The 42,398-nt window shown below is 37.5% G+C and carries 47 protein-coding genes and 1 pseudogene (1 of these 48 only partly in view); 33 read left to right on the top strand and 15 right to left on the bottom strand.

Annotated features, from left to right (window positions below):
* The 3 genes from FYJ79_RS03585 to FYJ79_RS03575 all read left to right on the top strand — a co-directional run.
* A partial coding sequence (locus FYJ79_RS03585) for an IS3 family transposase (RefSeq protein WP_154514596.1) occupies positions 1–520 on the top strand: 520 nt, incomplete at its 5' end.
* Between the two features lie 330 nt (positions 521–850).
* On the top strand, positions 851–1,732 hold the full coding sequence (locus tag FYJ79_RS03580; RefSeq protein WP_154514595.1) for a DegV family protein: 882 nt from the start codon (positions 851–853) through the stop codon (positions 1,730–1,732).
* Between the two features lie 76 nt (positions 1,733–1,808).
* Positions 1,809–2,687, top strand: a complete 879-nt coding sequence (locus FYJ79_RS03575) for a DegV family protein (protein WP_154514594.1) — start codon at positions 1,809–1,811, stop codon at positions 2,685–2,687.
* 13 nt (positions 2,688–2,700) lie between these two features.
* On the opposite strand, the gene FYJ79_RS03570 is transcribed toward FYJ79_RS03575, so the two are convergent.
* The 3 genes from FYJ79_RS03570 to FYJ79_RS03560 all read right to left on the bottom strand — a co-directional run bounded on the left by FYJ79_RS03570 (position 2,701) and on the right by FYJ79_RS03560 (position 5,179).
* On the bottom strand, positions 2,701–2,898 hold the full coding sequence (locus tag FYJ79_RS03570; protein WP_154514593.1) for a hypothetical protein: 198 nt from the start codon (positions 2,896–2,898) through the stop codon (positions 2,701–2,703).
* 41 nt (positions 2,899–2,939) lie between these two features.
* Positions 2,940–4,286, bottom strand: coding sequence for an NADP-specific glutamate dehydrogenase (gene gdhA, locus FYJ79_RS03565; protein ID WP_154514592.1), 1,347 nt, complete (start codon positions 4,284–4,286; stop codon positions 2,940–2,942).
* 179 nt (positions 4,287–4,465) lie between these two features.
* Complete coding sequence (locus FYJ79_RS03560; protein ID WP_154514591.1) at positions 4,466–5,179, bottom strand: MIP/aquaporin family protein; 714 nt, start codon at positions 5,177–5,179, stop codon at positions 4,466–4,468.
* Between the two features lie 85 nt (positions 5,180–5,264).
* On the opposite strand from FYJ79_RS03560, the gene FYJ79_RS03555 reads away from it, so the two are divergent.
* From FYJ79_RS03555 to mgtE, 14 genes are all read left to right on the top strand, one after another.
* Positions 5,265–5,681 (top strand): hypothetical protein, encoded by a 417-nt coding sequence (locus tag FYJ79_RS03555; protein ID WP_154514590.1) that lies wholly within the window; start codon positions 5,265–5,267, stop codon positions 5,679–5,681.
* A 67-nt stretch (positions 5,682–5,748) separates the two neighbouring features.
* Positions 5,749–6,687: an AEC family transporter gene (locus FYJ79_RS03550; protein WP_154514589.1), complete on the top strand. Its 939-nt coding sequence runs from the start codon at positions 5,749–5,751 to the stop codon at positions 6,685–6,687.
* Between the two features lie 246 nt (positions 6,688–6,933).
* The gene (locus FYJ79_RS03545; RefSeq protein ID WP_154514588.1) at positions 6,934–7,899 is read left to right on the top strand and encodes an ATP phosphoribosyltransferase regulatory subunit; all 966 of its coding nucleotides are present in this window, start codon (positions 6,934–6,936) and stop codon (positions 7,897–7,899) included.
* Complete coding sequence (gene hisG, locus FYJ79_RS03540) at positions 7,892–8,512, top strand: ATP phosphoribosyltransferase (protein ID WP_154514587.1); 621 nt, start codon at positions 7,892–7,894, stop codon at positions 8,510–8,512. Before FYJ79_RS03545 ends, hisG begins: the two co-directional genes overlap by 8 nt.
* A 2-nt stretch (positions 8,513–8,514) precedes the next feature.
* Complete coding sequence (hisD, locus tag FYJ79_RS03535) at positions 8,515–9,813, top strand: histidinol dehydrogenase (RefSeq protein WP_154514586.1); 1,299 nt, start codon at positions 8,515–8,517, stop codon at positions 9,811–9,813.
* A gap of 3 nt (positions 9,814–9,816) precedes the next feature.
* Positions 9,817–10,404 carry an imidazoleglycerol-phosphate dehydratase HisB gene (gene hisB, locus FYJ79_RS03530; RefSeq protein ID WP_154514585.1) on the top strand — a complete coding sequence of 196 codons (588 nt, stop codon included), beginning with the start codon at positions 9,817–9,819 and terminating at the stop codon, positions 10,402–10,404.
* Positions 10,405–11,016: an imidazole glycerol phosphate synthase subunit HisH gene (gene hisH, locus FYJ79_RS03525; RefSeq protein WP_154514584.1), complete on the top strand. Its 612-nt coding sequence runs from the start codon at positions 10,405–10,407 to the stop codon at positions 11,014–11,016.
* Complete coding sequence (hisA, locus tag FYJ79_RS03520; protein WP_154514583.1) at positions 11,010–11,729, top strand: 1-(5-phosphoribosyl)-5-[(5-phosphoribosylamino)methylideneamino]imidazole-4-carboxamide isomerase; 720 nt, start codon at positions 11,010–11,012, stop codon at positions 11,727–11,729. The genes hisH and hisA overlap by 7 nt, the downstream gene beginning before the upstream one ends.
* Entirely contained in the window at positions 11,719–12,486 is a 768-nt protein-coding gene (hisF, locus tag FYJ79_RS03515; protein WP_154514582.1) for an imidazole glycerol phosphate synthase subunit HisF, read from the top strand. The genes hisA and hisF overlap by 11 nt, the downstream gene beginning before the upstream one ends.
* Positions 12,483–12,836 (top strand): phosphoribosyl-AMP cyclohydrolase, encoded by a 354-nt coding sequence (gene hisI, locus FYJ79_RS03510; protein ID WP_154514581.1) that lies wholly within the window; start codon positions 12,483–12,485, stop codon positions 12,834–12,836. Before hisF ends, hisI begins: the two co-directional genes overlap by 4 nt.
* Positions 12,829–13,617, top strand: coding sequence for a histidinol-phosphatase HisJ family protein (locus FYJ79_RS03505; RefSeq protein ID WP_154514580.1), 789 nt, complete (start codon positions 12,829–12,831; stop codon positions 13,615–13,617). Before hisI ends, FYJ79_RS03505 begins: the two co-directional genes overlap by 8 nt.
* A 77-nt stretch (positions 13,618–13,694) precedes the next feature.
* Positions 13,695–14,048, top strand: a complete 354-nt coding sequence (locus FYJ79_RS03500; RefSeq protein ID WP_154514579.1) for a hypothetical protein — start codon at positions 13,695–13,697, stop codon at positions 14,046–14,048.
* A 39-nt stretch (positions 14,049–14,087) separates the two neighbouring features.
* Positions 14,088–15,251, top strand: coding sequence for a cation diffusion facilitator family transporter (locus tag FYJ79_RS03495; RefSeq protein WP_154514578.1), 1,164 nt, complete (start codon positions 14,088–14,090; stop codon positions 15,249–15,251).
* A 216-nt stretch (positions 15,252–15,467) separates the two neighbouring features.
* Positions 15,468–16,808, top strand: a complete 1,341-nt coding sequence (gene mgtE, locus FYJ79_RS03490; protein ID WP_154514577.1) for a magnesium transporter — start codon at positions 15,468–15,470, stop codon at positions 16,806–16,808.
* A 52-nt stretch (positions 16,809–16,860) separates the two neighbouring features.
* On the opposite strand, the gene FYJ79_RS03485 is transcribed toward mgtE, so the two are convergent.
* The 7 genes from FYJ79_RS03485 to FYJ79_RS03455 are packed head-to-tail and all read right to left on the bottom strand — an operon-like array spanning position 16,861 to position 21,391.
* Complete coding sequence (locus FYJ79_RS03485) at positions 16,861–17,913, bottom strand: type IV pilus twitching motility protein PilT (RefSeq protein WP_154514576.1); 1,053 nt, start codon at positions 17,911–17,913, stop codon at positions 16,861–16,863.
* Positions 17,914–17,924: 11 nt separating this feature from the next.
* Positions 17,925–18,338: a hypothetical protein gene (locus FYJ79_RS03480; RefSeq protein WP_154514575.1), complete on the bottom strand. Its 414-nt coding sequence runs from the start codon at positions 18,336–18,338 to the stop codon at positions 17,925–17,927.
* Positions 18,331–18,696: a hypothetical protein gene (locus FYJ79_RS03475; protein ID WP_154514574.1), complete on the bottom strand. Its 366-nt coding sequence runs from the start codon at positions 18,694–18,696 to the stop codon at positions 18,331–18,333. Before FYJ79_RS03475 ends, FYJ79_RS03480 begins: the two co-directional genes overlap by 8 nt.
* 1 nt (position 18,697) lies before the next feature.
* A complete protein-coding gene (locus FYJ79_RS03470; RefSeq protein ID WP_154514573.1) occupies positions 18,698–19,132 on the bottom strand; it encodes a DUF4860 domain-containing protein in 435 nt (144 codons plus the stop codon).
* A gap of 16 nt (positions 19,133–19,148) precedes the next feature.
* Positions 19,149–19,436 (bottom strand): hypothetical protein, encoded by a 288-nt coding sequence (locus FYJ79_RS03465; protein ID WP_154514572.1) that lies wholly within the window; start codon positions 19,434–19,436, stop codon positions 19,149–19,151.
* Positions 19,433–20,464, bottom strand: coding sequence for a type II secretion system F family protein (locus FYJ79_RS03460; RefSeq protein WP_154514571.1), 1,032 nt, complete (start codon positions 20,462–20,464; stop codon positions 19,433–19,435). Before FYJ79_RS03460 ends, FYJ79_RS03465 begins: the two co-directional genes overlap by 4 nt.
* 12 nt (positions 20,465–20,476) lie before the next feature.
* Complete coding sequence (locus tag FYJ79_RS03455) at positions 20,477–21,391, bottom strand: transglutaminase-like domain-containing protein (protein ID WP_195837006.1); 915 nt, start codon at positions 21,389–21,391, stop codon at positions 20,477–20,479.
* Between the two features lie 170 nt (positions 21,392–21,561).
* On the opposite strand from FYJ79_RS03455, the gene FYJ79_RS03450 reads away from it, so the two are divergent.
* From FYJ79_RS03450 to FYJ79_RS03435, 4 genes are read left to right on the top strand one after another with little or no spacing between them, the layout of a single operon-like run.
* Positions 21,562–22,728 carry an AfsR/SARP family transcriptional regulator gene (locus FYJ79_RS03450; protein ID WP_195837005.1) on the top strand — a complete coding sequence of 389 codons (1,167 nt, stop codon included), beginning with the start codon at positions 21,562–21,564 and terminating at the stop codon, positions 22,726–22,728.
* 1 nt (position 22,729) lies between these two features.
* Positions 22,730–23,152, top strand: coding sequence for a hypothetical protein (locus tag FYJ79_RS03445; RefSeq protein ID WP_154514568.1), 423 nt, complete (start codon positions 22,730–22,732; stop codon positions 23,150–23,152).
* Complete coding sequence (locus FYJ79_RS03440) at positions 23,149–23,343, top strand: hypothetical protein (RefSeq protein ID WP_154514567.1); 195 nt, start codon at positions 23,149–23,151, stop codon at positions 23,341–23,343. Before FYJ79_RS03445 ends, FYJ79_RS03440 begins: the two co-directional genes overlap by 4 nt.
* The gene (locus FYJ79_RS03435) at positions 23,330–24,139 is read left to right on the top strand and encodes a hypothetical protein (protein ID WP_154514566.1); all 810 of its coding nucleotides are present in this window, start codon (positions 23,330–23,332) and stop codon (positions 24,137–24,139) included. The genes FYJ79_RS03440 and FYJ79_RS03435 overlap by 14 nt, the downstream gene beginning before the upstream one ends.
* Positions 24,140–24,225: 86 nt before the next feature.
* Here FYJ79_RS03435 and FYJ79_RS03430 read toward each other — a convergent pair whose 3' ends face one another.
* From FYJ79_RS03430 to FYJ79_RS03420, 3 genes are all read right to left on the bottom strand, one after another.
* The gene (locus tag FYJ79_RS03430; protein ID WP_033162346.1) at positions 24,226–25,239 is read right to left on the bottom strand and encodes a GGGtGRT protein; all 1,014 of its coding nucleotides are present in this window, start codon (positions 25,237–25,239) and stop codon (positions 24,226–24,228) included.
* Between the two features lie 13 nt (positions 25,240–25,252).
* Positions 25,253–25,945, bottom strand: a complete 693-nt coding sequence (locus tag FYJ79_RS03425) for an iron-sulfur cluster assembly scaffold protein (RefSeq protein WP_033162345.1) — start codon at positions 25,943–25,945, stop codon at positions 25,253–25,255.
* A 201-nt stretch (positions 25,946–26,146) separates the two neighbouring features.
* On the bottom strand, positions 26,147–26,530 hold the full coding sequence (locus FYJ79_RS03420; RefSeq protein WP_033162344.1) for an Hsp20/alpha crystallin family protein: 384 nt from the start codon (positions 26,528–26,530) through the stop codon (positions 26,147–26,149).
* A 195-nt stretch (positions 26,531–26,725) separates the two neighbouring features.
* Here FYJ79_RS03420 and FYJ79_RS03415 point away from each other — a divergent pair, with 195 nt between their 5' ends.
* From FYJ79_RS03415 to FYJ79_RS03380, 9 genes and pseudogenes are all read left to right on the top strand, one after another.
* Complete coding sequence (locus FYJ79_RS03415) at positions 26,726–27,523, top strand: MurR/RpiR family transcriptional regulator (RefSeq protein WP_195837004.1); 798 nt, start codon at positions 26,726–26,728, stop codon at positions 27,521–27,523.
* A gap of 517 nt (positions 27,524–28,040) precedes the next feature.
* Positions 28,041–28,961, top strand: a pseudogene (locus tag FYJ79_RS03410) (minor capsid protein); the annotation flags it as partial.
* Complete coding sequence (locus FYJ79_RS03405) at positions 28,955–29,146, top strand: hypothetical protein (protein WP_154514563.1); 192 nt, start codon at positions 28,955–28,957, stop codon at positions 29,144–29,146. The pseudogene FYJ79_RS03410 and the gene FYJ79_RS03405, both read left to right, overlap by 7 nt.
* 242 nt (positions 29,147–29,388) lie before the next feature.
* Positions 29,389–29,670 carry a VG15 protein gene (locus FYJ79_RS03400; RefSeq protein ID WP_154514562.1) on the top strand — a complete coding sequence of 94 codons (282 nt, stop codon included), beginning with the start codon at positions 29,389–29,391 and terminating at the stop codon, positions 29,668–29,670.
* A gap of 29 nt (positions 29,671–29,699) precedes the next feature.
* Positions 29,700–29,981 carry a hypothetical protein gene (locus FYJ79_RS03395; RefSeq protein ID WP_154514561.1) on the top strand — a complete coding sequence of 94 codons (282 nt, stop codon included), beginning with the start codon at positions 29,700–29,702 and terminating at the stop codon, positions 29,979–29,981.
* Positions 29,982–30,696: 715 nt separating this feature from the next.
* Positions 30,697–32,076: a glycoside hydrolase family 1 protein gene (locus FYJ79_RS03390; protein WP_154514560.1), complete on the top strand. Its 1,380-nt coding sequence runs from the start codon at positions 30,697–30,699 to the stop codon at positions 32,074–32,076.
* Between the two features lies 1 nt (position 32,077).
* A complete protein-coding gene (locus FYJ79_RS03385; RefSeq protein WP_229771300.1) occupies positions 32,078–32,992 on the top strand; it encodes a PTS sugar transporter subunit IIC in 915 nt (304 codons plus the stop codon).
* On the top strand, positions 32,941–33,390 hold the full coding sequence (locus FYJ79_RS12525; RefSeq protein WP_229771299.1) for a PTS transporter subunit EIIC: 450 nt from the start codon (positions 32,941–32,943) through the stop codon (positions 33,388–33,390). Before FYJ79_RS03385 ends, FYJ79_RS12525 begins: the two co-directional genes overlap by 52 nt.
* The gene (locus FYJ79_RS03380) at positions 33,383–34,627 is read left to right on the top strand and encodes a glycoside hydrolase family 1 protein (protein WP_154514559.1); all 1,245 of its coding nucleotides are present in this window, start codon (positions 33,383–33,385) and stop codon (positions 34,625–34,627) included. Before FYJ79_RS12525 ends, FYJ79_RS03380 begins: the two co-directional genes overlap by 8 nt.
* 659 nt (positions 34,628–35,286) lie before the next feature.
* Here the strand turns inward: FYJ79_RS03380 and FYJ79_RS03375 are convergent.
* Positions 35,287–35,493, bottom strand: coding sequence for a hypothetical protein (locus FYJ79_RS03375; protein ID WP_154514558.1), 207 nt, complete (start codon positions 35,491–35,493; stop codon positions 35,287–35,289).
* Between the two features lie 77 nt (positions 35,494–35,570).
* Positions 35,571–35,777: a hypothetical protein gene (locus tag FYJ79_RS03370; RefSeq protein WP_154514557.1), complete on the bottom strand. Its 207-nt coding sequence runs from the start codon at positions 35,775–35,777 to the stop codon at positions 35,571–35,573.
* A gap of 199 nt (positions 35,778–35,976) precedes the next feature.
* Between FYJ79_RS03370 and FYJ79_RS03365 the strand changes: the two genes are divergently transcribed.
* From FYJ79_RS03365 to FYJ79_RS03355, 3 genes are all read left to right on the top strand, one after another.
* Entirely contained in the window at positions 35,977–37,404 is a 1,428-nt protein-coding gene (locus FYJ79_RS03365; RefSeq protein ID WP_154514556.1) for a PTS transporter subunit EIIC, read from the top strand.
* An 11-nt stretch (positions 37,405–37,415) separates the two neighbouring features.
* Positions 37,416–38,240: a PRD domain-containing protein gene (locus tag FYJ79_RS03360; RefSeq protein WP_154514555.1), complete on the top strand. Its 825-nt coding sequence runs from the start codon at positions 37,416–37,418 to the stop codon at positions 38,238–38,240.
* Positions 38,241–38,625: 385 nt separating this feature from the next.
* On the top strand, positions 38,626–42,398 hold the 5' portion of the coding sequence (locus FYJ79_RS03355; RefSeq protein WP_154514554.1) for a beta-N-acetylglucosaminidase domain-containing protein. The gene runs 1,477 nt beyond the window's last position; only the first 3,773 of its 5,250 coding nucleotides appear in the window; it begins with the start codon at positions 38,626–38,628; the stop codon falls past the right edge of the window.

The raw sequence follows: 42,398 nt of genomic DNA, 5'->3' as shown, positions 1-42,398 counted from the left end.
GTGCACCGACATCACCTACATCTGGACCTATGACGATGGCTTTGTCTACCTTACAAGCGTCATGGACCTCTACAGCCGCAAGATCGTAGGATGGTGCGTTACCAGAACCATGGATGCGAATGTTGTCCTTGAGTGCATAGAGATGGCAAAGAGACGAAGAGGCATAGACCATCCTGTCGTGATCCATAGCGAGCGTGGCGTCCAGTATACGTCAGAGGCCTACAGAAAGGCCACAGAAGGAATGGTCAGGAGCTATTCAAAGAAGGGAACGCCATGGGACAATGCGTGCATAGAATCATGGCATTCCCTTCTCAAGAGGGAGTGCATAAGATTCCATAAGATCATGAATTATCATGAAGCGAAGTCAATCATATTCAGCTATATAGAAGGCTTCTACAATACGGTGAGAATCCATTCCCATTGTGAATATCAGTCGCCAGATGAATACGAGGAAGAATACTATGAGAAGAAAGTGAATAACATAATAGCAAGCAATGAAATTGTTGAGGTTGTTGCATAGACAGTAACATAAAAAAACGGACATTTAAGTTGTTCTAAAACTTGACATAGTACCACTTCTGCGGGCGATAGTGTATTCGCAAAAGACGCTAAAATATCGAGATGCATGGAAGTAAAACGTTGGAATATCAACGTTTTTTTCTCTTTATATAGGTCCACTGTGCAAATGAGGATTTATTTTATAACATACTTGTTTTGTATGCAATTCGTGGGGTATAAATAACAAAAATATTACTAAAAATTGACATGAACATAATATGAATTTCAAAATATAAATATTGAAATTCAAAATAATACAGTATATAATCCTCGTGAGCAGGAGGATTAAGTAATGAAGATTGTGATTACAACAGATTCAGGCAGTGGTATTAGCCAGGAAGAAGCAAAACGTTTAGGCGTCACTGTTATCCCAATGCCTTTTATGATTCAAGATGAAACCTACTTTGAAGATGTGAATATTACTGAAGCAGAATTCTATCAGGCATTAGAATCTCATTTACCAATACATACATCTCAGCCAGCAGTTTATACTTTGGAAGAAATCTGGTCTAAATTATTAAAAGAATATGATTCTATTGTCCATATTCCTATTTCTAGTGGCCTTTCTGGTACTTTCCAGTCAGCATTTCTTGTGGCAAGTGAAATTGATGAAAAGAGAATACATGTTGTTGATAACCGAAAGGTCTCTTTGACACAAAGAAGAAGTGTTCTTGAAGCACTGGAACTTGTGAAAAGAGGCAAAAGTGCAAATGAAATTAAAAATATCCTCGAAGATCATAATGCGGATAATACGATCTATATTGGCTTAGAGACATTGTCTTTTCTTAAGGCAGGAGGGCGTATTACGCCAGCTGTGGCAGCTGTGGGTTCATTGTTGAAGATTAAGCCAGTACTCACAATTGTGGAGGGAGGCCGTCTTGATACATATTCAAAAGCACGTAGTAAAAAGGGCATTAAGCGAGAAATCATCAATGCCTTAAAGAAAGATGCTTTAGAGAAGTTTGATGATCCTGAAGGAAGAGAGTGCTATTTTGGGGTAGCTTATGCCGGTAATCGTGATGAAGCAGAAGCTTTTGCGAGTGAGATTGCTGAAGCATTTCCTTCACGCATGGATGTCCCTATTACGGTAGAACCACTCAGTGAGATTGTTGTATGTCATACAGGACCAGGTATTCTTGGGGCTGCCATCATGCATAAATTGCCAGAACTCTAGTTCATCTTTTGTATACAAATATTCTCTTGAAGAGACATGCATGCTTCATTATAATTATCTATTGAGGTGATTCATCATGAACATAGCAATAACAACGGACTCAGGTAGTGGCATCAGCCAAGAAGAAGCCCAAAAGCTCGGTATAACCGTGATTCCTATGCCCTTCAGTATTGATGAAAAGACATATTTTGAAGATGTCAATATTACTGAAGAAGACTTCTATAATGCTCTTAAACCCACTGCTACCATTCATACATCCCAGCCAGAACTCTATACTATTGAAGAAATATGGCAGGATCTATTAAAAGACTATGATGCAATTGTTCATATTCCTTTAACGAGTGGTTTATCGAGTACTTGTCAGTCCGCTATTATGCTTGCAAGTGATTTGGATGAGGAAAGAATACAGGTTGTCGATAATAGAAAAGTATCTTTTTCACAGAAAATCAGTGTTTTACAAGCACTCAAGCTTATTGATGAAGGTCATTCTGCAAAAGAAATGAAAGAGATTCTTGAAGCATCTCATGATGATAATACGATTTATATTGGTTTAGAAACACTTGATTTCTTAAAGGCTGGTGGGCGTTTAACACCAGCTGTTGCGGCTATTGGTTCAATCTTAAAAATAAAGCCTGTGCTGACCATTGTTGAGGGAGGTCATCTCGATACCTTCACAAGAGCACGTACGAAAAAGGGGATTAAGAGAGAAATCATCAAAGCATTAAAACATGATGCTTTAGAGAAGTTCAATGATCCTGAGGGGAAAGAGTGTTATTTTGGGGTAGCTTATGCTGGTAATCGTGATGAAGCGCTAGTCTTTGCACAAGAAATTGCTGAAGCTTTCCCTCAGCGTATGGATTATCCTATTACTGTTGTGCCACTTAGTGAAATCATTGTCTGTCATACTGGTCCCCATATCTTAGGGGCATCAATCATGCATAAATTGAATAAGTAGTAAAAGGGGTGGACTAATCGTCCACCTCTTCTATTTCCATATAACTTCCTATATCAAGCTTTAATTCATAAAGCTTAGCATCTTCCATCTTAAGAATATGTTGTGATCCTAAATCATCTTCAACCACAACATCATCCACCTGTACATAGACTTCCGGTCTTCCTTCACAACCAAAATCAGGCTCTAATATCTCAATAATTTTATAACGCATAAATCCCCCTAATCAAAAAGGGAACAAATGTTCCCTTCTTATTAATATAATCCCTGAGCCATCATCGCTTCAGCTACTTTTTCAAAACCAGCAATATTACCACCAGCAATTAAATCATAGCCTAAGTTATATTTCTTGGCTGCAGCTACTGAATTCGCAACAATATCTTTCATGATTGTCTTTAATTTGTTGTCAACTTCTTCAGCAGTCCAGTTATAACGCATAGAGTTCTGAGCCATTTCTAAGGCAGATACGGCAACCCCACCGGCATTAGATGCCTTAGCTGGAGCTTCAACAACTTTAGCTTCTCTAAAGACTTTCTGAGCACCTGGTGTTGTAGGCATATTGGCACCTTCAAATACATATTTCACACCAGATTCAATTAATGCCTTAGCATCATTTTCATCAATTTCATTTTGTGTTGCTGATGGGAAGGCGATATCAGCTTTCACTTTGCCCCATGGCTTTTCACCAGGATGGAACTCAGCCCCAAACTTCTCTGCATAGTCTTTTAATTTGACTTCATTCTTTGTACGGATTTCTACTAAGAAGTCCCATTTTTCTTTTGTATTAATGCCTTCTTTGTCATAAACATAACCATCTCTACCAGAGATTGTTACGACTTTAGCACCATATTCAGTAGCCTTCTGGGCAATACCCCAAGCAACATTACCATAACCAGACATAACAATTGTCTTGCCTTCATATGATTCATTGAAGTGCTTTAAGACTTCATCACCATAGTATACACAACCAAAACCAGTAGCTTCAGGACGAATTAATGAACCACCAAATGTCATCCCTTTACCAGTTAAGACACCATTATTCCAAGAGTTTGTGATTCTCTTATATTGACCATATAAGTAACCAATTTCTCTTCCGCCAACACCAATATCACCAGCTGGTACGTCAACATCAGGACCAATATGGCGATAAAGTTCAGTCATGAAGCTCTGGCAGAAACGCATTACTTCCCCGTCACTCTTGCCCTGTGGATCAAAGTCAGATCCACCTTTAGCACCACCAATTGGTAATGTTGTAAGTGAGTTTTTGAAAATCTGTTCAAAACCTAAGAATTTAATGATTGAAAGGTTAACAGATGGGTGGAATCTTAAACCACCTTTATATGGACCAATAGCTGAATTGAACTGTACACGGAAACCTCTATTCACATGTACCTGACCGTTGTCATCAACCCATGGTACTTTAAACATAATCTGTCTTTCTGGTTCAACCAATCTTTCTAATAAAGCAGCTTTTTCATATTCAGGATGTGCTTCAATAACTGGCTTTAAGCTATTTAAGACACCTGTAACTGCTTCTAAGAATTCTGGCTGACCAGGATTCTTCTTTTCTAATTCTTCTAATACTCTTTCTACGTATCCCATCAAGATATCCTCCTCGTATGTAAAAACATTATAAGTCATATTTTCTAAAAGACAAAGTAAATTTTTATCAAAAGAGTAATATGTTATTAAATTTGTATAAATGAAAGAAAAATATCGTTAATATTTCTAAAAAAGCGAAAAAGAAATAAGAAAAAAGAGCAGTCCATGACTGCTCAGGATTAATCTTCTTTCTTGTATGTGAAGACTTTAAATAAGAATACGGCAATCAAACTGCCAAGTACTGGACCAGCAATAAAGACCCAAACTTGATTAAGAGCAGTACTTACACCTACCATCTTAAGAACAAGTGCTGGGGCTAAAGAACGGGCAGGGTTGACTGATGTACCAGTAATCGAATAACCAAGTAAATGCACAAGTGTCAATGCGCCACCAATCGCAATACCAGCGACATTCTTATAACGTTCATTCTTTGTTGCGCCAAGAACAGTTAAGACAAAGATACATGTAAGAATGATTTCTGTAATAATAGCTCCTGTCACACCAATATTAATAGCACTAGCGGCATCATAGCCATTCTGGCCTAAACCAAGAGTTGTAATTGTGGCTTTTGGGACATTCTTCAAAATCGCAAACAATAAACCACTACCGGCAAGAGCACCTAAAATCTGGCTGATGATATAGAAAATCAAATCTTTTAAAGACATACGTCCATCAAAGTACATTGCAATCGATACAGCTGGATTCACATGTCCTCCAGAAATCTTACCAAATCCATAATAAATTGAAGCAAGAGCTAAACCAAAAGCTAAAGAAGTACCTAGAATACCGGCAACTGAACTACTATAAACAGTTGCACATCCTGTTCCCATAAAGACAAGAATCAGTGTTCCGACAAACTCAGCTAAATAAGCTCTTAAGTTTACATTTTTCATATAATTTCCTCCAGCCCCTATTGTAACATGGTAAATACCTTTGTCAAACAACCAAAATGTGTGATATATTGTGTGGGGTGATCATATGAAGAAATACAAAGATATGCGTTTTACGATTATTATTGGTACGATGGCGGCATTGCTTTTTATTTTAACGAATTATACGATGATTGTATCAAAGGATTTCACAAGGGGAGCTATTGGTTATGTGATTTGTGTGCTCGCTGTCAGCTTATTGATTTTTAGCTATAATGTGACTTTTGATGATAGCTATTTAGTGACTTATGAATGGAAAGTCATTATGTTGATTCCTGTGCTTGTGGAATATAAGGATATTAAGAGTTTTGAGGTTGTTGGCAAGCATCGTATTAAGGTGGGGTATCTGAATCGTACGACTAATCTCTATGTCTTTAATGCAGCTAAAGCGAATGCAGACTATCAGATGCTTAAGGCAGCTTTTGATGACAAGAAAAACAAAAATAAGAAAAAGAGAAAGAAATAATTTCAATTTGAGAAAAAGCTTAAACGGCTTTTTCTTTTTGTTTTAAGATGGAGGGCGAGGTGGAATTATGGCTTTAAGTATTTCTTTAGCGACGCAGATAGGGGCGTTGTTTTTATTGGTGATTGTGGGTTATGTGCTTGTCAAGACGGGCATCTTGAAGGCAAGTGACGCTTCTATACTATCCAAGCTTGTTCTCTATATGTGTGCTCCAGCAGCTATTATTATTGCTTTCCAGATTGAACTGACACCTAGTCATATGCAGGGCTTTCTTTTAGCTTTAGTAGCAGCTATTGGCGTACATATTCTTTATTTTGGTGTTGTTGGTTTGTTGGATCATTTCTTACATTATAATGCCATGGAACAAGCCAGCATGATTTATAGTAACTGTGGCAATCTGATACTGCCTTTAGTCACCCTAGTCTTAGGGCAGAAGATGGTCTTTTATGCCTCAGGCTACATGATGGTCCAAATCATCCTGCTTTGGACACATTGTAAGACGATTATGAGTGGGGATGCCCATTTTGAAATCAGACATATCTTACTCAATGTCAACATGGTGGCAATTGCCTTAGGTATAATTCTTTGTATTGCCCATATTCATTTACCAACAATGCTTTATAGTGCACTCAATTCAGCCCAGAGCCCAATGGGGCCATTATCAATGCTGGTAGTGGGAATGTTGCTTTCTGAGATGCATATGAAAGAAGCTTTTACTAATAAACGCGTCTATATCATCAGTTTCTTCCGCTTAATATTCTTACCAGCACTCTTTCTCGCCATCATCGTCCTATGCCATATCAACAAGCTCTTTGTAGGAGCAGATAAGGTCTTGATGATCTCTTTACTAGCGGCAAGTGGGCCAAGTGCTTCAACTGTTACCCAGTTTGCCTCAATCTATCATAATGAAGAAAAAGAGGCTTCGCTTATTAATGCGATGACAGTCATCTTCTGCTTATTCACCATGCCATTATTAAATATGGTCTATAGTCTCGCGGTTGGTTTATAGAACTAATTTATGAAATTAGTTCTTTTTTTTCATGTTCTCTTGTGCTATTATTACAACAAGCGAGGTAGATATTTATGAAAAACACAAGAAATTATTCAAAATTACATCGCCATCATCACAGAACCTAGGGTTGTATCATCATGATACAGTCCCCTTTGACATATAAATAAAGGACTGTGATCTAATACTCAATATTTCTAAGTGGGTTATTAGTAACCCACTTTTTTTCTTTAAGGAGAGGATGTTATGGAAGAATTTAAATATTTAATACCGGAAGAAAGTACCGATGCGGCAAGTCTCGATGCCACAAAATTACGTTCAATCGAAAGTCAGCTAAGAAGCCTCTTTCAATCCCATGGCTATGAGGAACTGATGTTACCTACATTTGAATATGCCAATCTCTATCAGGAAATCCGTAATGATAATGAAGAAAGCATGTTTGAATTTGTGAATGGTGAAGGCAAACTCATTACTTTACGTGCTGACTTTACAGTTCCAATTGCTCGTCTTTACAACAATGCGCATACAAGTGCAACAAGACGCTATAGTTATTTTGGTAAGGTCTATCGTATTCAGGAACGTCATAAGGGAAGAAGTAGTGAGCTTTATCAAGGGGGGATGGAACTTCTTGGTAAAGGTGGCTATGAGGGAGATGCTGAGTGCTTAGCACTTGTTGAAGCATCTATGAAGTCGATTGGTATCACCAATCCAAAGCTAGAACTCGGTCATGCGAAATTCTTCCATCGCTTAGAGACACTCGTACAAGATGATCGCTTACGCTATATCCTTGATAAAAAAGCAAATTCACGCATGAAGAGCTTTGTGGAAGAGAAAGGATTTACCGGTTCGCTTAAAGAGTTGTTGTTGAAGCTGCCTTATTCATTTGGTGATATCGAAGATTTAAAGAAGATGAAAGACATTATCGATGATGATATCTTACTTGAAGCAATTGATGAAATGATAGCAATGTATGACATTAGTACAATGAAAGAAGATATGGTCTTTGATCTCTGCATGGTGCCTACTCAGAATTACTATACTGGTATCATGATCAAGGGCTATAGCTACTATTCAGCCTATGCCATACTCTCAGGGGGACGCTACGATAAGCTTCTAAGTTATTTTGATAAGGAAGTGCCAGCCATTGGCTTCTCCTATCACCTGAATACATTACTTGAAGCATTAAGCAAGGAGGATGAAGCCAATGATTAAGATTGCGATTACAAAAGGACGTATTGAAAAGCAGGTTTGTCAGCTGCTAGCTAAGCAAGGCTTTGATATGGATCCTATCTTTCATAAAGACCGTGAACTTCTTATTGAAACTAAGGATGGTATCCAGATGATCTTTGCGAAAAGCAATGATGTTCTTACTTTTCTTGAACATGGGATTGTGGATGTTGGTTTTGTCGGATCGGATACATTGATGGAATCGGATTATGATGATTATTACGAAATGTTGGATCTTGAAATTGGGAAATGTTTCTTTGCGCTATGTGCCTATCCTGAATATAAAGAGAAGCATTTTGAACGCCGTAAGAAAATTGCCTCGAAGTATACCAAGGTCGCTAAAGAATACTTTGCTCGTCAAAGAGAAGATGTAGAAATTATTAAGCTTGAAGGTTCTGTGGAATTAGGGCCAGTTGTAGGACTGAGTGATGCGATTGTGGATATTGTGGAAACAGGGTCAACACTTAAAGCCAATGGCCTAGAAGTGATTGACAAGGTTGCTGATGTTTCAACACGGATGGTTGTCAATAAAGTCAGTTATAAATATAAACGTGATGAAATCTTTAAACTCATTAATGCATTAAAGGGGGAAGAATAACAATGTTGAAAAGAATGACATTTAAGGGGAATCTTAAGGAAATAGAAACGAAATTACATGGCCGTAAGACAGAAATTTCAGCCGAAGTCAACAAGAGTGTTCTTGACATTATTACCAATGTTGCTAATGGGGGAGATAAGGCACTCTTGGAATATTGTGCGAAGTTTGATGGCTTCAAGCCAGAAAGTGCTACTGATCTGATTGTGACAAAACAGGAAATCATGGATGCCGTAACACGTATCGGTCCTGATTTTATCCGTATTCTTGAACGTACAAAAGAACAGCTCATCACTTATCATAAGAACCAGGTTGAAAAAAGCTGGACGATATATAAGGAAGATGGTGTTATTCTTGGCAGCAAGGTCACACCTATTGATACTGTTGCTCTCTATGTACCAGGTGGAACGGCAACATATCCTTCAACAGTTATGATGAATGCCATTCCTGCGAAGCTTGCTGGGGTTAAACATCTCTATATTATTACGCCAGTTAAGGCTGATGGAAAGGTATCGGATGTCATTTTAGCTGCTGCTTATGTCGCTGGTATTGAGACTATCTATAAAGCTGGTGGAGCACAGGGGGTTGCTGCAGCTGCCTATGGCACAAAGACGATCAAGAAAGCAGATAAGATTGTTGGCCCTGGTAATATCTTTGTCGCAACAGCTAAGAAGTTATGTTATGGGGTTGTTGATATTGATATGATTGCTGGTCCATCAGAAATCCTTATTGTAGCTGATGAAAGCGCAAATCCTAAATATGTAGCTGCTGACTTGATGAGTCAGGCTGAACATGACCGTCTCGCCTCAGCTATTCTGATTACGACAAGTGAAAAGCTTATAGATGAAGTGGATCAGGAACTAGAAAGACAGATTGTCAGTTTGCCTAGAGCTGAGATTATTCGCGAGTCGATTAAGAATTATGGTGGGGCTGTACTTGCCGATGATTTGAAGCATGCCTTTGAAGTCTCAAATGACTTAGCGCCAGAACATCTTGAAGTCTTAACTGCCAATCCTATTGAAGCATTACCACTTATCACCAATGCCGGAAGTATCTTCCTAGGAGAATATTCACCAGAACCTCTTGGTGACTATATGTCAGGTACGAACCATGTCCTACCTACTGGGGGAACTGCGAAGTTCTATAGTGCTTTAGGTGTTTATGATTTCATTAAGCATTCCGCTTATTCTTATTATCCAAAGGATGTCTTAGCGACATTTAAAGATGATGTTATGACATTTGCCCATAAGGAAGGCTTGGATGCTCATGCGAATAGTTTAAAGGTCAGATTTGAGGAGGATTAATCTATGCGCGAAGCACATATTGAAAGAGATACAAAAGAGACAAAGGTCAAAGTGGATTTGAATTTGGATGGAAGCGGCAAGGTTGATGTTGCGACAGGTGTGGGCTTTATGGACCATATGTTGGAATTGTTGGCATTTCATGGCAAGTTTGACCTCTATGTCAGAGTCGATGGTGACTTACAGGTTGATAGCCATCATACAATAGAAGATCTTGGCATTGTTTTAGGACAATGTGTGAGCCAGGCTTTAGGAGATAAGAAGGGCATTACACGTTATGGGGCTTTCACAATTCCAATGGATGAAGCTTTGGTTGCTTGTCATCTTGATTTATCCGGTCGACCTTTCCTTGTATTCAATGTGACTCTTGATAATGTCCTGCTTGGTAATTATCAGACAGAGATGACTGAAGAATTCTTTAGAGCTTTTGCCTTCAATAGTGGTATGACACTGCATTTCAATGAAGCTTATGGTAAGAATATGCATCATGTCATTGAAGCATGTTTTAAGAGCTTTGCGCGAGCTTTAAAGGAAGCTGTGACGATTAATGAGAAATATCGTGATGAAATTGTTTCTTCTAAAGGGGTGTTGTAGATGATTGCGGTTATTGATTATCATGTTGGTAATTTAGGCTCAGTCACAAATGCCTTAAGGCGTCTAGATATGGATGTTGAAGTGACAAGTGATCCCCAGGTTATTCTTCAGGCTGATGGGGTGATTTTGCCAGGTGTTGGGACCTTTCCAGTGGCCATGAAGAACTTGGAGAATGAACATCTTATTGAAGTTCTCAATGAAGTGAAAGCTAAAAAGACACCTATCATGGGTATTTGTCTTGGTATGCAGGTGTTATTTGATAAGGGCTATGAAGTAGAAGAAACAAAGGGCTTAGGCTTTCTTGATGGTGAAGTGAAGTACATGGATGATGTTAAGGCTAAGATTCCCCATATGGGATGGAATCAGCTTGTCATCAATCATCCTCATCCATTACTCAAATATATCCAGGAAGGCGACTATGTCTACTTTGTACATTCTTATCGTGCCCATACAACGGATGATGAACTGATTGCCTATGCCAATTATGGCGGTGTTAAAGTACCAGCTGTTGTGATTAAGGATCATGTGATTGGCTGTCAGTTCCATCCTGAAAAGAGTGGTGAAGTGGGCAAAAAAATCTTATTGGCATTTAAGGAGTTAGTGACATGTTAGTGATTCCGGCGATTGACCTGCAAGGCGGGGAGGCAGTCCGTCTTTATAAAGGTGACTATAAACAAAAAACAGTCTATTCTTCCCATCCAGAAGAACTTGCCAAGAAATTTGAAGATATGGGCGCCAAATATCTTCATGTCGTCGATTTAGATGGGGCTAAGGATGCCAAAGCATCCAATAAAGACACCATCAAGAAGATGCGTGAGGCTATTTCTATTCCGATGGAACTTGGGGGTGGCATTAGAGATAAGGAAACTGTTGATTTCTATTTGAATGAAGTTGGTATTGACCGTGTTATTCTTGGCACTATCGCTCTTCAAAATCCTGAATTTGTCGCAAGCTGCATTCAAGAGTATGGCCCAGAGCGCATAGTTGTCGGGGTGGATATCCGTGATGGCTATGTATCGACAAGTGGCTGGCTAGAAACAAGTCAGGTTTATTATCTTGATTTCATTGATGAATTAGAAAAGATTGGCGTGAAGACGATTGTCTGTACGGATATTTCTAAAGATGGCACGTTAACAGGCCCAAGCTTTCCTGTCTATAAGAATATTGCTCAACACTCAAAGATCCAGTTTGTCGTGAGTGGGGGAGTAAAAGATGATGAAGATGTCTATCATGTTAGTGAGCTAGGCTATTATGCATGCATTGTCGGTAAGGCATATTATGAAGGACGTATTCATTTAGAAGAGGTGATCAAGAATGTTGGCTAAACGTATTATTCCTTGTCTTGATATTAAGGATGGCAAGGTAGTTAAAGGAATTAATTTTGTGGGCTTGAAGGATGTTGGTGATCCTGTTGAACTGGCAAAGGAATATGATCGTCAATGTGCTGATGAGGTTGTCTTTCTTGATATCACAGCAACCTACGAAGATCGTGGAATCATCAAAGATGTCATTCAGCGTGCAGCCAATGAACTTTCCATTCCTTTATGTGTTGGTGGGGGCATTCGTTCACTTGAAGATTTTCGTATGATTCTTTCTGTTGGGGCTGATAAAGTCTCAGTGAATTCAGCAGCTATCAAGAATCCCCAATTGATCAAAGAAGCCAGTGATGAATTTGGGGTACAGTGTGTTGTTGTTGCAGTTGATGCCAAAATGCGTGAAGATCATTCAGGCTGGGATGTTTATATCGCTGGGGGAAGAGAGAATATGGGCATTGATCTTCTTGAATGGGTTAAGAAGTGTGAAGCATTAGGAGCGGGTGAAATCCTGCTTACAAGTATGGATGCTGATGGGACAAGAGAAGGCTTTGATATTCCCATGTTGAAAGCTGTTGTGGAAGCTGTGCATATTCCTGTTATTGCGAGTGGGGGATGTGGTGGTAAAGAGGATATTGCGGATGTCTTTGAAAAGACGAATTGCGATGCTGCCCTTGCCGCAAGTCTCTTCCACTACCAGGAAGCAACTGTTGATGAAGTGAAGGAAATATGTGCAAAGCGCCATATTCCAGTAAGGAGAAATCGATGAGACCTGATTTTAAGAAAATGCATAACATGATTCCGGCAATTGTCCAGGATGTCCATACTAAGCAAGTCTTGATGCTCGCATATGTCAATGAAGAAGCTTATGATATGATGTTGAAAACACATGAGACATATTTCTATAGCCGTTCTCGTCAAGAATTATGGCATAAGGGTGAGACAAGTGGACATTTACAGTATATTAAGACAATGTATCTTGATTGTGATGAAGACACGTTGTTGATAGAAGTAGAACAGGTTGGTGCAGCCTGCCATACAGGGAGCTATTCCTGCTTCTTCAATGAAGTCTTACCAGAAGTCAAAAAGATTACTTTTGTAGGTGATGAACATGCGTAAGATTGACTATCACCTACATACAAGATTCTCTTTTGACTCAGAAGCAGATCCAGAAAGCTATATTCAAAAAGCCATCAATGAGGGCTTTGATGAAATCTGTTTTACTGATCATCGTGATTTTGATTATCCCATTGATCCCTTTGAACTTGATCTTGCAAGCTACTTCCCTACAATGGAAGCCTTAAGAGACAAATATGCCCCTCAGATCAAAGTCAAGATTGGTGTAGAAATGGGACTGGACACAGATCATATTCAGGAAATCAATGACTTTATAGCGAGTGCTCCCTTTGATTTTGTCATTGGCAGCATTCATGTCATTCATCATACAGACTTCTATTATGGTGCCTATTTCAACAATAAAACAAAAGAACAAGCCCACAAAGAATTCTTCCTCGAAACATTAAAATGTGTACAGACCTTTGATTGTTTCAATGTTCTTGGTCATTTAGATTATATTATGCGTTATGGTCCTTATGATGATAAGCGTGTTGACCATCAAGCTTATCAAGAAATCATTGATGAAATACTTTTAACTTTGATAAAAAAGGGAAAGGGGATTGAAGTCAATACCTCGGGCTATAAAGTGAATAAGACATGTGGCTTTCCGAATTTCGAGATCATCAAACGTTATTATGATTTAGGAGGCAGAATTGTCACTGTGGGCAGTGATAGCCATGTTGTGGATACAGTTGGTAGTCATGTCGAAGATGTCTTAAAGGCTTATCAGGAGATTGGCTTTGAAGATGTTACAACCTTTACATTACGCAAGAAAGACAGCTAGACTGTCTTTTTCGTTAAAAAGAATGCAAGAAGCGAGGAAGAATGTTATAATAGGGCTAGATGTAATGGAGGTAGGACATGGAACCTTTTAATAAAACAGATATTCATGATTTAGTTAATGACAATAAGGATAAATATTATGTACCAGCAGAACTCTTTGATGGGATGCAGTATAAGCTTGTCCGTCTAGAAGTGAAATGGGCATATGTCGCTTGTTTAAATGTCATGCTGAAATCACCTATGTTTGATAAAGAGAATAATGCTTATATCAAGGATGATTCTCCAATGATTATTGAAACACTTAAGAAGATTGCCAATAAGAAAGTAGATGGCGAAAAGATTGCTGGATACTTGAATGAATTGGAAGAAGCAGGGCTTGTTGAAAGACAGGGTCGTAATGTTTATTTAAAAAGAATTGTTGATATTTTTTAAGCAGGGCTTTCCTGCTTTTTTTATAGGGAGGGATGAATAATGATTCATTTTCTTGTTAAGAAATTTGTGAAAGACTATAGTGATACAACCAATGCGAAAGTACGTGTGCAATATGGTATGCTTGCTTCCATTGTGGCTATTTTTCTCAATATTATCTGTGCATCCTTCAAGCTGATTCTTGGCTTTATTGCCCATTCATCTTCCGTAATTGCCGATGGGTTGAATAACTTCTCCGATGTAGGGAGTAATGTTGCGAGCTTGCTTGGATTCGCTTTAGCTCAAAAGCATCCAGATACCGAACATCCCTATGGGCATGGTCGTTATGAATATCTTATGGGCTTAGTGATAGGCTGCTTGATTTTTGTCGTAGGTGTGCTTTCCGGCTATGAAGCCATCATGCACATTATTAAGCCAGAAAAGCTTAAGGTGAATGTTGTCATTATTGTCGCTTTGATTTTTACTATTGGGATTAAGAGCTGGATGTTTTATTTTAATAATGCGATTGGTGATACGATTAGCTCTAAGACGCTTAAAGCTGCAGCTATTGACTCTAAGAATGATGTTCTTTCAAATATTGCTTCAATTATTGGCTTATTAGGCGGGGCTTTTACGAGCTGGCCGATTGATGGCGCTGTTGGTCTGGTTGTATCAATTATCGTCATTAAGGGTGGGGTGGAAACCATTTCAACCATGATTGACTCAATCTTAGGCTGTACACCCGATCCAGAGCTTGTCGAAGAGATTAAGCAGTATGTCCTCAGTCAGCCTGGTATCCTAGGTATTCACGATATGATGTTTCATGACTATGGCCCAGGTTCACGTTTCTGCGTCCTGCATGCTGAAGTAAGCAATGATATGACTTTAATCGATGCCCATCATCTTGTTGATGGCATTGAAAGAACCATTCTTAAAAAATACAATATCATGACAACGATTCATTACGATCCCCTTGAAACTCATGATAAAACAACACAGCTATTAAAAGATAAAATGGAAGAGATTGTTCATGATCTCAACAAGAACTATTCCATCCATGATTTCCATCTTGTTAAGGGAGCACAACCCCAACTCATCTGTGATATTCTCATCCCTAATGATGACAAGATTGATGAAGAAATTCTACGCCAGAAGATTGAAGAAAAAATGAAAGCGTATAATCCGGAAATCAACTGTACACTACAGTTTGATCATTCCTTTATTTAAGAAAATTTTACATTTTTGTCACCCTTTAAAAGTGGTTTTTTGAAGGGGATTATGCTAGAATTGCAACAGAATGAAAGGAGATGTAAGTATATGGATAAAACCGATAGCGTGCCGCGATCCTCATACAATACACTCCTTTTAAGAGCATATCTGTATTAAGGAATCGCATATTGTATGATGTATCGCCTCTAAAAAAACATAATATGGAGGATCGATATGGAAAAGAATAGATTAAAAGATCTTCTCTTAAATCATACAAGAGAAGAAATACAGGAAGAAATCGATGATATTCATCCAGCTGACTTACTAGAATTATTAGAAGAGACAGAAGATGAAGATCAGCGTCGAGAACTCTTGAATGACATCCCTGATGATGTAGTTGCCGACATCGTTGAAGAAATGGACGATGGAGACGATCAGTATGAGTTCTTGCATATGTTCCCAAAGAATCGTCGTAAAGAAATCTTGGATGAAATGAGCGATGATGAATTAACCGACTTAGTTGGGGAACTGGATGAAAAAGAAGGACGTGAAGTCTTTAGTGAACTAGAGCCGGATGACCAGCAACAAGTCAAGCAATTGTTGAGCTATGACCCAGAGACTGCCGGCGGTATCATGACAACGGAATATGTCTATATCTTCGCTAAGAATACGGTTGCGGATACTTTGAAATACTTGCAGTCAGTGGAAGATGAAGAAGAAATTAAGTCATATTTGTATGTTGTTGATGCACTGGATCACTTGAAGGGTGTTGTGGCTTTACGTGATATTGTCAGAAGCTCATTTGATACAAAGATGATGGATATTATTAATGATAATGTGATTGCGATTAATTATCTGGAAGACCAGGAAGAAGTTGCCAATACTTTTAAGAAGTATGGTTATTCTTTGATGCCTGTTGTTGATGATGATAATAAGATGCTTGGGATTATTGAAATTGATGATATCTTGGATGTCATGGAAGAAGAAACAACCGAAGATATGAACTTGATGGCTGGTATGGATTCAGAAGAAGATGTTGATTCCACACTTTCAGAATCATTCAAGTCACGTATTCCTTGGCTTGTTGTGAACTTAGCGACAGCTGTTTTAGCTGCGGCGGTTGTTAATAACTTCTCAGGAACAATTGAGAAGGTTGTCTCTTTGTCAGCGGTTATGAGTATTGTTACAGGTATGGGTGGTAATGCCGGAACACAGTCATTGACTATCCTTGTACGTGGTTTATCACTAGGTGAAGTGACTAAAGATAATGCCTTACGGATTTTCTTGAAGGAAATTGGCGTAGGGGCACTAACTGGTATTGTCATTGGTATTATTGTTGGTATTGGTTCAATGATCTTTGCCCATAATCCATGGTTTGGCGTTGTGGCTGCATTGGCTATGTTGTTGAACATGATTGCTGCTAACTTTGCCGGTTACTTAGTACCAGTGATTCTTAAGAAAATGCACGTTGACCCTGCTTTGGCTAGTGGTGTCTTTGTCACAACGGTAACAGACTGTCTAGGGTTCTTCTTTTTCCTAGGACTTGCGACATTATTCCTGCCATTATTACTTTAGAAAAGAAAAAAGATGAATGATCAATTATAGAATTGATGATTCATCTTTTCTTTTATTTTATTTTCCTTCTAACAACATCTGGATTCGTAGCGTAGATCAGTGCTGTTTCACTTGTAATAATATGTTTTTGGTAGGCATTAATGAGGGATTGGTCCATAGAGATCATATGGAGATCACTTGATGTCTGGATAATGCCATCAATCTGATGTATCTTATGTTCACGAATAAGATTACGAATAGCCGGTGTTACAATCATGACTTCAAAGACAGGATAGAGTTTGTTGTCGATGGTTGGGACAAGCTGCTGGCTAATGACAACTTCTAAGACAAGAGAGAGCTGTACGGCCACCTGATGCTGTATTTCAGAGGGGAAGACATCGATAATGCGGTCAATGGTATTGCTTGCGCCAAGGGTATGCAATGTGGAAATAATCGTATGGCCTGTTTCAGCAGCTGTCATGGCTGTATTAATGGTATCATAATCTCGCATTTCTCCAAGCAAGATAACATCGGGAGCCTGGCGCAGTGCTGCTCTTAAGGCTGAGATATAGGATGAGGAATCGATGGTGATTTCACGCTGTGAGACAATTGAATGATCATGGCGATGAAGGTGTTCAATTGGGTCTTCGAGCGTAATAATATGTTTGGCCTGGGTCTTGTTGATATGATCAATCATACATGCCTGGGTTGTTGATTTCCCACTACCAGCGGGACCAGTCACCAGAATCATGCCCTTTTTGATATCCGCAAATTGAATGATCTCTTCGGGAATGCCAAGTTCTTCAGGATGTGGTAATTCAAAGGGAACAACACGAATAACAGCCGCATAAGTTCCTCTCTGGCGGTAAGTAGAGACACGAAAACGTGAGACATGGGGGAGGGCAATCGCAAAGTCATCATCGCCTGTTTCTTCGATTTTGTCTTTTTTACGTTGAGCGAGCTGATAGAGTTCCTGAATGAGTTCTTTTGTCTCGGGGGCACTTGTTTTTTCACCCTCTTCAACTAGCTGATTATAGATTTTATAAGTGATGGGTTGTCCGGCAATAATAAAGACATCAGATGCATGTTTTGTCGTTGCGGACATAAGAATAGTATGTATATGCATAAGTTAACCTCTTATAAGATATGTAGTGATTCTTCTTTCTTCCATTTCTTTAAAGGCGTGGTATGAGAAGAATGGATTGTATAATGGGGATAATCAATATCAACAATGAGAGTGAATGTTGTCATGCTGTTGGATTTTGTGATGGTAAGCTGATGACCATTAAGCGTATAGTGTTCCTTCAATGAAAGGAGAGCCGCATTTTCACTTGTACTTGTTTGGAGTATTGTTTTGATATGTTTGAGTTCGCTATATGCTTGGTTTTCTAAGGCATAGTAGGCTTGTTCATGCGTGGCATAGCGTTTTGCTAAAGAATAGTTATCTCTTGCTGTCACATAGGAGAGTGTCGCAAAAGTGACGAGTGATAAGACAATCGCAACGACAATAAAAGAAATCATGCCTATATTCATATAAGTATGTTTACGCATCTGCTTCACTTCCTTGATTGACACTTAGTTTATAGATAGTCTTGTTTTTATGTTTGATTTGAATATGGAGGATATGATCGGATATGGTATAGTGCATCACATTTTCATCTTGATGATTAACCTTAACCCAAGAGGAATTAAAATATGTTGTAGGAGAATAGGAGGATTCTAGTTTATGTGCTTTATAGATTTCAGCAACATTGCTGGCAATACGTGTGGCATTGGTGAGATTCTTGCTGTCTTGATTAAGTAGATAGCTTTTCGCAAAAAGTTCTATACAGAGAGCAGAAGCTAAGAGAAAAGCGAGAATACCCAATAGCAATTCAATGAGAAAGAGACTTGTATGATGATTTTTCATATTACTCCCCCTGCAACATTATTGTACTTGTTTCTTGATGTTTATTTGTAGTGATGGAAATAGTCAATAAATGATCATCCAGACTTAAAGAAAGATGATCAATTGGCATTAAAGTTTCACCAAGTGACTGATCAAAGGGTTGATTTGTATAAGCTTCTTTTAAATGTTGACCATCTTGATAGATATAGGTTGTGGCTTCGCCATCTTTGATTTCTAATCTGTTGTTGTGGACAGTAATTTGATTCTTGTTGTTGTTTTCTCTGATTTTTGTAAGGCAATAAGTCATGGCTGTATGACTGTTGTTGTTTTCTTCTAACTGGGCTTCAGAGTCACCATAGATCTTGATGCCAAGATGGATAACGGCAAGAGCACACATCCCAAAGACGACAAAGAGGCCTAGGACAAAGAGGATATCCATTGTATGATGTTCTTTCATAGTAATCTTCCTTTCCTTATTTCTCTATGATTGTATAGGTTGGTCTGATATTACTCGCATAGGCAACATATTCAATCGTAAACATGTCATGATCATAGACAAGATGATAATGCTTCTCAAGATAGTCTTTGTTTTCAGGATATTGACCTTCATTCGCATAACATTCATTAATCGCTCTTGCGACAGCTTGATCTAAAGCATGATAAGCTTGTTTCTTGCTGGCGGCATTCATTCTTTGCATTCCTACAATAAATCCCACAATAACAACAAGACTCAATAATGTCATCATATACTTCTTCATCATAATGACCCCATAATTCCTAATAATGGCAACATGACAGAAAGCAGAATAACACCAATAATAACAGCAAGAATGGCCACAAGAGTAGGTTCAATAATGCTTATGAGATGATCAATCGCATGATTAGCTTCTTCTTCATAGGTGGCACTGATTTTATGAAATATCTCTTCCATCCCACCTGTCTTATAACCAAGCTTAATCATTCTTGCATCCATCCCAGTCAGTACTTTGGATTCAGTCAAGCCTTGAGCAATATCCTTCTCTTCCATGATTTTTTGAGCATCTTTTATTTGCTTCAAAAGCAAGTCGTTTTCAACAAGCGAAGAAGATAATTTAAAGCTATCATCGATATCAAGACCGGAACTTAAGGCAATGGCCATGCCCGAAGTAAAGTGGGAGAGAGCGAGTTTACGTGAGATATTTTTTGAGAAGCTTGCTTTTGATAAATAGTGGGAAAGTTTTTGTTGGCCTTTTGCCGTCTTTGTAAGATAGAAGTAAAGCAGGACAAGCAGGACAAGCAAAATCACAAAGACAAAGATATAGTTGTTGAGAAAAAGACCAAGATGAAGAATGAAGGAAGCTGAGCCTGAAAGGGTACTTCCTAACTGCATATAGACACGGTTGAAGATGGGCAAGACCTGGGTGATAAGAATAATGACAACTGCCATCATCATCACAATCATAATAAGAGGATAGGCAATTGCACTTCTTAAGTCTTCACTGCTTGTATGCAGTCTTGCGTAGTGCTTACTTAAGGCGTCCATGACATTTTCTAATGTTCCACTTTCTTCTCCAATATGGACCATCTCCAACATATAGTCAGGAAAGGCCTCAGTGGACATTAAGGCTTTATAGAAGCTCGCTCCTTGATCTAGCTCATTGCTGATGCGGGCTAAGTGGACATGTAGAGGTGAAGTATGATTATCTTCGTTCATAATGCTGATGCCTTCATAGGGTGAAATACCCGCATGAAGAATCATTGCCACCTGTCCTGTAAAATTCGCAATTTCTTTATTCGTTAATTGACGCATATCTCGTCTCTCCTAATACTTATATTTTTCAGTATAATGACTCTTATCCGTAATAAATTTCTTAACAATATCACTATCAGGATCTTCTGAAGCAATCGTTGGATCCATTAGTGACCAGTTCTTACCATCAAACTTAATCAAATTATCAATCCAACCTGTCTCCTTTGTATAAACCCCAATCCAGGCATGATAAATCACGCCATCAGGAGTATTGGCATAGCCAATCAACATCCTGGTAGGAATATGTTGTGAACGCAACATACAGGCCATCACAGCCGCATAATCAAAACAGATACCCACTTTCTTCTCCATGATTTCATCAATTTTGGGAATATATCCGGCAAGCTGTCCATTATTGGCAAGCTTGGATTTATTTTCATCATAGTGAATATGTTTCACACAATAGTTATAAACCTTGGTCACAACATCTAAATCACTATGAGCATCTTTGACAAGCTTAGCTGCAAACTCAACCGTCTTTGTCTTCTTGTTGTAGTTGACATATTGATTGGGATAGAGATAGGTTGTAGTATCATTCTTAATCTTAAGGGAAGCGGTGGTTGTATAGGAAAGGTAGTATTTGTTGGCGGAAGCATGTTCATAAAGCACAAACTTATAGTTGCCATTACCACCTGTTAAAGGGAAAATGTTTTCGTTTGGCTGAAGGTCATAGGTATAGGGATCGGTTTCATTGGGATTGTAGATACGAAACTTCACCTGGCTGTTCGTGCCATGATAGATGACAATCATGTAGCCATCTAAGGCGTTAGAGATATCAATTGTCACTAGCTTGTTGCCAATATCTTTGTCTCCTCGCTTACATATAGCGACATAAGGTGTATTGTCACGTGTTTTTTCATGCGTGCTTTTTTGTGTACATCCCACCATGATGAGCATACATAAAATTATCAACCATTTTTTTGACACACCCATCACCTCTGTATCTATTATATACGCTATAATAGCCTTTGACTAAAAAATTACGTAAAAAGGTCAAATGAACATGACATTTCTACCAATACTTCATAATTGTATGACTGAATTAATTTGAAGTGACGCTAAAGTTTGCTATAATGTTAGGAGCGAGGAATAATATTATGAATGACAAAATAATTACTGTACGTACATTTGGACAGTTTGCAATTTCCTATCATGGCCAGATGATGACGATGCAGGAAATGAAATCCAACAAGCTTATTCTTTTATTTGTCTACTTTCTCAATCATCAAAAAGATAAGATTACAAGCGAACAAATCATTCAGTTCCTGTGGGCTTATGAAGATATCGATAGCCCTACAAATGCCTTAAAAAATCTTGTTTATCGTTTACGTACGATCTTGAAAAAAGTGCTTGGTTTAGAAGGTGTGATTAAGACTGGAAGAGGCTCGTATCATCTTAATCCTGATTTTACTTTTGATGTGGATGCTTTTACTTTTAAGGATATTGTTGATCATCAAGAAGACTATACGATGCCTGAATATTATGTGAAGGCATTAAGTCTATATCGGGGTGATTATTTATCGGAATTGAATGGGGATCGTCATATAGTTGTTGAGGCAATGACATATCGCCAAATGGCGACAACACTGATTTTTCATTATGCTCATTATCTTGAAGAACATAAGGATTATTTGAAGATGATTGAAGTTGCGAAAAAAGGCAGTGAGTATGATCAAACGAATGAATCTCTCTATGCTTTATGGATTAAGGGTCTTTATTTAAATAGACAATATGAAGAAGCGGGAAAGGTATATACGGCTGTTGTTGATCATTTTTATCACACGCTTGGCACTTATCCAAGTGAAGAATTACAAAGTCTTTATGCCCTCATTCAGAAAGAGACGCATACTGCCTCATCCACAATCATTGATGTCATGAAGGACTTAGAAGATTGTCATAAAACTGGGGCTATGTATGTGGAATATGGTACGTTTCGCACAATCTTTACTTTACAATCCAGGGTGATTGACCGTGTTGGCCTTAGTTCTTATATTTGTCTAGTGACTGTCAAATATTATCCTGAAGATGAAAAAGGCAAGCGTTATTTATGTAAGACAATGGAAGACTTAAAGACGACCTTTGTCTCATCACTGCGTACGGGTGATGTGATTTGTCGTTATTCCTATAATCAATATGTTGTGATGTTGACAATGTGTAATTATGAAGATGCATGTCAGGTGATGAATCGTGTCACAGCCCGTATTAATCGTAATTTAAATAATAAAGGTATTGCATTACAGCTAGCAATGCAGGAAGTGAAATAAGATGGAAAACTATATACAAAGTGCTCCCCATGCTTTTATGCATGTCACTATTGATGGCATTCATCCAATAAGAGGGAAAATCTACAATGCTGCTATAAAAGATCCTATTGATTTTATAGATTTCAACGAACTGATCATTAAAGGTGATCAGATGTTTAATAGTATTGGTAATCCTATGCCAAGTGTCCAGCTTAGAAGCTTTCGCTCTAAGAAAGCTAATATCAATTATCAAGCTTCTCCAAAGCTCTATCATGACTACCATGATCTAAGAAAGATAGAAGGCAAGAAAATGAGCTTAGATATCTATCTGAAATCAAGACACGAGGCAGGCTGGCAGGGCTTTCTCTTGATTGAGGGAAAATGCTCTCAATTTCATGGAATTATGGAATTATTAAATGTGATGAATACGGAGGTACTATCTTGAAAATACGTTCAAAAGCACAGTCTTTTATGATTACTGTGCGGGAAAATGATGATAAGATCTGGCAGGGGGATATTACTTGGATAGACAATAATCGTACCCAGCAATTTCGCAGTGCTCTAGAACTTTTGAATCTCATTAATTCAGCATTAGAAGATGATCGTGAGGAGGAAAAGAAGAATGAAATATTATGATGAAGCACATCTCCCACCAACAATCGGACAAGCTATTGATGCCTATGGAGATCAAGACATACAATCAATCCAACTCTATGGAGAAATAGATCCTACTCATGGCTTTATTGTCACAAAGAAAGGTTTTTATTTCTGTGTGAAACAACCAGGCTTTGTCTCTTTTGATGATTTAGAAGATATCATAATTCATAAAGAACATGGCAAGAGTGATCAGCTTATTCTTAAAGGGGCTAAGACTGCCCGTTTTAATGGTAATGAAGAGTTTTGTGAAAAGATTGCTCAAGCTGTGAGTGAATTGAAGGATCTTCCTGTTCATTATGATATGAGTGATGTGGATGCTATTTATTATTATGGTGGTATTATTCTTCATGATATTCAGGATGATGTCTATGAAGATACGACCTTGACAGATTTGCAGGAAGAATATCTACATGCTTATCTTGAGGAAATTGAAGAAAATAAAGAGACGGAATTACAGACTTATATGATGAATATGAGTTTGCTTGGGGATAAGATTTTAAAACTTGTTGAAGAACTTGAACTTGATAGTGAGGAAATTGATGCTTTAGAAGCGGCGGTAAAGCGTGATCAAGAGAAACAGAAATCGATGTTTGATCAGGCTAAGGAAATGTATGAGAAGAATCCTGATCTTATGAAAAACATGACCGGTATTGATTTAGAGAATATTAAGAATAAATCGCCTGAAGAACTTAATCAGATGTTGGATGATTTATGTGATCGTTTCCATATTTCTAAAGACCAATTAATGCAGTTAGCAGCTAAATTTAAGCAGTAAACCAGTCATAATGACTGGTTTTAAAATACGAAAAAAGGAAGGTTCATAGGAGAAGACCTTCCTTTTATTATTAAAGTTGAATGATTTTAGAATTTGCCTTCAGCAGCAGCTTTTTCAACTGCAACAGCAACGGCAACAGTAGCACCAACCATTGGGTTATTACCCATACCGATTAAGCCCATCATTTCTACGTGAGCAGGTACTGATGAAGAACCAGCGAACTGAGCATCTGAGTGCATACGACCCATAGTATCAGTCATACCATATGAAGCAGGTCCTGCAGCCATGTTATCTGGATGTAATGTACGACCAGTTCCTCCACCAGAAGCAACTGAGAAGTAAGGTCTACCAGCTTCAATTCTTTCCTTCTTATAAGTACCAGCTACTGGATGCTGGAAACGAGTTGGGTTAGTTGAGTTACCTGTGATAGATACATCAACATCTTCTAACCACATGATAGCTACGCCTTCACGTACGTCATCTGCACCATAGCAGTTAACTTTAGCTCTATCACCATCAGAGTAAGGAGTTCTTGAAAGAACATTTACTTTACCAGTGAAATAATCGAACTGTGTTTCAACATAAGTGAAACCGTTAACTCTTGAGATGATCTTAGCAGCATCTTTACCTAAACCATTTAAGATAACTCTTAATGGCTGCTGTCTTACTGTATTTGCGTTTAATGCAATCTTGATTGCACCTTCAGCAGCAGCGAAAGATTCATGACCAGCTAAGAATGCGAAACACTTAGTTTCTTCGTCAAGTAATCTTGCACCTAAGTTACCATGACCTAAACCAACTTTACGGTCATCAGCAACTGAACCAGGGATACAGAATGACTGTAAACCTTCACCAATAGTCTTTGCAGCATCTTTTGCTTTCTTATCACCATGCTTGATAGCTAAAGCAGCACCTACAGTGTAAGCCCATTTAGCGTTTTCGAAGCAGATTGGCTGTGTAGACTGAACGATACCATAAGCATCTACGCCTGCATCGTCACAGATCTTCTTTGCTTCTTCTAAGTCTTTAATGCCATATTCATTTAACTTAGCGTTGATCTGTTTAATTCTTCTTTCATAACCTTCGAATTCGATAGCCATTATGTAATCCTCCTTATTCCTTTCTTGGATCGATGTACTTAGCAGCATTTTCGAATCTACCATAGTGACCAGTAGCTTTCTTAACAGCTTCGTTAGCATCTTCTCCAGCCTTAATCATATCCATCATTCTACCTAAGTTAACGAATTCATATCCGCAGATCTGATCATCATTATCTAAGGCAACTCTTGTGATATAACCTTCAGTTAATTCAAGGTAACGAGGACCTTTAGCTTTAGTTGCATAAGTTGTACCAACCATTGATCTTAAGCCTTTACCTAAGTCTTCAAGACCGGCACCGATGACTAAACCACCTTCAGAGAATGCAGACTGTGAACGACCGTAAACAATCTGTAAGAATAATTCTCTCATAGCAGTGTTGATGGCATCACATACTAAGTCAGTATTTAATGCTTCAAGTACTGTACGACCAACAATAGCTTCAGCAGCCATTGCTGCAGAATGTGTCATACCAGAACATCCAACTGTTTCAATTAAACATTCTTCGATGATACCTTCCTTAACATTTAAAGATAATTTAGCAGTACCCTGCTGAGGTGCACACCAGCCGATACCATGAGTGTATCCAGAGATATCCTTAATCTCTTTTGAATAAACCCATTTTCCTTCTTCAGGAATAGGGGCACAACCATGATTGCCGCCCTGTTTAACGCAATACATTTCTTCAACTTCGTTTGAATAAATCATTTTTTACTCCTTTCTCCTATGACGCGTTTCTGACTTCGTCCAAAAAGTCAGACTAAAAGGTGAGGGTTTCACCTACGGAAATTATATTCTCTAGCCCCTTTAAAGTCAACAAAACTCTTGACTTTAGCACAATCTCAATAAACACAAAAAAGGCATCCAGATGGATGCCAAATTTATATGAATAACAGGGGGTAATTTCTGTTAGTCGATATTAATATAATGAGTTTCTTCAATTTTCTTAGGTGCTTCTTTAGGTAAAGTAATAAACAATTCACCATTTTCAAAGCGTGCTTTAATGTCTTCAGGCTTGAATTCTTCACCAACATAGAAGCTACGACTAGCATCGCCATGATAACGTTCGCTACGAATCATATTGCCTTCTTTGACTTCTGATGCAGTCACAGAAACAGTCAAATAACCATCTTTCAAATTAAGCTTTACCTGTTCTTTGTTGATACCTGGTAATTCAATAGCTAAAACATAGTTATCACCCTGTTCATAAATATCAGTTTTCATTGAACTTACTTTCTTTGCAGGGGCAAAGTAATCATCATTAAATAAGTCATCGAATAAATTAAAATACATATATTTCCACTCCTTTTGTGTTTCTTTATCTTTTACATCTATTACTTTACTCTTCTATTTTAGCAGTGTCAACTAATAAGTGCTAAAAATAAGCACTTTCTTTTAAAGAGTGCTAAATACGGTGCGTTTAAGAATGAATGCTATGGTTGTTGTGCAATAATTTGGTATACTATGGGATATAGGAGTGTGGAGAAGATGATTAAGGGTATTTCTATCATGGCAAGATTGCTGAATTTTGTAAATTTTGGAGAGGGTAAGGCTTCGGAATATGATGTCGCAAGAATGATAGTGAAGCATTATCATGAAATTCCACAGCTGACAATCTATGAACTTGCAGATTTATGCTTTGTTTCAGCGAGTACCATTACAAGATTTGTAAGGAAACTTGGTTATGCAAGCTATAAGGATTTTAAAGATGAGATTGCTTCGACGCTTGCAATTGATGTCGATTATGATAAAAAGGTTGTGAATGCGAAAGAAACAGATCTCCAATCCATCTTTCAGACATATACTCAAAACGTCATTGAGAATATTCAATTCACTTATGAAAATATAGATTATAGACAAATGGAACGTATTGCAGAAATGCTTCATGATGCCTCTTCTATTGCCTTCTTTGGCTTAGAATATGCGAACTATGCAGGCTTGCATTTTCAAAACAAGATGTCTTCCTTTAATCGCTTTGTTCAAATCGGGACAAGTGATGAAAAACAGTTAGAGCTAGCACAAAGTCTAAGTCAGGGCTCACTAGCTATTGTTGTCTCATTAGAAGGTAGTTTCTTTTACCATCATGAAGACATTATGAATACACTTGTTAAGAATCGATGTAAGATTGTTTCTATCACAATGTTGCGTGTGGGGAAAGTCTTGCAGTTCTCGGATGAAGTTATTCATATTAATAAGATGAATAATTCTACGGAAGGTAGAATCACAATCATGTATTTCCTAGAATTACTGATTATGAACTACTATATTCGTTATGGTTCAAAATAAAATTTCATAAAGTGATACATTTATTCTAAAAAAGCCCTTAAAATGTTTTTTTTTGCTATGAAAAGTCATGAAATGCACCTAATTAGTAACAAAGAATCATGCCGCCAAATGCCGCGGCTGCGCATGAGAAAGGGGGCGGCAGTGATGACTGCCAGTTCCCCCCTTGTTCCTATATCCTCATGCAGTTGATCTCCCTGTACAGGACGTTCTTCTAGTCGTTTGGGTAGACATCGAAAGTTATGTCATTCATCTTGTGTCCGAGAACCTTCTTGCGCACGTAGATGTTTACGCTGTTAAGTTGGCATAGCGATGCGAACGTCTTTCTTGTGTTATGCATCGTGTGGCTGATGCCAAGCGCATCATTAACGGATACAAGCATCCTTCCGCAATGCTACATTCAGCGACATGATACGGATGTCCCAGGATATCCTGAGAAATGGCATCAACAGCCTCATCCAGGTCGGGCTTATCCAGAGAAAGACCCAAAGAGTGCTGAGAAGGAAAGTTCAAGGACAAGAAGTCGGCTGCTGAGAGGCTGATACGCACCGAGATGGCAAGGGCGAGAACCGACGCACAGATGTGCGAGTACGGGGAGAACGGCTTCCAAGAGTACCAGTACATAGCCTGCGGTGGCTCTGACGTGTGCGATGTGTGCAAGAAGACGGACGACAGAGTGTTCAGCGTGAAGAAGATCATGCCTGGCGTTAACGCCCATCCTATGCATCCAAACTGCCACTGCTCGACTGCTATGTACATTGACGAGAAGAGGTACTACGAGTGGCTTGACTCATACGATCAGCATTATATGAGCTACAATGACTGGGTAGAGTGGAAAAACAATGAGATTTCAAGAGCTTTAGCGGTAAGAAATGGAAATATTTATGGAATAAAAACCACTAATGGGCAAGGTGTTTCAAATGAAACTAAGGCTGTTTTGGACAAGGATATTCACAAGTTGCTAAAGGAGTATCCAGTCTTGAAAGGTAGAATATCAGAAATAAGTTTTACTGAATTGTCCAGTAATGAGATAGCTAGTGCAAGAATTAATAAGAATCTAGATCTTGCTTTAAAACTAAATATAAACATATTCAAGAATGAAGATATGTTACATGGGCTAATTGAAAATGAGAATGACATGTTAAGTCCTGAAGGCAGTATGTATGGATACTTAAAACATGAATTCACACATTTTTTAGAGTATCAATATGCTATTGATCATTCAGAAACTGTTGATCAGGCTGGGAATGATATAGGTACTTCTAAATATGCAAATGAAATATTGGACGATGCAATAAATAATTGCGGATTAACGAAAAGTGATGATATAATGGAAGCACAGATAAGCAAGTATGCTACTTACAATAGTTCTGAAGCGATAGCTGAAGCTAATTCAACAATTAAAGAAACGGTATTGATTAAAGAAATAAAAAAATGGTGAAAAAAGATGGAGATGACAAAATTATGATAATACTACCTCCTAAAGAAATTGAAGATAAAATCAAATTCATTCACAATGACGTTGTGGCTATTGATGGCGTTAAAATGACGGAAGAGGAAAGAAAATTATTAGAGCAGTATAGAAAAGTTTTAAAAGAAGAGAGCAAAAACTGGATTGAAAGATAAAAAGTCACCGCCATGGTGGATTTTATGCTTGAAGGAGGAATGAACATGGCAAGTGATGATATGTTCAGGATAATTTACTGCATCCTGAAGGAGCTCTGTGAGTTCAAGAAGAATGGCGCAATGGTGTGCAGGACGACATTACCATGAAAGATCAAGACTTATGGAAGCGCAAATGGTGCGCTTGCTTGCCAGATGTACAATGAGCTTGCAAGGCTTCAGGATGCGAGGGCACGGATGCTGAGATGGCTAAACTGCCTGATTATCCGGAAGTTGCCATGGCTGTATATGGAATCATAAATAATCAGCATTCAACGATACTGGCGACGGTAGAGAGAATGACGAAGCAGGTTGGAGTTGACACCATACTCAAGAATGCAAGAAGGGACAATGCCGAGTTGGCCTGGGTTCCTAATGAGGCAGAGAGGTACACTTTCTGCATAACGCTTGCGTCACAGGGATGGATGCCAACTGCATGTGCGAGTTTGCAATTCGCTAGGAATTTTAATGAGCGTGAAGATCAGTAAAATGGGCTGAATCTTATTATCATGAGATATTGAAAAAGTTAACTGACACTGATAAATTATCTGATGGGACAGGATTTAGAAAAGAGCTTATTGATGAAGTAAAGAAGTACACAATTGAAAAACATTTATATATTGATGATTCAGTTTTTGAATACAATACACTGGTAGCGTTGTCGTGGCAAAGACTAGCTGAAGGTAAAATAGAAAAGCGTGATATTACTTTATTGGAGCATGAATATTATAAGATGACAATGAAAAAGATTCATCCGGAATGGAATCATATGCAAGCTCATAAGGTATCAGCAAAATGATATAATTATGACGTTGAGGTAAGAAAATTTTATGGTGATATTAAGAAACTTGATAAAAACGAGTGATAATATAATTGAATGTGACTATATCCAGAAGATAGAAAGACATATGGCCATGTATCTATCAACATCGAAACTAGGGAGATTATAGAAAAAGACAGTAAGAGAGAAGAATACGATGAAATTGACATGTATTTCAATCATGCTGCTTTGAAGCTATTAAAGATTGGAGAAACTGACGCTTTCAAAAACAATTCATTTAAGAGTGAATATTCTGTAATGTGGTATTAAAAGATGTTAGAAACAAGAAGATTGTTAACATGCTCGACAAAAAGTGATTCAATCAAGTTAGAAATGGATAGCTGACGTAGAAAAACCGGTCCCGTCTACACATTTTACATCATTTTGATGTATCTGGATGAGGGATGACTATTCTTAGAAATAGTAGACCGCCCCTCCAGCTGTCCTTTCTGTTTTATCAAGGTCAATTGTTTTATCAAGCCGGCTAAGTAGTCGGTTTTTTTGTGCATAAGGTAGAATCACAATCATGTGTTTTCTAGAATTACTGATTATGAACTACTATATTCGTTATGGCAATAAATAAAAATTTCATAAAGTGAAACTCGGCTCGTAATTCTGCAATTACGGGCTTTTTCTTGATGGCTAGAAATAGAATCAACCGTGATACGATAAGCATGCGAGGAGGAAAACTTAAATGAAACAATTTCCTAAGAACTTTTTATGGGGTGCTTCAACAAGCGCTTTCCAGGTAGAAGGTGGCTATGGAGAAGGGGGACGCGGTCTTGCCAATAGCGATATGCGTTTTATTCCAGAAGGTCAAGCTGATTTCAAGATTGCTTCAGATCATTTTCATCATTTTAAAGAAGATGTGGCATTGATGAAGGAACTTGGCTTAAAGGTCTATCGTTTCTCTTTCTTATGGAGTCGAATTATGTCCGATGGTCATAAAGTCAATGAAGAAGGATTACATTTCTATGATCAATTGATTGATGAGCTTATCAATCAAGGTATAGAACCTTTACCAACACTCTATCATTTTGAAATGCCTTATCATTTAATTGAGGAATTTGGTGGCTGGCGTGATCGTCGCTGTGTTGATGCCTATGTTGCTTATGCCAAAGTTTGCTTTGAAAGATTTGGCAAGAAGGTGAAAAACTGGATAACCATTAATGAACAGATGTGTGCCACAACACCTGATGACATGAATGGTAATCTTGAAAAAGATGATGACAAGAGACATCAAGTTCTTTACCAAATGAGCTATCATATGACCTTGGCAGAAAAGATTACAATTGGACTTTTTCATAAAATGATTGCGGATGGACATATTGGTCATGTTGTTGCCATGCAGAGTGTCTATCCCGCAACAAGTGATCCTTTAGATGTCCAGGCGGCAATGAATGCCCAGGATGAACTGATGTGGAGTTTCTTAGATTTATCGATTCAAGGCTCATATTCTCACCATTTTACAAGCTATCTTAAGAAACATGGCTGGTATCCAGAAATGTTGGAGGAAGATCAAAAGTATTTAAGAGAACATCCTGACTTTATTGGGGTTAACTATTATGCCTCATTAACAGTAAGGGCAAAGAGAAAAGATGATGACACAAGTCATATGCCTCCATTCTTTGTTTCTGATCAGTTCTATGTGGTGAGAAATACGAAACTTAAGCCAACCGAATGGATGCATTTTGGTATTGACCCAGAAGGGCTCTATATGGGAATGAGAGCTATCTATGATCGCTATCACTTACCAATGATCATTACCGAAAATGGTATGGCTTATAGTGATATACTGGAAGATGGTCATATTCATGATGTTTACCGTATTGATTATTTAGAGAAACATTTGGCTCAAGTAGCGCGCTTAGTTGACGAGGGCTATCCGGTATTAGGCTATTGTCCATGGTCATTTGTGGATCTTGTTAGCAGTCATGAAGGATTTGGCAAGCGTTATGGCTTAGTTTATGTCAATCGTACAAATACTGATCCAAAAGACTGTAAGAGAATAAAGAAAGACAGTTTCTATTGGTATCAAAAAGTTATTAAAAATAATATGTTAGAAGGGGAATAATATGGATAAATTTATATCATTTATGGAAGATCATTTTCTTCCTGTAGCAACAAAAATTTCAAGTAATAAATATTTAAAATCAATATCATCAGGCTCTATGTCATTGCTTGGTGTGATTATGGTGGGGGCTATCTTTACAATATTTACATCTATTACTTTTGCACCATATCAAGCTTTTTTAAAGGCAACGGGTTTAGGAACTTTACTTGCTTATGTACCTGATTTTACAACTAATCTTATTGGTCTCTACATGGCGTTCTCTATTGCCTATCACGGTGCTAAGGAATTTGGTATTGGTGAAAATGCTTTTAATACAGGATTGCTTTCTCTTGTCGCATTCATCATGCTTTCACCAGTGACCGTTCAAAAGAATGGTCCACTCGCTAATAATATGTTTAATGCAACATATTTTGGTCCAAAAGCTGTTATTTCGGCGATTATTGTCGCTCTTGTTGTTGTTCAGATTATGCGCTTTTTTATGAATAAGAATATGACGATTAAGATGCCTGAAGGCGTTCCACCAATGGTTTCAAAATCATTTATTTCTTTGATACCAGCAGTTGTCATTGTAGTGCTTTTTGGTCTGATCAAGTTAGGCTTTAATGCGACATCATACAAAACATTCAATGATTTTATTTATACAATTCTACAGACACCATTACAGTCACTTGTAGGCTCATTCCCTGCCTTCCTCTTATTAGTGATCATTTCCCAAATTCTCTGGTTCTTTGGTATTCATGGTTCACAGACAGTTTTACCAATTGTTCTTCCAATTTGGTTAGGCTATATGGCTGAAAATGGAGCAGCTATTAAAGCTGGAAAATCTGTCGCTCATGTCATTAACTTTGGCTTATGGGATTTAGCTTGTATTGGTGGTTGTGGTGCAACAATTGTTGTGGTGCAACAATTGGCTTAGTAACAATGATGTTCTTCTTTGCCAAGAGTAAACGTTATAAAGCATTCTCTAAGGTTGTATTCCCTTGTGGTATCTTCTCAATTAATGAACCACTGATCTTTGGTGTTCCACTTATGTTGAATGTAATGACATTAATCCCATTTGTTTTATGTCCTGTTGTTGTAGTTACACTTGGATATGTCTTAATGCAGTTAGGTGTGATTGCGCCTTATATGGGTATTCTAGGTGTTGGCTCTATGCCACCTCTTATTCATGGCATTCTCAATGGTTCTTTAAGTGCCGGTATTTATGAATTATTTGCGGTAGGATTAAGCTGTCTGATTTGGTATCCATTCTTTAAGATGCTCGACAATGAGGCTTTAAAAGAAGAACAGGAAGCGTTAGAATCACATGATTAATATTAAGGATTATGAAGACGTTGTTTTTCCATCAGATTTTCTTTGGGGCGTATCAACTGCTGGCCAACAAATAGAAGGCAACAACAACTCTTTCTATGACGATGAAGAAACGGCTCCTAAAAAGCCTGGCTATGTAATGGCTGGTAAGGCATGTAACAGCTATAATATGTATGAAGAAGACATTCAACTTATTAAAGCTATGCATCTTAATACATACCGTATGTCTTTGGAATGGAGCCGTATTGAACCAGTTGAGGGTGAATTTAATCAAGAAGCCATTGAACACTATCATAAGGTTTTACGTGCACTTAAAAGGGAAGGCATTCAAGTTGCATTAACACTACATCATAATTCTCATCCTGTCTGGTTTGAAAAGAAGAAAGCTTTTCGTATCATGGATAACCTTGATTATTGGCTGCGTTATGTAAAGTTAGTTGTTCAGGAATATGATCAATATGTGGATTATTATCTTACATTAAATGAAATTAATATCGTCTTTGAATATTCAAGAGACGAAGGCATCAATCTTCTACAATATCATGCCAAAGCATACCAGCTTATTAAACAATATTCTACAAAGCCAGTTTCACTTCCTCTTAACTATGCACAAAAACAGCCTATGCGTGCATATGATGAAGCTGATCAGCTCATGGCACAGTATATTGATTATATGGAACAAGGCTTCTTTATCAATGCGATTCGTACGGGGGAAATCGTTGTGCCTGAACATGATGTATTGATGATACCTGAACTTAAGGATTCTGTAGACTTCTGGGCTATTAATGTCTATACTCGTCAGCTGATCAACAGCCGAAAAAAGCTCTTCCGTTTTGATCACTATAATGCCACTCACTTTCATTCTTCTGATGAACCGTTCTTTAGTGATGAGATTTGTCCTGAAGTAATCTATAACGCTCTTCACCGTTTATCAGATAAACCTATACTTATCACCGAAAATGGCATCGCCACAACACATGATCGCTATCGTATAATCTATATAGCTTCAATGCTTCAGGCTATTCATCAAGCAATGGACGAAGGAGTAAAAGTGCTCGGCTATTTTCATTGGAGCTTGTTGGACAACTGGGAGTGGGGGTCATATATGCCTAAATTTGGCTTGGCTACTTATGATCATGAAACTTATAAACGTACACTTAAGAAAAGTGGCAAGTTCTATGGTACAATTGCGAAAGAAGGTAAGCTTACTCAAGACATAATTCAACAATTCTACAAATAAAACTTGAATCACTCTTTTGGAGTGATTCTTTTTGATAGAAAGAATATATTATAATAAGGATGGAGAATAAAGATATTCAATACTGATGAAAGTGGTTTTTGAAATTTCTAGAAATATTCTTGATTGAAAGAAGAAATCATAATATCCTGTCTTTGACAGTTGTACATATAAAAGCCCTCAGAAACACTGATATATTCAGCGTTTTTTGAAGGGCTTTTTGCTTAAAAAATGTGCTAATATCTTCCTTTCTTGTATTAAAAAAATAATTGTTAGGGGTTACATAATGGTATTAAAATGATATAATTACCACGTTATGAAAATATAGCTGTTTTTTGTATTTTGTAATTTTTTTCTGATAGAAAACTTCTCTCAGTTAACCTCTATATAAGGACGAACCTAGCATTATATTTGTCAAGAGCTTTGCCGTTAGCCTGATTGGTCATTGGCACGAACTGCCTGATATATCTCGCTATCTTCTCCATGAAATGTCTTCCTTTATATCTGTGGTTGAACCTGTACTCCTGCTCAGCCAGAAGCAGCGGAAGGTTCCTCTTGCATAGGCCCTTGTAGATGTCTTGATATTGTTCTCAAAGTTGCTGGTTATAATATTGAGCCACTTCATCTTGTGGTTTCCATCATGGTAGTCAACTCTCGAGTTCTCAAGATTCACGTAATCCTTCATCCACATGAAGCTTCATGTACCTGGGATGCTTGTTGTCTTCACCAGTGGAAAGAACCATCAGCACCTGCTGCTTGTTCTCTGAGACTTTTCCACGCTTGCCGCGAGGATTTCTTCCACCAACCTCAATGATCTCAGCCTTATAGAACATTGATTCAAGTTTCTTCTCATTGTTGCTTTCAGCCATAAGGATCCTGAACTTTCTCAGGTATCTTCGGGCTGTCTTGACTGAGACATCAATGCTGTTGGCTAGATTAGGCGCACTCAGTCTTCTGCTGCTTGTGAAAAAGAGATAGAGAGCAGCAAGGATCTGAAGAAGCGTAAGGTTTGAGCTATCAAGGATAGTTCCTCCAAGCAGGGTATGCTGCTTGCCGCATTTCTTGCACTGAAGGATGTATCCATTCCTGATGTCACTTCTCTTGATGAGATAATACTCATGGCATTCGCATCTGTCGCATACGAATCCTTCATGGTAGTGACCTCCTTGACCATCTAAAACTATTGTAGCATAGATTCAAGAACGAGGTCGTATAGTGAGACTGTTTAAATCCCATATTGGGGATTATATTTCGAAACAAAAAACGCTTACTGAGAGTTGTTCCCTATCAGAATTATTTTTAAAACAATTAATATATAATAGTAGATAAATAAGTACAGAAAAGGAATCAATATGAGTTTTTTACAGAAGTTAGGTAAGTCCCTGATGCTTCCAGTGACTATTATGCCTTTGGCTGCATTATTAAAGGGTATTGGCTATTGGATTGATCCTATTGGGTGGGGTGTCAATAATCCATTTGCGGCATTTCTTATATTATCAGGTGGTGTAGTCATAGATCATCTTCCTATCCTTTTTGCGATTGCTGTAGCAATCGGTATGACGGATAAGAAGAGTGCATCATTGTCTTTGGCAGCAGTCATCAATTATCTCATGATTACTAAAATACTCTCTCCTGAGGGCATTTCATTGATCTCGGGTTTACATATAAGCCAAGTCTCTATTGCCTTTGGTGAGGCTGATAATGCGTTTATAGGGATTATGGTAGGATTGATTGTCGCCTTCTGTTATAAGAAGTTTAATTATATAGAAATACCTGGTCCTTTATCATTTTTTAGTGGTGAAAGATTCATTCCTATTATTTCAGGTATAATTACACTTTTATTTGCTGGTATCTTTATGTATGTCTGGCCGATGCTTTATGAAACATTTATTCATTTTGGAACATGGATGGCAGGGTTAGGACCAATCAGTGCTGGTTTATATGGATTCTTTAATAGGCTCCTTATACCAACAGGATTACATCATGCCCTTAATTCTGTTTTCTGGTTTAGTATTGCGGGTATTAATGATATTGGACGTTTCTGGGGTACAGTATCAGGAGGTATTAAAGGTGTTACTGGTATGTATCAGGCAGGATTCTACCCTGTTATGATGTTTGGTTTACCAGCAGGCGCACTCGCAATATATCAATGTGCCTCACCTGATAAAAAAAAGAAAGTAGGCGCATTAATGTTTTCAGCCGCTCTTGCATCTTTTCTAACAGGTATTACAGAACCATTAGAATTCTCTTTTATGTTTTTAGCACCGAGTTTATATATCGCCCATGCAGTAATGACCGGAATTATGATGTTTATAGCTGCATCATTTCACTGGCTCTCTGGTTTTAGCTTCTCAGCTGGTCTTATAGACTATATATTGAGTTTTAAGGCACCATTCTCCTATCATGCAAACTATTTGATCCTTTTAGGAGTCATCTGTGGTGTGCTCTATTACATTGTATTTAGAACTATGATTCTTCATTTTAATCTCATGACACCAGGACGTATGAAAGAAGAAGTTAGTACAAAACAATCATTTGATTATGATGATCTGGCTATTTGTTTTGTGGAAGCTCTTGGTGGTAGAAGTAATTGTATATCTGCAGATGCCTGTATTACACGTTTAAGAGTGGAAATAAATGACATACATTCTATTAATAAAGACGAAATATCTCAATTAGGCTATGAACATGTCACAATTGCAGGAAAGCATATTCTACAGATATTAGTAGGCACCAATGCACAGTTCATTGCGGATGCAATGAACGATATATTAATGTAAAGGGGACTATTATGAGAATTATTAAGATCTTCAACAACAATTCCATTGCGGCTATCTCACCAGAACTAGGAGATATTATCCTAACAGGTTCAGGAATAGGATTCCAGAAGAAGGTAGGGGATAGTGTTGATTCCACTAAAATAGAAAAGACATATATGTTTAAAGAAGACCCTCATAAAAGATTAGAAAGAGAAGATGATATCTCTCCTGATTGTTATGAGATGACTGATAAGATTGTCTCTCGTGCAATTAAGAAGCTTAAATCACGCTATTATGGAGAAATATTCCTCACTATGACAGATCATATCTCCTTTGCCTTAAAACGTAAGCAGGAGAATATCAGAATCCCTTATGTCGTACTTGGGGATGTAAGTATTCTTTATAAGAATGAATATGAAATTGGTTTATGGGCATTAAGCTATATTAAGAAGAAAACAGGTATTACATTAGATCTAGAAGAAGCCAACTATATAGCCTTGCATTTAGTGAACTTCTCAATGGACAATAATACTCATAATGCGACTAAGATATTAAGCTTTGTGACTGATATTATCGGTATTATTGAAAATAGTATGAAGGTGACTATTTCTCCTCAGTCACTCAGTTATGCAAGACTCTCTACGCATTTAAAATACTTAGCTGAACGTATCTTTACAGGACAGGAAATAAACTTTAAAGATACAACAGAAGACATCAGACAACTATTAAAAGAGAACTTAAGACTCTCAATGTGTATCAACCGTATTGTGAAACATATAAAAGAGAAATATAAATATGATTTATCACCGGACGAACAGACATTCTTATGTATACATATTAAACGTGTTATGGGATAAGTCGTTCACTTGAGAAAAGTAGCTGCCTCAAACTTTTGCCGAGGTAGCTATTTTTTGCGTTCTTATCAATTATCACAATTTCATAATAGAATATTAGTTATTGGTATGATTAAATTATCAATTTCATGTTCTGCTGACTTCAAATGCCTAAAAACATCATAAAATAAGGTATGAAAACGCTTGCATAATATAAAAGATACTGTTATACTGAACTAGTCAATGTGGATTGTTACTCTAAGCAGGCAAGACTAAATAAAGATTATGACATACATTTTTTGTCATACTTTATTTGGTCTTTATTTTTTGTAAAAATCCATGTTTGAATACTTATTTCATCAACTAGTAGCATGAAATTAGACAAAATATAAAAGAAAGGAGAAACAAGATGAGAGGAAAGAAAGTCATTACTTATGCAGTAAGTTTTCTTATTGCATTAGGCTGTGTATCAGCTTTTCCAATGAATGTAAAAGCTGATACAGGGTATGAAGTCTATCCTAATCCACATTCTATGAATTATAGTGATGGGGATTATGAAATGACAAGTCAGGTCAATGTTGTCTATGAAGATGGTATTGATGAAGACACAAAAGCAAGACTGAATGAAGTTCTTGCATTAAAAGGCATGAATGCAAGTGTTTCTAGTGAAAAGAAAACTGGAAAGACAAACATTCTTGTTGGTGTGAAGGGTTCTAAACAATATGTAGATTCACAATTTGGAACAACTTCAGCAGGTTTATTTGATAAACTTGATTCTTATGCTTTAAAGTCTGATAAAGGCACTATTTCTATCTTAGGTAAAGATACAGATGCTGCTTTTTATGGACTTACAAGCTTATATCACATTTTTAAACAGGTAGAGGGGAAAACAATTAGAAACTTCTCTATCGAGGATTATGCGGATGTTGCAAGCCGTGGATTTATTGAAGGTTATTATGGTAATCCATGGTCAACAGAAGATCGTTGTAAATTGATGGAATGGGGAGGCTATTATAAGCTTAACTCTTATTTCTATGCTCCTAAAGATGATCCTAAGCATAATAGTGAGTGGCGTAAACTTTATACAGAAGAAGAAATCAATACAAAAATCAAACCACTTGCAGAGGCTGGAAACAAGTCTAAATGCCGTTTCGTATTTGCCTTACATCCTTATATGTATAACGCAATCAGTTATAGCTCTGAAGAAAGATATCAGGCTGATTTAGCTGTAATGAAGGCTAAATTCAAACAGGTGATTGATGCTGGTGTACGTCAGATTGCGATTCTTGCAGATGATGCATCAAATGTTGGTGGGGCAAACTATACAAGAACTTTGACAGATATGTCTAACTGGCTAAAAGAACTTTCACCAACTTACCCTGGCTTAAAGCTTACATTACCATTCTGTACTCAGGAATATATGGGATGGGGTCAGTCTTACTATGGCAACTTCCCTGAAAACGTACAGATTATTATGACTGGTGGACGTGTATGGGGTGAAGTAACTAATAACTTTACTTCTTCATTCACTAATACTGTAGGTCGTGGTCCTTATATGTGGATCAACTGGCCATGTACTGATAACTCTAAGAAACACTTAATCATGGGTGGTTATACAACATTCCTTCATCCAGGTGTTGATCCTTCTAAGATACAGGGTATTGTATTAAACCCAATGCAGCAGTCAGAACCAAGCAAAGTCGCAATATTTGGTAATGCCTGCTATTCATGGAATATCTGGAAAACTGAAGAAGAAGCAGATAAGTGCTATAATGCATCATTCAAATATGTAGATCATAATGGTTATGAAGAAACTGAAGCATCAACTGCTTTAAGAGAATTATCTAAACATATGATCAATCAGAACATGGATGGAAGAGTGACTCGTTTAGAGGAATCTGTTGAATTAAAAGAAAAACTCAATGCATTCAAGACTAAAATATCTAAAGGTGAAAAGATCACTGATGAAGAATTTGATGACATCATCAACGAATTCACAGTATTACAGAATGCATCTAAAGTATATCGTGAAAGCGGTAATGAAAGAATCAAGTCTCAGATTGTTTACTGGTTAAACTGCTGGGATGATACAACAAATGCTGCTTTAAACTATATTAAAGGTATTAAAGCTGCACAGAATGAAGAAGATAATGCATCTATCTGGGACTATTATGCTAGTGCACAGGCTGCTTTTGAAAAGAGTAAGTCTTATGGTTTCCACTATGTAGATCATTTAGAATATGCTGAAGTAGGTGTACAGCATATCGTACCATTTATTAAATCATTGGATTCTTATTTATCTGAAGTCGTATCTACGATCGTTAATCCAGATAAACAGATTGCAAAGTATATCACTAACCGTGAAGATACTCCAGATGGTAAGGAAGATAACATCTTTGATAGTAATGCTTCTACAGAATTAGTTTACAAAAGTCCTAATACTATTTCTGCAGGTACTTACGTAGGTATCAAGTATTCTAAGGCTATTGATGTAAACCATGTAATCTTTAGAATGGGTGCGAACTCTAACCCTAGAGATACATTCTTAAAAGCGAAAGTACAATATACTACTGATGGTAAGAACTGGACTGATGTCAATGATACAGAATATGACTTACCAAACAATGTAGAATTAACAGACCTTAACCTTAAGGGTGTTAAGGGTATCCGTATGATTGCAACTGAAGACAAGAGTAACACTTGGTTAGGTGTAAGAGATATCTTAGTTAACCCAATGACTACTCCTTCATCAAGCACTGATAAGGGTACATTATCTATGACTAAGATTGATGTAAAGGGTGGTTCATTAGATAACTTATTAGATAATAATGAATCTACATATGCGCATTTTGCTGAATCTCCATATAAAGCAGGAGAAATCAAGGACTATATTCCAGTAGATGCGGCAGTGACTCTTACATTCAATAACCCTAAGAAACTAGGTACTATCAACTTCGTACAGGATAGTGGTACTGATAAGATCACTAGATATGCATTAGAATACAGTGTTGATGGAACTAACTGGAAGACATTAAAAGAATATGCTGGTGATGCTACTGTTCATTTAAATGTAGAAGATCAGAATATAACAGCTAAGGCAATTCGTGTAAGAAACCTTGAATTACATCTTTCAAGTAATACAGCAGGTTATTGGTGGAAGGCAAAGACATTCAACCATACTGATGTAGTGAATGAATATGATGACAAGGCTGTTTACACAAATACAGACTATAAATTACATTCTAAGAGTACACTAGACCAGACTGATTTAGTGTATACAAAAGAAATGACTTTAGCACCTAAACAGTATGTAGGCGTGAAGTTATCAAGAGTTAAAGATCTAAAACAGTTAGAACTTGATTATACAGGTGATGTTGTATTAGAAGCTTCAGTGAATGCACATGACTGGGTAGAAGTGAAAGACTTAAACAAGAACCTTCCAGATGCGCGTTATGTACGTTTAATCAATAAGAAGAGTTCTGATGTGAAGTTAACTATGAATAAGTTTGTGGTACATTCTACAGAAGTTACAGCACCATACTTATATAAGACAACTATGACTGTTGACCCTTCTTGGGGTGTTATAGAAGATTCTAGAAACAATGGGGCTGCATTTGATGGCAACATTGATTCTACAACTGAATTTGGTGACCTTCCACAAAAGGATCAGTATATTATCTATGACTTAGGTCAGATGAGAAATATTGATAAAATTGCCATGTATTGTCAGGATACTGCAAAGAACTATATTAGAGATGCTGTGATTAGTGTTTCTAGTGATTTAGAAAACTGGACAGATGTTGTGACAATTGGTGATGATGTTGAAAATATTGGAGATAAAGATGTTCAGTGTATCGATTCTGATGCAGGATACAGAGCATCTAGTACATATCCAAACAAAGTATATGTATCAGGCACTGCAGACCATGTTCCAGCACGTTACTTAAAAATCCTATTTACAGCATCTAACCATTCTAGAGCTGTTGTATTCAACGAAATCATGATTAATGATGGAGAATATGCACCTGAAGATAATGATCCTACATTTGATTCTAGTGTAACAGAAGCAAAAGGTTATAAACCTCAGTATATGATTGATGGTGACCTTTTAACAGCTTATAAACCAGGATCAAATAAAGCAGGTTATATCACTTATACTCTTTCTGATAAGCTTGATGTAAA

It is taken from the genome of Sharpea porci (genome assembly GCF_009695655.1).
Lineage (GTDB): Bacteria > Bacillota_I > Bacilli_A > Erysipelotrichales > Coprobacillaceae > Sharpea > Sharpea porci.
The sequence above is the reverse complement of the archived record's forward strand: the minus strand, read 5'-3'. Positions and strand labels throughout refer to the sequence as shown.

Coding starts and splice junctions, on each gene's coding strand:
- FYJ79_RS03570 (WP_154514593.1), bottom strand. CDS start 2,898: ATGCGTTATAAAATTATTGAGATATTAGAGCCTGATTTTGGTTGTGAA.
- FYJ79_RS03575 (WP_154514594.1), top strand. CDS start 1,809: ATGAACATAGCAATAACAACGGACTCAGGTAGTGGCATCAGCCAAGAA.
- hisI (WP_154514581.1), top strand. CDS start 12,483: ATGAGACCTGATTTTAAGAAAATGCATAACATGATTCCGGCAATTGTC.
- FYJ79_RS03500 (WP_154514579.1), top strand. CDS start 13,695: ATGGAACCTTTTAATAAAACAGATATTCATGATTTAGTTAATGACAAT.
- hisG (WP_154514587.1), top strand. CDS start 7,892: ATGATTAAGATTGCGATTACAAAAGGACGTATTGAAAAGCAGGTTTGT.
- FYJ79_RS03465 (WP_154514572.1), bottom strand. CDS start 19,436: ATGATGAAGAAGTATATGATGACATTATTGAGTCTTGTTGTTATTGTG.
- FYJ79_RS03435 (WP_154514566.1), top strand. CDS start 23,330: ATGAAATATTATGATGAAGCACATCTCCCACCAACAATCGGACAAGCT.
- FYJ79_RS03420 (WP_033162344.1), bottom strand. CDS start 26,530: ATGTATTTTAATTTATTCGATGACTTATTTAATGATGATTACTTTGCC.
- FYJ79_RS03360 (WP_154514555.1), top strand. CDS start 37,416: ATGAGAATTATTAAGATCTTCAACAACAATTCCATTGCGGCTATCTCA.
- FYJ79_RS03370 (WP_154514557.1), bottom strand. CDS start 35,777: ATGAAGGATTCGTATGCGACAGATGCGAATGCCATGAGTATTATCTCA.
- FYJ79_RS03425 (WP_033162345.1), bottom strand. CDS start 25,945: ATGATTTATTCAAACGAAGTTGAAGAAATGTATTGCGTTAAACAGGGC.
- FYJ79_RS03365 (WP_154514556.1), top strand. CDS start 35,977: ATGAGTTTTTTACAGAAGTTAGGTAAGTCCCTGATGCTTCCAGTGACT.
- FYJ79_RS03550 (WP_154514589.1), top strand. CDS start 5,749: ATGGCTTTAAGTATTTCTTTAGCGACGCAGATAGGGGCGTTGTTTTTA.
- FYJ79_RS03505 (WP_154514580.1), top strand. CDS start 12,829: ATGCGTAAGATTGACTATCACCTACATACAAGATTCTCTTTTGACTCA.
- FYJ79_RS03495 (WP_154514578.1), top strand. CDS start 14,088: ATGATTCATTTTCTTGTTAAGAAATTTGTGAAAGACTATAGTGATACA.
- FYJ79_RS03415 (WP_195837004.1), top strand. CDS start 26,726: ATGATTAAGGGTATTTCTATCATGGCAAGATTGCTGAATTTTGTAAAT.
- FYJ79_RS03375 (WP_154514558.1), bottom strand. CDS start 35,493: ATGGCTGAAAGCAACAATGAGAAGAAACTTGAATCAATGTTCTATAAG.
- FYJ79_RS03460 (WP_154514571.1), bottom strand. CDS start 20,464: ATGCGTCAATTAACGAATAAAGAAATTGCGAATTTTACAGGACAGGTG.
- hisF (WP_154514582.1), top strand. CDS start 11,719: ATGTTGGCTAAACGTATTATTCCTTGTCTTGATATTAAGGATGGCAAG.
- hisA (WP_154514583.1), top strand. CDS start 11,010: ATGTTAGTGATTCCGGCGATTGACCTGCAAGGCGGGGAGGCAGTCCGT.
- hisD (WP_154514586.1), top strand. CDS start 8,515: ATGTTGAAAAGAATGACATTTAAGGGGAATCTTAAGGAAATAGAAACG.
- FYJ79_RS03390 (WP_154514560.1), top strand. CDS start 30,697: ATGAAACAATTTCCTAAGAACTTTTTATGGGGTGCTTCAACAAGCGCT.
- FYJ79_RS03480 (WP_154514575.1), bottom strand. CDS start 18,338: ATGCGTAAACATACTTATATGAATATAGGCATGATTTCTTTTATTGTC.
- FYJ79_RS03430 (WP_033162346.1), bottom strand. CDS start 25,239: ATGGCTATCGAATTCGAAGGTTATGAAAGAAGAATTAAACAGATCAAC.
- FYJ79_RS03470 (WP_154514573.1), bottom strand. CDS start 19,132: ATGAAAGAACATCATACAATGGATATCCTCTTTGTCCTAGGCCTCTTT.
- FYJ79_RS03580 (WP_154514595.1), top strand. CDS start 851: ATGAAGATTGTGATTACAACAGATTCAGGCAGTGGTATTAGCCAGGAA.
- FYJ79_RS03445 (WP_154514568.1), top strand. CDS start 22,730: ATGGAAAACTATATACAAAGTGCTCCCCATGCTTTTATGCATGTCACT.
- FYJ79_RS03400 (WP_154514562.1), top strand. CDS start 29,389: ATGGCTAAACTGCCTGATTATCCGGAAGTTGCCATGGCTGTATATGGA.
- FYJ79_RS03380 (WP_154514559.1), top strand. CDS start 33,383: ATGATTAATATTAAGGATTATGAAGACGTTGTTTTTCCATCAGATTTT.
- FYJ79_RS03385 (WP_229771300.1), top strand. CDS start 32,078: ATGGATAAATTTATATCATTTATGGAAGATCATTTTCTTCCTGTAGCA.
- hisH (WP_154514584.1), top strand. CDS start 10,405: ATGATTGCGGTTATTGATTATCATGTTGGTAATTTAGGCTCAGTCACA.
- hisB (WP_154514585.1), top strand. CDS start 9,817: ATGCGCGAAGCACATATTGAAAGAGATACAAAAGAGACAAAGGTCAAA.
- mgtE (WP_154514577.1), top strand. CDS start 15,468: ATGGAAAAGAATAGATTAAAAGATCTTCTCTTAAATCATACAAGAGAA.
- FYJ79_RS03450 (WP_195837005.1), top strand. CDS start 21,562: ATGAATGACAAAATAATTACTGTACGTACATTTGGACAGTTTGCAATT.
- FYJ79_RS03555 (WP_154514590.1), top strand. CDS start 5,265: ATGAAGAAATACAAAGATATGCGTTTTACGATTATTATTGGTACGATG.
- FYJ79_RS03545 (WP_154514588.1), top strand. CDS start 6,934: ATGGAAGAATTTAAATATTTAATACCGGAAGAAAGTACCGATGCGGCA.
- gdhA (WP_154514592.1), bottom strand. CDS start 4,286: ATGGGATACGTAGAAAGAGTATTAGAAGAATTAGAAAAGAAGAATCCT.
- FYJ79_RS03485 (WP_154514576.1), bottom strand. CDS start 17,913: ATGCATATACATACTATTCTTATGTCCGCAACGACAAAACATGCATCT.
- FYJ79_RS03560 (WP_154514591.1), bottom strand. CDS start 5,179: ATGAAAAATGTAAACTTAAGAGCTTATTTAGCTGAGTTTGTCGGAACA.
- FYJ79_RS03405 (WP_154514563.1), top strand. CDS start 28,955: ATGGTGAAAAAAGATGGAGATGACAAAATTATGATAATACTACCTCCT.
- FYJ79_RS03475 (WP_154514574.1), bottom strand. CDS start 18,696: ATGAAAAATCATCATACAAGTCTCTTTCTCATTGAATTGCTATTGGGT.